This window comes from Microbacterium sp. NPDC080220 (assembly GCF_040686395.1).
GTDB classification, from domain to species: Bacteria; Actinomycetota; Actinomycetes; order Actinomycetales; family Microbacteriaceae; genus Microbacterium; species Microbacterium gawkjiense.
The window spans coordinates 111,124-168,794 of record NZ_JBFBOP010000005.1 but is presented as its reverse complement, the minus strand read 5'-3'; the positions used below and the strand labels follow the sequence as shown (position 1 = coordinate 168,794).

46 protein-coding genes and 1 pseudogene (1 of these 47 running past the window's edge) are annotated in these 57,671 nt (G+C 69.4%); 33 read left to right on the top strand and 14 right to left on the bottom strand.

Annotated features, from left to right (window positions below):
• Positions 1 to 427: the 3' portion of an electron transfer flavoprotein subunit alpha/FixB family protein gene (locus AB0P29_RS09875; protein WP_363379655.1), read on the top strand. 563 nt of this gene lie to the left of the window's left edge; only the last 427 of its 990 coding nucleotides appear in the window; its start codon lies beyond the left edge, outside the window; its stop codon occupies positions 425 to 427.
• Between the two features lie 6 nt (positions 428 to 433).
• On the top strand, positions 434 to 2,158 hold the full coding sequence (locus tag AB0P29_RS09870; protein WP_363379578.1) for a cytochrome b/b6 domain-containing protein: 1,725 nt from the start codon (positions 434 to 436) through the stop codon (positions 2,156 to 2,158).
• Between the two features lie 70 nt (positions 2,159 to 2,228).
• Here the strand turns inward: AB0P29_RS09870 and AB0P29_RS09865 are convergent, their stop codons facing one another.
• Positions 2,229 to 2,738 carry a GNAT family N-acetyltransferase gene (locus AB0P29_RS09865; protein WP_363379577.1) on the bottom strand — a complete coding sequence of 170 codons (510 nt, stop codon included), beginning with the start codon at positions 2,736 to 2,738 and terminating at the stop codon, positions 2,229 to 2,231.
• Positions 2,739 to 2,870: 132 nt separating this feature from the next.
• Here AB0P29_RS09865 and AB0P29_RS09860 point away from each other — a divergent pair, with 132 nt between their 5' ends.
• Entirely contained in the window at positions 2,871 to 3,431 is a 561-nt protein-coding gene (locus AB0P29_RS09860; protein ID WP_064003378.1) for an acyl-CoA thioesterase, read from the top strand.
• A gap of 44 nt (positions 3,432 to 3,475) precedes the next feature.
• On the top strand, positions 3,476 to 7,186 hold the full coding sequence (locus AB0P29_RS09855) for a bifunctional proline dehydrogenase/L-glutamate gamma-semialdehyde dehydrogenase (RefSeq protein ID WP_363379576.1): 3,711 nt from the start codon (positions 3,476 to 3,478) through the stop codon (positions 7,184 to 7,186).
• A gap of 196 nt (positions 7,187 to 7,382) precedes the next feature.
• Here AB0P29_RS09855 and AB0P29_RS09850 read toward each other — a convergent pair whose 3' ends face one another.
• Positions 7,383 to 8,132, bottom strand: a complete 750-nt coding sequence (locus AB0P29_RS09850) for a hypothetical protein (protein ID WP_363379575.1) — start codon at positions 8,130 to 8,132, stop codon at positions 7,383 to 7,385.
• A gap of 165 nt (positions 8,133 to 8,297) precedes the next feature.
• On the opposite strand from AB0P29_RS09850, the gene ddaH reads away from it, so the two are divergent.
• Genes ddaH through AB0P29_RS09825 form a run of 5 tightly spaced genes read left to right on the top strand, consistent with a single transcriptional unit; the run spans position 8,298 to position 13,887 of the window.
• Complete coding sequence (gene ddaH, locus AB0P29_RS09845) at positions 8,298 to 9,164, top strand: dimethylargininase (RefSeq protein ID WP_363379574.1); 867 nt, start codon at positions 8,298 to 8,300, stop codon at positions 9,162 to 9,164.
• Positions 9,161 to 10,384 carry an ornithine--oxo-acid transaminase gene (rocD, locus tag AB0P29_RS09840; protein ID WP_363379572.1) on the top strand — a complete coding sequence of 408 codons (1,224 nt, stop codon included), beginning with the start codon at positions 9,161 to 9,163 and terminating at the stop codon, positions 10,382 to 10,384. Before ddaH ends, rocD begins: the two co-directional genes overlap by 4 nt.
• A 49-nt stretch (positions 10,385 to 10,433) precedes the next feature.
• Complete coding sequence (locus AB0P29_RS09835) at positions 10,434 to 12,119, top strand: circularly permuted type 2 ATP-grasp protein (protein WP_363379570.1); 1,686 nt, start codon at positions 10,434 to 10,436, stop codon at positions 12,117 to 12,119.
• A complete protein-coding gene (locus tag AB0P29_RS09830; protein WP_363379568.1) occupies positions 12,113 to 13,045 on the top strand; it encodes an alpha-E domain-containing protein in 933 nt (310 codons plus the stop codon). Before AB0P29_RS09835 ends, AB0P29_RS09830 begins: the two co-directional genes overlap by 7 nt.
• On the top strand, positions 13,042 to 13,887 hold the full coding sequence (locus AB0P29_RS09825) for a transglutaminase family protein (RefSeq protein WP_064003371.1): 846 nt from the start codon (positions 13,042 to 13,044) through the stop codon (positions 13,885 to 13,887). Before AB0P29_RS09830 ends, AB0P29_RS09825 begins: the two co-directional genes overlap by 4 nt.
• An 8-nt stretch (positions 13,888 to 13,895) precedes the next feature.
• Here the strand turns inward: AB0P29_RS09825 and AB0P29_RS09820 are convergent, their stop codons facing one another.
• From AB0P29_RS09820 to AB0P29_RS09810, 3 genes are all read right to left on the bottom strand, one after another.
• The gene (locus tag AB0P29_RS09820; protein WP_311286195.1) at positions 13,896 to 14,033 is read right to left on the bottom strand and encodes a hypothetical protein; all 138 of its coding nucleotides are present in this window, start codon (positions 14,031 to 14,033) and stop codon (positions 13,896 to 13,898) included.
• A 492-nt stretch (positions 14,034 to 14,525) separates the two neighbouring features.
• Positions 14,526 to 15,887 carry an MFS transporter gene (locus AB0P29_RS09815; protein ID WP_363379566.1) on the bottom strand — a complete coding sequence of 454 codons (1,362 nt, stop codon included), beginning with the start codon at positions 15,885 to 15,887 and terminating at the stop codon, positions 14,526 to 14,528.
• Complete coding sequence (locus AB0P29_RS09810) at positions 15,884 to 16,330, bottom strand: MarR family transcriptional regulator (protein ID WP_363379564.1); 447 nt, start codon at positions 16,328 to 16,330, stop codon at positions 15,884 to 15,886. The genes AB0P29_RS09815 and AB0P29_RS09810 overlap by 4 nt, the downstream gene beginning before the upstream one ends.
• 74 nt (positions 16,331 to 16,404) lie before the next feature.
• Between AB0P29_RS09810 and AB0P29_RS09805 the strand changes: the two genes are divergently transcribed.
• Genes AB0P29_RS09805 through AB0P29_RS09795 form a run of 3 tightly spaced genes read left to right on the top strand, consistent with a single transcriptional unit; the run spans position 16,405 to position 19,308 of the window.
• The gene (locus tag AB0P29_RS09805) at positions 16,405 to 17,310 is read left to right on the top strand and encodes an alpha/beta fold hydrolase (protein ID WP_363379562.1); all 906 of its coding nucleotides are present in this window, start codon (positions 16,405 to 16,407) and stop codon (positions 17,308 to 17,310) included.
• Positions 17,311 to 17,314: 4 nt separating this feature from the next.
• Positions 17,315 to 18,364, top strand: coding sequence for a biotin/lipoate A/B protein ligase family protein (locus tag AB0P29_RS09800; protein ID WP_363379560.1), 1,050 nt, complete (start codon positions 17,315 to 17,317; stop codon positions 18,362 to 18,364).
• Positions 18,361 to 19,308, top strand: a complete 948-nt coding sequence (locus tag AB0P29_RS09795; protein ID WP_363379558.1) for a site-specific DNA-methyltransferase — start codon at positions 18,361 to 18,363, stop codon at positions 19,306 to 19,308. Before AB0P29_RS09800 ends, AB0P29_RS09795 begins: the two co-directional genes overlap by 4 nt.
• A 24-nt stretch (positions 19,309 to 19,332) precedes the next feature.
• Here the strand turns inward: AB0P29_RS09795 and AB0P29_RS09790 are convergent, their stop codons facing one another.
• Positions 19,333 to 19,854, bottom strand: a complete 522-nt coding sequence (locus tag AB0P29_RS09790) for a hypothetical protein (RefSeq protein ID WP_363379557.1) — start codon at positions 19,852 to 19,854, stop codon at positions 19,333 to 19,335.
• A 113-nt stretch (positions 19,855 to 19,967) separates the two neighbouring features.
• Positions 19,968 to 20,804, bottom strand: coding sequence for an alpha/beta hydrolase (locus AB0P29_RS09785; RefSeq protein WP_363379556.1), 837 nt, complete (start codon positions 20,802 to 20,804; stop codon positions 19,968 to 19,970).
• A gap of 130 nt (positions 20,805 to 20,934) precedes the next feature.
• Here AB0P29_RS09785 and pxpA point away from each other — a divergent pair, with 130 nt between their 5' ends.
• From pxpA to AB0P29_RS09755, 6 genes are all read left to right on the top strand, one after another.
• Positions 20,935 to 21,690 carry a 5-oxoprolinase subunit PxpA gene (gene pxpA / locus AB0P29_RS09780; RefSeq protein WP_363379555.1) on the top strand — a complete coding sequence of 252 codons (756 nt, stop codon included), beginning with the start codon at positions 20,935 to 20,937 and terminating at the stop codon, positions 21,688 to 21,690.
• Entirely contained in the window at positions 21,684 to 23,237 is a 1,554-nt protein-coding gene (locus AB0P29_RS09775; protein ID WP_363379554.1) for a 5-oxoprolinase/urea amidolyase family protein, read from the top strand. Before pxpA ends, AB0P29_RS09775 begins: the two co-directional genes overlap by 7 nt.
• 27 nt (positions 23,238 to 23,264) lie before the next feature.
• The gene (locus tag AB0P29_RS09770) at positions 23,265 to 23,870 is read left to right on the top strand and encodes a hypothetical protein (RefSeq protein WP_253036093.1); all 606 of its coding nucleotides are present in this window, start codon (positions 23,265 to 23,267) and stop codon (positions 23,868 to 23,870) included.
• A 267-nt stretch (positions 23,871 to 24,137) separates the two neighbouring features.
• A complete protein-coding gene (locus AB0P29_RS09765) occupies positions 24,138 to 27,635 on the top strand; it encodes a DNA-directed RNA polymerase subunit beta (RefSeq protein WP_064003342.1) in 3,498 nt (1,165 codons plus the stop codon).
• 41 nt (positions 27,636 to 27,676) lie between these two features.
• Positions 27,677 to 31,552 (top strand): DNA-directed RNA polymerase subunit beta', encoded by a 3,876-nt coding sequence (gene rpoC / locus AB0P29_RS09760; protein WP_363379553.1) that lies wholly within the window; start codon positions 27,677 to 27,679, stop codon positions 31,550 to 31,552.
• A gap of 179 nt (positions 31,553 to 31,731) precedes the next feature.
• On the top strand, positions 31,732 to 32,325 hold the full coding sequence (locus AB0P29_RS09755; protein WP_363379551.1) for a hypothetical protein: 594 nt from the start codon (positions 31,732 to 31,734) through the stop codon (positions 32,323 to 32,325).
• 4 nt (positions 32,326 to 32,329) lie between these two features.
• Here the strand turns inward: AB0P29_RS09755 and AB0P29_RS09750 are convergent, their stop codons facing one another.
• Complete coding sequence (locus AB0P29_RS09750; protein WP_253036096.1) at positions 32,330 to 32,938, bottom strand: hypothetical protein; 609 nt, start codon at positions 32,936 to 32,938, stop codon at positions 32,330 to 32,332.
• 131 nt (positions 32,939 to 33,069) lie between these two features.
• Here AB0P29_RS09750 and AB0P29_RS09745 point away from each other — a divergent pair, with 131 nt between their 5' ends.
• From AB0P29_RS09745 to AB0P29_RS09695, 11 genes are all read left to right on the top strand, one after another.
• Positions 33,070 to 34,167, top strand: a complete 1,098-nt coding sequence (locus AB0P29_RS09745; protein ID WP_363379549.1) for an ABC transporter — start codon at positions 33,070 to 33,072, stop codon at positions 34,165 to 34,167.
• 16 nt (positions 34,168 to 34,183) lie between these two features.
• Positions 34,184 to 34,651, top strand: a complete 468-nt coding sequence (locus AB0P29_RS09740; RefSeq protein ID WP_253036232.1) for a hypothetical protein — start codon at positions 34,184 to 34,186, stop codon at positions 34,649 to 34,651.
• 65 nt (positions 34,652 to 34,716) lie between these two features.
• A complete protein-coding gene (locus AB0P29_RS09735) occupies positions 34,717 to 35,376 on the top strand; it encodes a spermidine/putrescine ABC transporter substrate-binding protein (RefSeq protein ID WP_253036233.1) in 660 nt (219 codons plus the stop codon).
• 53 nt (positions 35,377 to 35,429) lie between these two features.
• A complete protein-coding gene (locus tag AB0P29_RS09730; protein WP_363379547.1) occupies positions 35,430 to 36,833 on the top strand; it encodes a DUF5684 domain-containing protein in 1,404 nt (467 codons plus the stop codon).
• 305 nt (positions 36,834 to 37,138) lie between these two features.
• Positions 37,139 to 37,507 carry a 30S ribosomal protein S12 gene (gene rpsL, locus AB0P29_RS09725; protein ID WP_018171438.1) on the top strand — a complete coding sequence of 123 codons (369 nt, stop codon included), beginning with the start codon at positions 37,139 to 37,141 and terminating at the stop codon, positions 37,505 to 37,507.
• 5 nt (positions 37,508 to 37,512) lie between these two features.
• Positions 37,513 to 37,983 (top strand): 30S ribosomal protein S7, encoded by a 471-nt coding sequence (gene rpsG / locus AB0P29_RS09720; RefSeq protein WP_018187368.1) that lies wholly within the window; start codon positions 37,513 to 37,515, stop codon positions 37,981 to 37,983.
• Between the two features lie 77 nt (positions 37,984 to 38,060).
• Complete coding sequence (gene fusA / locus AB0P29_RS09715) at positions 38,061 to 40,175, top strand: elongation factor G (RefSeq protein ID WP_064003335.1); 2,115 nt, start codon at positions 38,061 to 38,063, stop codon at positions 40,173 to 40,175.
• A 147-nt stretch (positions 40,176 to 40,322) separates the two neighbouring features.
• Positions 40,323 to 41,516, top strand: coding sequence for an elongation factor Tu (gene tuf / locus AB0P29_RS09710; protein WP_251581760.1), 1,194 nt, complete (start codon positions 40,323 to 40,325; stop codon positions 41,514 to 41,516).
• 137 nt (positions 41,517 to 41,653) lie between these two features.
• Positions 41,654 to 41,869 carry a hypothetical protein gene (locus AB0P29_RS09705; protein WP_359919730.1) on the top strand — a complete coding sequence of 72 codons (216 nt, stop codon included), beginning with the start codon at positions 41,654 to 41,656 and terminating at the stop codon, positions 41,867 to 41,869.
• Positions 41,870 to 41,994: 125 nt separating this feature from the next.
• Positions 41,995 to 43,086 (top strand): glycosyltransferase, encoded by a 1,092-nt coding sequence (locus tag AB0P29_RS09700; protein WP_363379546.1) that lies wholly within the window; start codon positions 41,995 to 41,997, stop codon positions 43,084 to 43,086.
• Entirely contained in the window at positions 43,083 to 44,051 is a 969-nt protein-coding gene (locus tag AB0P29_RS09695; protein ID WP_363379545.1) for a glycosyltransferase, read from the top strand. The genes AB0P29_RS09700 and AB0P29_RS09695 overlap by 4 nt, the downstream gene beginning before the upstream one ends.
• A gap of 6 nt (positions 44,052 to 44,057) precedes the next feature.
• On the opposite strand, the gene AB0P29_RS09690 is transcribed toward AB0P29_RS09695, so the two are convergent.
• The 3 genes from AB0P29_RS09690 to AB0P29_RS09680 are packed head-to-tail and all read right to left on the bottom strand — an operon-like array spanning position 44,058 to position 47,473.
• Positions 44,058 to 45,131: a glycosyltransferase gene (locus AB0P29_RS09690; protein ID WP_363379543.1), complete on the bottom strand. Its 1,074-nt coding sequence runs from the start codon at positions 45,129 to 45,131 to the stop codon at positions 44,058 to 44,060.
• Positions 45,128 to 46,231, bottom strand: coding sequence for a hypothetical protein (locus AB0P29_RS09685; protein ID WP_363379542.1), 1,104 nt, complete (start codon positions 46,229 to 46,231; stop codon positions 45,128 to 45,130). The genes AB0P29_RS09690 and AB0P29_RS09685 overlap by 4 nt, the downstream gene beginning before the upstream one ends.
• A gap of 30 nt (positions 46,232 to 46,261) precedes the next feature.
• Entirely contained in the window at positions 46,262 to 47,473 is a 1,212-nt protein-coding gene (locus AB0P29_RS09680) for a hypothetical protein (protein ID WP_363379541.1), read from the bottom strand.
• A gap of 172 nt (positions 47,474 to 47,645) precedes the next feature.
• Here AB0P29_RS09680 and AB0P29_RS09675 point away from each other — a divergent pair, with 172 nt between their 5' ends.
• From AB0P29_RS09675 to AB0P29_RS09665, 3 genes are all read left to right on the top strand, one after another.
• Positions 47,646 to 48,635 carry a rhamnan synthesis F family protein gene (locus AB0P29_RS09675; RefSeq protein ID WP_363379539.1) on the top strand — a complete coding sequence of 330 codons (990 nt, stop codon included), beginning with the start codon at positions 47,646 to 47,648 and terminating at the stop codon, positions 48,633 to 48,635.
• Complete coding sequence (locus tag AB0P29_RS09670; RefSeq protein WP_363379537.1) at positions 48,632 to 51,985, top strand: glycosyltransferase; 3,354 nt, start codon at positions 48,632 to 48,634, stop codon at positions 51,983 to 51,985. The genes AB0P29_RS09675 and AB0P29_RS09670 overlap by 4 nt, the downstream gene beginning before the upstream one ends.
• A 98-nt stretch (positions 51,986 to 52,083) precedes the next feature.
• Positions 52,084 to 53,034 carry a hypothetical protein gene (locus AB0P29_RS09665; protein ID WP_363379535.1) on the top strand — a complete coding sequence of 317 codons (951 nt, stop codon included), beginning with the start codon at positions 52,084 to 52,086 and terminating at the stop codon, positions 53,032 to 53,034.
• 61 nt (positions 53,035 to 53,095) lie between these two features.
• Here the strand turns inward: AB0P29_RS09665 and AB0P29_RS09660 are convergent, their stop codons facing one another.
• The 3 genes and pseudogenes from AB0P29_RS09660 to AB0P29_RS09650 all read right to left on the bottom strand — a co-directional run bounded on the left by AB0P29_RS09660 (position 53,096) and on the right by AB0P29_RS09650 (position 56,945).
• The gene (locus AB0P29_RS09660) at positions 53,096 to 54,925 is read right to left on the bottom strand and encodes a glycosyltransferase family 4 protein (protein WP_363379654.1); all 1,830 of its coding nucleotides are present in this window, start codon (positions 54,923 to 54,925) and stop codon (positions 53,096 to 53,098) included.
• Positions 54,926 to 55,123: 198 nt separating this feature from the next.
• Positions 55,124 to 55,471 (bottom strand): annotated as a pseudogene (locus tag AB0P29_RS09655) (glycosyltransferase); the annotation flags it as partial.
• A 37-nt stretch (positions 55,472 to 55,508) separates the two neighbouring features.
• A complete protein-coding gene (locus AB0P29_RS09650; protein ID WP_363379534.1) occupies positions 55,509 to 56,945 on the bottom strand; it encodes a glycosyltransferase family 4 protein in 1,437 nt (478 codons plus the stop codon).
• A 6-nt stretch (positions 56,946 to 56,951) separates the two neighbouring features.
• Here AB0P29_RS09650 and AB0P29_RS09645 point away from each other — a divergent pair, with 6 nt between their 5' ends.
• Positions 56,952 to 57,461 (top strand): hypothetical protein, encoded by a 510-nt coding sequence (locus AB0P29_RS09645; RefSeq protein WP_253034934.1) that lies wholly within the window; start codon positions 56,952 to 56,954, stop codon positions 57,459 to 57,461.
• Positions 57,462 to 57,671: the final 210 nt, after the last annotated feature.

Sequence of the window (57,671 nt, the reverse complement as noted above, 5' to 3'; positions counted from 1 at the left end):
CGCGACCATCACCGGATTCGACGAGGCGGTCGCCGTCTCGAGCCGTCCCGAGCTGCGCGGCGCCGCGAAGGTCGTCTCAGGTGGACGCGGGCTCGGCTCGGCGGAGCAGTTCGCCCTCGTCGAGCAGCTCGCCGACGTGCTCGGCGCAGCGGTCGGAGCCTCGCGCGCCGCGGTCGACGCGGGCTACGTCCCCTACTCGTACCAGGTCGGCCAGACCGGTGTCTCGGTGTCGCCGCAGCTGTATGTCGCTCTCGGCATCTCGGGTGCCATCCAGCACAAGGCGGGCATGCAGACGGCGAAAACGATCGTCGCGGTGAACAAAGATGGAGACGCACCGATCTTCGACATCGCCGACTTCGGTGTCGTCGGGGACCTGTTCACCGTCGTGCCGCAGCTGATCGCGGCGCTCGAGGCGGGGAAGAAGTAGGAGCGGATGGCGACATACGCGCGTTCCGTGCGTCGGGGGCTCCCGCGCGTCTCCGGCGGCGACCCCTGGCCGCCCGCAGGGTCGGCTCCGGTCGCCGACGCAGCCGCGGCACCGGTCGCCGATGCAGCTGCGGCTCAGCTCGCCGATGCGGGCGCGGCTTCGGTCCCCGACGAAGTGGCGCCGCCCACCGACTCCGCGACGACAGCGTCGGCTGAGTCCGCGACACGGGCTTCCGGGTCGACGACAACGGAGGATGCGGTCGCCTCGCACCACGCCTCGGCCCCCGCGACCGCGACACGACGCGGACTGCCGCGAACCCCGGGCGGCGAGCCCTGGCCGCCGGCATCCACCGGCCCGGCGACGGCCGAAGGCGCAGCACAGGCCGAGCGTCGCCCGGACTCGGACGCAACCGCATCCGCGGCGGCATCAGCGCCCCACCCCGCCGACGACCCGCGGCCGGCAATCCCCGAGAGCGCGCCCGTCGCCGCATCCGTCGCGGTCCGCCGCGGCCTTCCGCGCGCCGTCGGCGGCGACGCCTGGCCTCCCGCCGAGACCACGCCCGCCCCGCCCCCCACCTCCCGCGAGACTGCACGTGGGGGCCGAGACAGCGATCTCGCGCCGCAGTCTCGGCGCGAGCCTGCAGTCTCGGCGTCCTTGGAGCGCGCCCCCGCACCCGAGCCAGCCCCCGCACCCGCGCCGGCGCCCGAGCCGGAGCCCACCCCCGACGCCCCGCGCCCCCCGCTCGCCGAGCGCCCGCTCGCGCACGCGGGCGTCGCCCGCCGCCCCGCGCCCCGGCCGGAACCCGCGCGCATCGGTCCGTTCACGAAGGCGCAGTGGGCGGGAGTCGTCGTCCTCGGGGGAGGTGCGATCCTGTACGCCGCGGCGATGGCGGTGCTCGCGGTGCGCTGGATCCTCAGCCTCGAGCCGATGCAGGACTTCCTCACGACCTACCCCGGCGAGTACCACCTGCTCGAGGGCGCGCCCGTCGGCTTCCCCGCCTGGCTGAATTGGTCGCACTTCCTCAACGCGTTCTTCATGGTGCTGATCATCCGCACCGGCCTGCAGGTCCGCTCAGAGAAGCGCCCGGCCGCCATGTGGATCTCCAAGAAGGACCGCAAGCGCCGCATGAGCCTCACGCTGTGGCTGCACCAGGCCCTCGACATCCTGTGGCTGGCCAACGGCCTGATCTTCGTCGTCCTGCTCTTCGCGACCGGGCAGTGGATGCGCGTGATCCCGACCTCGTGGGAGGTGTTCCCGAACGCGCTGTCCGCCGCTCTGCAGTACGTCTCCCTCGACTGGCCGACCGAGAACGGGTGGGTCAACTACAACGCGCTGCAGCAGCTCGCCTACTTCACGACGATCTTCATCGCCGCACCCGTCGCCGCGCTCACCGGATACCGGATGAGTGCGATGTGGCCGAAGCAGGCGGCGACGCTGAACCGCGTCTACCCCGTCGAGTGGGCTCGCAAGCTGCACTTCCCGACGATGCTCTACTTCGTCGCGTTCATCGCCGTCCATGTTCTGCTGGTGCTCTCGACCGGGGCGCTGCGCAACCTGAACCACATGTACGCGGCGCAGGGCTCGGTCGACCCGGGTGCCTACGCCGACAACTGGACGGGCTTCTGGCTCTTCGTCCTGTCGATCGCGGTGACGGTCGCCGCCTACGTCGCCATGCGCCCGCTCGTCGTCGCGCCGATCGCCCGGCTCTTCGGCAACGTCAGCAGCCGCTGACGTCCGCGCAACGGCCGACGGCGCGGCATCCGAAACGGGATGCCGCGCCGTCGAGTCTCGCGATCGTGCGTCAGCGCACGAAGCGGACTTCCGTCAGCGTCTCGCCGAGGAAGGGTTCGGTGTGGCTCGCTCCGTCGAGGGCGAACCCGTTGCGGGTGTAGAAGCGGTGGGCGCGGGGGTTGTCCTCGGCGACCCACAGGTACAGCTCGGTGTCATCGTCGGGGACGACGGCGTCGAACAGGCGCTGGCCGATGCCGGTGCCGTGCCAGGCGTCGAGCAGGTAGATGAAGTAGAGCTCGCGATTGCGGGGCGCGTCGCGGTCGCGGGCGGGGCCGGACCCGGCGAATCCCACGATCTCGCCGCCGACGAGAGCGGCGACCATGCGGAAATCGGGACCCTGCTGGGCCCAGTGCGTCCACAGCTCGGCGAGGCGGCGGGCCGACACGTTCTCGAGCGCGGCCTTGCTGATGAGGTGGTCGTAGGTCTCGTGCCAGCACGTCGCATGCACGCGACCGAGAGCTTCGGCATCCACATCGCGAACGGGACGGACGACGATGTCGGTCTGGAGTTCGGGGTCCATGGCCAGACTCTACGCACGGCCCGACGGATCGTGAAATCGACAGGGTCGCCCCCGCGCGCACGGCCCGTCGACTGTCGGAGAGCGACAACGGATGCCGCACTGTACGTGTGACCATGACTAGGCTGGCCGCTCGTGAACGTGTGGTGGCGGACCCTGCTGACCCTGATGCGCGCGCGGGTGCTGTACCGCCGCCGCGGGCCCCTCCCGCCCGACGCGGTGGGCCGGATCCGGCTGCGGACCCTGCCGACCGACATCGACCTGCTCGGCCACATGAACAACGGGCGCTACGCCTCGCTGTTCGACCTCGGCCGGTTCGACCTGCTCACCCGCACCGGCATCTGGCAGACGATGGACGAGCGCGGCTGGTACGGCGTCGTCGCGAGCGAGACGGTCACGTTCCGCAAATCCCTGCAGCTGTGGCAGCGCTTCACGGTCGAGACGCGGATCATCGGCCACGACGACAAGTCGGTCTTCCAGATGCACCGCGCCGTCGTCGACGGTGAGATCTACGCCGAGATGGTCCTGCGTGTCCGGTTCCTGCGCAAGTCCGGCGGCATCGTGCCGCTCGAGGAGCTGTTCGACGCGCTCCACCGGCCCGACACCCTGCCCGAGATCCCGCAGTGGATCCACGACTGGGCCGCGGCATCCGCTCTTCCCTCGACCCGTGCCGAGGCGCCCAGTATCTGGCCCTAGCGTGTCCCTCCCCGGCGGCCGGAGGCGCGCATAGGCTGAGCGTCATGTCGGACAGCTCTGTCGCGCCACAAGCGCCCTCCTCCGACCTCGCCGAGCGGGCCATCGCCCTCGCGGAGCGCTGGGTCGCCGAATCCGCCGAGGTCACCGTCGACCCGTCGGCCGAGCGTCTCGCGGGGGTGTTGAAGGACCCGAACGGACTGCCGTTCACCCTTGGCTTCGTCGACGGGGTGATGCGACCGGAGTCCCTCACCGCCGCGGCCACCAACCTGCAGCGTGTCGCGCCGCTCGCCCCCGCCTTCCTGCCCTGGTACCTCCGGGCAGCCGTGCGGACGGGCGGCGTCGTCGCCCCCGTCCTCCCGACGCCCGTCGTCCCCATCGCCCGCCGCGTGCTGCGCGAGATGGTCGGTCACCTCATCGTCGACGCCCGGCCCGACAAGCTCGGTCCCGCTCTGCAGACCCTGCGCGAGTCGGGGGCGCGGCTCAACCTCAACCTCCTCGGCGAGGCGGTGCTCGGCGAGGCCGAGGCCCTCCGACGCCTCGAGGGGATCCACGAGCTCGTCCGGCGCGACGACGTCGACTACGTCTCGGTGAAGGTCTCGGCGATCGCGAGCCACCTCTCGATGTGGGCGTTCGACGAGATCGTGGATCGCGTCGCCGAGCGGCTGCGCCCCCTCTACCTGTCGGCGGCCGAGGACGGCACGTTCCTCAACCTCGACATGGAGGAGTACCGCGACCTCGACCTGACGATGGCCGTGTTCATGCGGGTGCTGGACGACCCGCGCCTGAAGGGCCTCGAGGCCGGCATCGTGCTGCAGGCCTACCTGCCCGACGCCCTCCCCGCCCTCCGAACGCTCACCGCGTGGGCGCGCGAGCGCGTCGCGGCCGGCGGGGCCCGCATCAAGATCCGCCTCGTCAAGGGTGCGAACCTCGCGATGGAACACGTCGACGCGGTCATGCACGACTGGCCCACCGCCCCCTACGACTCCAAGCTCGACACCGACGCGAACTACGTGCGCTGCCTCGACGAGGCGCTGCGCCCGGAGAACACCGAGGCGGTGCGGATCGGCGTCGCCGGACACAACCTCTTCCACATCGCGTACGCGTGGCTGCTCGCCGGCGAGCGCGGGGTGCAGGGTGACGTCGAGGTCGAGATGCTCCTCGGCATGGCGCAGGGCCAGGTGCAGGCCGTCGCCCGCGAGGTCGGGCACGTGCTGCTCTACGTCCCCGTCGTGCGGCCGGACGAGTTCGACGTCGCGATCAGCTACCTCGTCCGCCGGCTCGAGGAGAACGCCTCGAGCGAGAACTTCCTCTCCGCCGCGTTCGACCTCGCCTACGACCGGGCCATGTTCGTGCGCGAGCGCGACCGGTTCGCGGCATCCATCGACCGGTCCGCCGACCGCACGCTGGTGACCGGACCCCGGCGCCGCCAGGATCGCACGGCCGCAGCCGCCGACGAGGTGACGGTGACGACGGATGCCGCGGCCCCCGCGCCCTCCGACGACGCCGCCCTCACGCAGGCCGTCCTCGGCATCGCCGCGAAGGACGCGCGCCCGGCGGACCCCGACGAGACGCATCCGGCCGGCCTGCCCGGTGGGTTCGCCGGCGACGCGTTCGTCGAGACCGCCGTCTTCTCGCCGCGCGAGAGCGCCGCCGCCGCGGGCGCCCCCGGTTTCTGCAACGCCGCCGACACCGACCCCGCCCTCCCCGCGAACCGCGCGTGGGCGCGCGAGATCCTCGGTCGTGTCCCGTCGTCGACGGCGGGGGATGCCGCGATCGCCGCAGCCCGCATCGGCACCGAGTCCGAACTCGAAGCCATGCTCGGCCGCGTGGGTTCGGCGGCCGGCGCGTGGGGCTCGCTGCCCGCCGCCGATCGCGCCGAGGTCCTCCTCCGTGCGGCCGGCGCGCTCGAACGTCGCCGCGCCGAGCTCATCGAGGTCGCGGCATCCGAGACCGGCAAGACCCTCGCCGAGGCCGACGTCGAGGTGAGCGAAGCCGTCGATTTCGCCCGCTACTACGCTGCGACCGCGCGCGAGCTCGACCGGGTGAGCGGTGCCGTCTTCGTGCCCGACCGGGTGACGGTCGTCACACCGCCGTGGAACTTCCCGGTCGCGATCCCCGCCGGCGGTGCGCTCGCCGCCCTCGCGGCGGGCTCGGGTGTCGTCTTCAAGCCCGCGCCCCAGGCGCGCCGCTGCGCGGCGGTGGTGGCCGAGGCGATCTGGGAGGCCTTGGACGGCGCCGCCGTCGGCCGCGACATCCTCGCCCTCGTCGATCTCGACGAAGGGGGCCTCGGCAGGCAGCTCATCACCCACCCGTCGGTGGATCGCGTCGTCCTCACGGGGTCCTTCGAGACGGCCGCGCTCTTCCGCTCGTGGCGTCCGGACCTCGCCCTGCAGGCCGAGACGAGCGGCAAGAACGCCATGATCGTCATGCCCTCGGCCGACCTGGACCTGGTGGCATCCGATCTCGTCCGTTCGGCGTTCGGCCACGCCGGACAGAAATGCTCCGCCGCCTCGCTCGCGATCCTCGTCGGTCCGGTCGCACGGTCGCAGCGGTTCCGCCGTCAGTTGGTGGATGCCGCGACCTCGCTCCGCGTGGGCGCGCCCGAGGACCCGCTGACCGAGGTTGGCCCCCTCGTCGAGGCCCCGACCGGCAAGCTCGCCTGGGCGCTGACGACCCTCGACGAGGACGAGGAGTGGCTCGTCGAGCCGCGCGAACTGCCGCACCAGCGCTACGGCGGACGGCTCTGGACCCCCGGCATCCGCACCGGGGTGAAGCCGGGCTCGCGGGTGCACCTCGAGGAGTTCTTCGGCCCCGTCCTGGGGGTCATGCGCGCGCGGTCGCTCGAGCACGCGATCGAGCTGCAGAACGCGGTCGACTACGGCCTCACCGCGGGGCTCTACACGCAGAATCCCGACGACCTCGCCCTGTGGCTCGACCGGGTCGAAGCGGGCAACCTCTACGTCAACCGCGGCACGACGGGCGCGATCGTCCAGCGTCAGCCGTTCGGCGGCTGGAAGCGGTCCTCCGTCGGCGGCGGCGCGAAAGCCGGCGGCCCGAACCACCTCGTCGGGCTCGGGTCCTGGCGGCCGACGGCGGGGGTGGCGGCGTCGTCGACGCTGCACCTCAAGGGGCTCGACTCGTCGATCGCCGACGTCATCGAGGCGGCCCAGCCCGCCCTGGGCTACGAGGCGTTCGAGTGGCTGCGCCGTGCGGCGCTGTCCGACGCCGTCGCGTGGGACCGCACCTTCGGCAAGGTCGTCGACGTCTCGCACCTGGGCGTCGAGCGCAATCTCTTCCGGTACCGTCCGGCGAGCGTCGAGATCCGATCGACGACGGATGCCGCGCCGCAGACCCTCGTGCGCGCCATCATCGCCGCCGTCCGCGCCCGCTCGACGTTCACCGTCAGCACGCCCGCAGGGGTGCCCGCCACCGTGCGACAGGCGCTCGGGGCGCTCGAGGTGGCGGTGTTCGTCGAATCGGACGAGGACTGGATCGCGCGGATGGCGGCGCCCCGCGCCGAGGGCGTCCCCGCGCGGGCCGACCGGGTGCGCCTGGTGGGGCCGCCGGCGCAGGCGGGCGAGGTGCGCACCGCGCTCGCCGCGGCGATCTCGGGCGATCCGGATCTGGCCGTCTACGCCGACGAGGTCACGCAGGCCGGGCGGATCGAACTGCTCCCATTCTTGCGCGAGCAGTCGATCACGATCACGGCGCACCGCTTCGGCAACCCCGACCGGTGGAGCGAAGCCGTCATCTGAGACCGGCGGGGCGGCCGACGAGGAGTTTATCCATCCGAAGAAGAAAACAACTTATCTTTCTGGTGCGGCGTCCGTCCACCCTGTTGACTGTCCTCGTGCGCTTCTGGGGGAGGCGCACGACAACACTCTGGGGGGAGTGTCGCCCCGGATCGAGGACCCGGCGTCCTCGATCCGGGGCATCTTTCGTCCCGGCGGCTCAGGAGTAGTGCGGACGACGGGCGTGGGCGTCGGGGTCGGCATCCTCCCGCGGCACCATGAACGAGTCGACGAGCGCGCGCACCGTGAGCCCCAGCAGCGTCCACTCGCCGGTCGGTGTGCCGTCCGTGCCCGACAGACGGAACGTCGGGTGCGGGATCCGTTCGAGGGACCGGATGGCGAAGCCCTCCGCCATCGCCGCCATCGCCTCGGCGAAATCGTCGATCGTCAGCCCCTGGCGCATGCGCATCCCGTAGGCGTCGATGAGGTACTGGTAGAGCTCGGTGAAGGCCTGGATGGACTCGCGGTGACGCTCGTGGCTGGCCTCGGTGAGCTCCGGCCACGTGTCCGCAGCCGTCCGCAGCGCTAAAGCCACCCGGAACGACTGCGCCTCGAGCAGATCGGTCGGGTCCTCGGTGGACAGCTCCGCGGCGAGGACGTGCTGCCGGGCCGCCTGGCGGATGATCTCCTCGCCGGTGACCTCTTCGCCGATGAGCTCCTCGACCTGGGCACGCATCGCGTCGGCCGGTCCGGCCACCCGCATCCGCATCATGGCCACGGCGAGCTCGCGGTGGTAGTCGGCCTGGTCGCTCCAGAGCCGGTACGCCGCACCGGTCGTGAGGCCCGCGCGACGCAGCACGTCCTGCAGCCGGATGTGCTGGACGCCGGCGCTCACCCCGCGCTCGAGGAGCATCTGCATGCCGGTGCGCAGCAGCAGGGCTTTCGTCTGTTCACCCGTGCGTCTGGCCATGCTCTGCATCCTGTCATTCATCGGCATGTAGCCGTGCCGCCCGTCCACCGCCGTCCGTGCGGGTCGACCTGGCATGATGGGTCCCGGCGTGCCCGATTCGTCGGCTTCTGCAAGCTCCGTCGGGCCTCTGGACAGCGTCCGCCGCCCCGGGAACGAGGAGCGAGAATGACGACGCAGCACGAGACCGCGCCGGTGCGCACCGCCCAGCGCCGCCGTTACCTCATGTGCCGCCCCGAGCACTTCACGGTGTCGTACCGGATCAACCCCTGGATGGATCCGGCGAACCCCACCGACACCGCGAAGGCCGTGCGGCAGTGGCAGGCGCTGTACGACGGCTACGTCGCGCTCGGGCACGAGGTCGAGCTCATCGACCCGGTGCCGGGGCTGCCCGACATGGTCTACACGGCGAACGGCGGATTCATCGTCGACGGCCGCGCGCTGGGCGTCCGCTTCCGCGTCGACGAGCGCCGCGGCGAGGAGCGGCCCTTCATGAACTGGTTCGCCGCCCACGGCTTCGAGGTCGTCGAGCCCGTCGAGGTGCAGGAGGGCGAGGGTGACTTCCTGCTCGTCGGCGACACGATCCTCGCCGGCACCGGATTCCGGTCGGTCGGGGACAGTCACCGCGAACTCGCCGAGGTCTTCGGGCGCGAGGTGGTGTCACTGCGCCTCGTCGATCCGCGGTTCTACGACCTCGACACGGCCATCACCGTCCTGGATCCCGTCGAGGGCCCCACGGGAGTCGAGCGGGCGAACATCGCCTACCTGCCGTCCGCGTTCGACGAGGCGTCGCAGCGGGTGCTCGGCGAGCGCTACCCCGACGCCATCCACGTGTCGGATGCCGACGGTGCCGTCTTCGGGCTGAACGCGGCCAGCGACGGCCTCCATGTCTTCGTCTCGCCCCGCGCCACCGGCTTCGCCGCGCAGCTCGAGGAGCGCGGCTACATCCCCGTCCCCATCGATCTGTCCGAGCTCCTGCTCGGCGGCGGCGGCATCAAGTGCTGCACGCTCGAACTGCGCGGAGGTGCGCGATGACCGACGTCCGGCCCCAGACGACCCCGTCCGCAGATCTCATCGCGGCCGAAGAAGCCCACGTGGCGCACAACTACCACCCCCTCCCCGTCGTGGTCGCCGAGGGTGAGGGGTCGTGGGTCACCGACGTCGAGGGGCGGCGCTACCTCGACCTGCTGTCCGCGTACTCGGCCCTGAACTTCGGGCACCGGCATCCCGCCCTCGTCGCCGCGGCGACCGAGCAGCTCGGGCGACTGACCCTCACCAGCCGGGCGTTCCACAACGACCGCCTCGGCGCCTTCGCCGACGCGCTCGCCGCCCTCGCCGGCAAGGACATGGTCCTCCCGATGAACACGGGCGCCGAAGCCGTCGAGACCGGCATCAAGGTGGCGCGGGCGTGGGCGTACCGCGTGAAGGGGGTACCCGACGGGGCGGCGAAGATCGTCGTCGCGGCGGGCAACTTCCACGGCCGCACGACGACCATCGTGGGTTTCAGCGACGACCCGCAGGCCCGCGACGGCTTCGGGCCGTTCGCGCCCGGGTTCGAGATCGTGCCCTACGGGGATGCCGCGGCCCTGGCCGCCGCGATCGACGAGAACACCGCCGCCGTCCTCATCGAGCCGATCCAGGGCGAGGCGGGCGTCGTGATCCCGCCGGACGGATACCTCCGCGCCGTCCGCGAGGCGTGCACCGCGGCGAACGTGCTGTTCATCGCCGATGAGATCCAGTCCGGCCTCGGGCGGGTCGGCACCACGTTCGCGTGCGAGCGCGAGGGTGTCGTCCCCGATCTGTACCTGCTCGGCAAGGCGCTGGGCGGCGGCATCCTCCCCGTGTCCGCCGTCGTGGGCGACCGTGACGTGCTGGGCGTCATCCACCCCGGCGAGCACGGCTCGACCTTCGGCGGCAACCCGCTCGCGGCGGCCGTCGGTCTCGCCGTCGTCGACCTGCTCCGCACCGGCGACCTGCAGAAGCGAGCACTGTCGCTCGGCGATCACCTGCGTGCGCGGCTCGAACCTCTCCTCGGGTCGGGTGTCACCGCGATCCGCGTCGCAGGCCTCTGGGCGGGCGTCGACATCGACCCGGCCGTCGGCACCGGCCGCGAGGTCGCCGAGCGGCTGCTCGCGCGGGGAGTCCTCGTCAAGGACACGCACGGGCAGACCATCCGCATGGCGCCGCCGCTGGTCATCCGCGCCACCGAGATCGACTGGGCCGTCGAGCAGTTGCGCCTCGCCCTCGAAGGCTGACCCGCGGGGCGAAACACTCCGGCAACACCCCCCGGATTAGGCTCGTCGCATGGGTGACCTCTTCGACGGATACGGCTCCACGCTGGCGCCGCGCAAGACCCCTTCCGGCGTCCCCGCGTTCGACGAGATGTTCGCCGACGTGGCGCATCCCGGCGAGGCGGCGCAGTCACGTTCGACCTACCGCGAGCTCTATCAGGCCCTCGCGCAGATGACGCAGGAAGAGCTGCGGGGGCGCACCGAATCCCTCGCGAGCTCGTACCTCGCACAGGGCGTCACGTTCGACTTCGCGGGCGAGGAACGACCGTTTCCGCTGGATGCCGTGCCCCGGGTCATCGCCTACGACGAGTGGTCGCGCATCGAGAAGGGCGTGCAGCAGCGCGTCCGTGCGCTCGAGGCGTTCCTCGACGACGCGTACGGCCACCAGCACGTCGTCCGCGACGGCGTGCTGCCGGCGAAGCTGATCGCGTCGTCGCAGTACTTCTACCGGCAGGCGGCCGGCATCCGCTCGGCCAACGGCGTCCGCATCCAGGTCGCCGGCATCGACCTCATCCGCGACGAGCACGGCGAGATGCGCGTGCTCGAGGACAACGTCCGTGTGCCCTCGGGCGTGAGCTACGTCATCTCCAACCGGCGGGTCATGGCGCAGACGCTGCCCGAGCTGTTCGTCTCAATGCGGGTGCGTCCCGTCGGCGACTACCCGAACAAGCTCCTGCAGGCGCTCCGCAACTCCGCGCCTCCGGGTGTCGACGATCCGAACGTCGTCGTCCTCACCCCCGGTGTCTACAACTCCGCGTACTTCGAGCACACGCTGCTCGCCCGCCTGATGGGCGTCGAACTCGTCGAGGGGCGCGACCTCGTCTGCCAGGGCGGCAAGGTCTTCATGCGCACCACGCGCGGTCCGCGCCGGGTCGACGTCATCTACCGCCGCGTCGACGACGACTTCCTCGATCCGCTGCAGTTCCGCGCCGACTCGATGCTCGGCGCCCCGGGGCTCATGCTGGCCGCGCGCCTGGGCAACGTCACGATCGCGAACGCGGTCGGCAACGGCGTCGCCGACGACAAGCTGCTCTACACGTACGTGCCCGACCTCATCCGGTACTACCTCGCCGAGGAGCCCATCCTCAAGAACGTCGACACCTGGCGGCTCGAGGACCCGGGCGCCCTCGAAGAGGTGCTCGACCGCCTCGACGAGCTCGTCGTGAAGCCCGTCGACGGCTCGGGCGGAAAGGGCCTCGTCGTCGGCCCCGACGCGAGCCCCGCCGAGCTCGACGCCCTGCGCTCGAAGCTCCTCGCCGACCCCCGCGGCTGGATCGCGCAGCCGGTCGTCATGCTCTCGACGATCCCGACCCTGGTCGACGACGGGATGCGGCCGCGCCACGCGGACCTGCGACCGTTCGCCGTCAACAACGGCGACGAGGTCTGGGTGCTCCCCGGCGGGCTCACCCGCGTCGCACTGCCCGAGGGGCAGCTCGTCGTCAACTCCAGCCAGGGCGGCGGGTCGAAGGACACGTGGATCGTCGGCGGCGACGCGCCGAACCGCGGCGAGTACGGGCAGTCGCAGTCCCTCGCCGGCCTCGTCGCCGAGCAGGCGACGGCGACCTCCGCCATCCCGATCATCTACGACGCCCAGGACGAGCCGGACCACTCGCCGCAGGACCGGCCCCGCGCGACGGCCGAGCAGCAGGAGCAGCAGCAGCAGGGACGCGAGACCGCGGGAGGTGAGGACGGATGCTGAGCCGCATCGCCGAGAGCCTGTTCTGGATCGGGCGCTACATCGAGCGCTCCGACGGCACCGCCCGCATCCTCGACGTCCACCTGCAGCTCCTGCTCGAGGACCCGTGGATCGACGAGGACACCGCCTGCCGCTCGCTCATGGGCGTGATGGGCACCGTGCCACCGCGGACGGACGCGCCCGTCACCCGCGGCGACGTGCTCACCGTGCTCGCCGTCGACCGCACCAACCCGTCATCGATCGCCTATTCGCTGCAGGCCGCGCGTGAGAACGCCCGCCGCGCCCGCGAGATCGTCTCGACCGAGCTCTGGGAGACGCTGAACACGACGTACTCGCGGATGCCGCGACGGCTCAACGACGAGAAGACCCACGAGTTCTTCCAGTGGGTGCGCGAGCGGGCCGCGCTTGCCGTCGGGGTCACCGACGGGTCCACCAGTCACGACGAGCCGTGGCAGTTCTTCACCCTGGGCCGCGCCATCGAGCGCACCGACATGACGGCGCGGATGCTGGCGACGAGGTCGCTGACCGAGGCATCCGGTCCGTCCTGGACCACCATCCTGCGCTCCTGCGGCGCGTACGAGGCGTACCTGCGCACCTACCGGGGGATGCCGAGCTCGCAGAACGCGGCCGAGTTCCTGCTGCTCGACCGGTTGTTCCCGCGCTCGATCATCCACTCCATCCGCACCGCCGAGCAGTGCATGAGCGCGATCGACCCGGTCGCCGACCGCGTCGGACACTCCAACACGGTGCTGCGGGCGCTGGGCCGCATCCGCAACGAACTGGAGTACCGGCCGATCGAGGAGGTGCTCGCCGAACTCCCCGAGCACATGCACAGCGTGCAGGCTGTCACGCGGGAGGCGTCCGAGGCGATCCGCGGGCGCTTCTTCCCCACCCAGGCCGAACCCAGCTGGATCGGAGAGACCTCATGAAGCGGCTGCGTATCGAGCACACGACGGGGTTCGACTACCCGGGCGAGGTCGGGGCGTCGTACAACGAGGCGCGGATGCTGCCGACGACGAGCGACAGCCAGTTCGTCCTCAGCTCGCAGCTGGACATCGAGCCCTCGACGAACGTGAACTACTACGTCGACTACTTCGGCACGCGGGTCGCGGCGTTCGACGTGCTGGCGAAGCACTCGGCGCTGCACATCACGGCGCGCTCGCTCGTCGAGGTGCGCGCGCGGCCCCTCACGCACCCCGACATGTCGTGGGAGGCCCTCTCGCGCGACGCGCAGCGGTCGATCGGCACGGTCGAGATGCTGTCGCAGACGCGCCGCACCGATCCGCATCCCGAGGTCGCGGCGCTCGCGTCGGGCATCGCGGCCCAGCACGAGAACCCGTCGCACGCGGCGCTCGCCATCGCGACGGCCATCGGCGAGGCCGTCGAGTACGTGCCCGGCGCGACCGAGGTGCAGTCCACCGGTGCGGAGGCATGGGCGGAGCGCAAGGGCGTGTGCCAGGACATGGCGCACATCGCGCTCGGCGCGCTGCGCTCGGTCGGCATCCCGGCCCGGTACGTCTCGGGGTACCTGCACCCCAACCCCACCGCCGAGGTGGGTGTGCCGGTGGTCGGCGAGTCGCACGCCTGGATCGAGTGGTACGCCGGCTCGTGGCACGGTTTCGACCCGACCAACGACGCCGAGATCGGCGACCGACACGTCACGGTGGGCCGCGGGCGCGACTACAACGACGTGCCGCCGCTGCGCGGGGTGTACGCGGGACCGTTCAAGAGCCGTCTCGAGGTGCGGGTGCTCATCACCCGCGAGGCCTGACCGCCGGGTCAGGCCGGGGAGTCGTCGGGGTCGAGCGTCTTGAGGGTGTCCTGCTCGACGGCGTTGTCGGCGTCGAGCTGCTGTTCGGTCGTCTCGTCGCCGCCGGTCGGGTCGTCCTGCTCGGGAGTGGGGGATGCGTCGCTCATGGCCGCGACGGTACGCGCGGCGACCGGCGGCATCCGACCCCTTGACAGTGCCCTCCGAGTGGTGGGGGAGTCGGGGCCCTGACTTCCCCCGAAGTCGCTGGGCCCCGAGCCGACGAGTCGAAGCCTGGCCCGTCGGTTCCCCCGCACGTCAACCTAGGGTGCCGGCGGCGGGTGCCACCGGGCGGGGACGACCGTCGCGATCGTCGTCGCCGTCCACCTGGCACTCGGGGTGGGCCTGGGGGTGCCGACGTGAGTCCAGGGCATGCACATCGTCATCGCGGACGCCCTCTTCCTCGTCGCGACCCGGGTGTCGACCGCGCGCGTCGGGCCGCGGCATCCGCTCCGGGGACCCGTTTTGTCGCCTCGCGCACGCCGTCCCGACACTTCGCGTCCCTGGAGTCCCCGCGCCCCCTGCTCCGGGGACCCGATTCGTCGCCGCACGCACGCCGACCCGACACTGCGCGTCCCCGGAACTGCCGCCAGCGCCGCGCCCTAACTCAGCGCGCCCGACCTCAGCTGCGCCACCTCACCGTCCTCGGGCAGTCGGATCGGCGTCGTCGCGGCGACCTCGTCGCTGAACTCCTCGGGCGCGACGACGCTGATCGGCCGGGTCTCGTCGATCGTCATCGCGAAGCGGCGCGTCTCGTGGCGGTGCAGGCGTCCCGAGAACAGCAGCCAGCCGCCGCCGACGCAGAAGGCGACCAGCGCCGCCGCGGCACCGAGGAGGATCGCAGCGCGCGGTCCGAACGCGTCGGCCACCCAGCCGACGATGGGGGCGCCGAAGGGGGTGCCGCCCATGAGGATCGCCATGTAGAGCGCGAGTACGCGCCCGCGCAGGGCCGGCTCGGTCGTCGTCTGTACGTAGCCGTTCGCCGTGGTGAGGGTCGTCACCGTCGCGAACCCGATGAACATGAGGGTCGCGGCGTAGGCGACGTAGACGGGCATCGCGGCTGAGAGCACCGAGGCGATCGCGAACAGCCCGAGTCCGCCGATGACCAGACGCAGCCGGGCGCGGTCGCGTCGCGCCGCGAGCAGGGCGCCGGCGAGCGACCCGATCGCGAGGATCGAGCTGAGCACGCCGTAGCCGTCGGCGTTCTGGCCGAACTCGAGAGCCATGGTCGAGGCGAGGATCGGGAAGTTCATGCCGAACGCGCCGAGCAGGAACACCATGATGAACGTCACGACCAGGTCGGGTCGGCCGCCGACGTAGCGCAGCCCGTCGGCCATCCGCGCGGCGCTGCGCAGCTTCGGCCTCGGGGCGAGCTCCGCGGGGCGGATGAGCACGAGGGCCACGAGCATCGCGAGGAACGTCAGCGCGTTGATGAGGAACACCCAGCCGGTGCCGACGGCGACGATGACGAGACCGGCGACGGCGGGTCCGATCATGCGGGCGGTGTTGAAGGATGCCGCGTTCAAGGCGACCGCGTTCGAGGCGTTCTCGCGCGCGACGAGGTCGGAGACGAACGCCTGCCGAGTCGGGTTGTCGAAGGCGGCGACGACGCCGAGCGCGAACGCGAAGGCGTACATCGTCCACAGGTTCATCGCGCCGAGCAGGAGCAGCACGCCGATCGTGAGCCCGAGCACCATGAGCGAGCCCTGGGTCACGAAGAGTAGCTTGCGGCGGTCGAAGCGGTCGGCGACGAGCCCGGTCACGCCCACGAGCAGCAAGGGCGGCGCGAACTGCAGCGCCATCGTGACACCCATGGCGGTCGCGTCGTTGTCGGTGAGCTGCGTCAGCACGACCCAGCTGAGCGCCGTCGCCTGCATCCACGCGCCGACGTTCGACACGAGGGCGCCGATGAACCAGACGCGGTAGTTGAAGACGGAGAAGGAGCGGAACATCGCGGAACTCATCGCTCGGCCACCTCCTGCATGATCGCGGCGGCCTTCACCAGGGTCGCGCGCTGGGTCGCGGTCAGGTCCTCGAACGCGTGCTCCAGCCAGGAGTCGCGCCGCCGGACCGTCTCGACGACGACCTCCCGTCCGCTGTCGGTGAGTTCGATGACCACCTTGCGGCGGTCGTTCTCGTCGGGCGTGCGGCTCAGGTAGCCGAGTTCCTCGAGGCAGTTGACGGTGCGGTTCATCGAGGGCGCCGACACCCGCTCGCGCTCCGCGAGCTCGCCGAGCGTGTGCGGACCGTGCACCTTGAGCGCCGCGAGCACGGCGAACTGGCCGTCGCTCATCGTGTCGACCGCGCGCTGCGAGCGCAGGCGCCGCGCGAGCCGGAAGGTCGCCATGCGGAAATCGGATGCCGCGTGAGCCAGGTCCTGGGTCTGGTCACCGGTCGCGTCGATCATGTTTCATTAGCATAGCTCATTAGTCTGGCTAACGGCTCGGAGCGCGGCATCCGACCGGCCCTAGAATTCGAGCCATGCCCGAGTTCATCGATGCACACGGCGTCGCGATCGTCTACGACGTCCACCCCGCCGAGGGGACGCCGAGGGGCGTCGTCCAGCTGCTCCACGGCGTCGGCGAGCACGCCGGCCGCTACGCCGCCCTCATCGCGGCGCTCACCGCCGACGGGTTCACCGTCTACGCCGACGACCACCGCGGCCACGGCCGCACCGGGCTGCGCCAGCACGACGGCGACCACTCCCGTCTCGGCCGCCTGGGGCCGGGGGGTCTGCGCGCCGCGATCGCCGCGTGCCGGCAGGTCACCGGCATCATCCGGGGTCGCCACCCCGACCTGCCGCTCGTGCTCCTCGGGCACTCGTGGGGGTCGTTCCTCGCGCAGAAGCTCGTGAACGCCGACCCGGGCGCCTACGACGCGCTGGTGCTCTCCGGGTCGTCGCTCCTGTGGCCGGGCGCCCTCAACGCCGCGCCCCTCAACAAGCGCTGGGCGGGTGCCGACGCGACGGGTGTCGAATGGCTGTCGACGGATGCCGCGGTCGGCCGCGCGTTCCTCGACGACCCGCTCACGACGACGGTCCCGCTGCCGACGCTGTTCGGCCCGGCCGACACCGTGCGTCTCCTCGGCAAGCCGAAGCGCGACCTCGGGGTCGATCTGCCCGTCCTGCTCATGGTCGGGCGCGACGACCCCGTCGGCGGCCCGCGGAGCGTCCACCGCCTCGCCGACGCCTACCGCACCCGGTCGGGACTCACCGACGTCACGACCCTCGTCTACCCCGACGCGCGGCACGAGATCTTCAACGAGCACTGCGCCGCCGAAGTGCGCGCCGACCTGCTCGCGTGGCTGGACGCGCGCATCGCGCGGCGCGACGCGGCATCCGCTTCCGGCGCCGACGCGACCGGGCCGGCCGCGGACACGGGAGAATAGGACCATGCACGGCGAGTACAAGGTCCCTGGCGGCAAGCTGGTCGTGGTCGATCTCGAGGTGGCCGACGGCCGCATCGCGGACTTCCACCTGGCGGGCGACTTCTTCCTCGAGCCCGACGACGCGCTCGCCGACATCGATGCGGCCGTCACCGGGCTCCCCGTCGAGGCGGACGTCGCGACGATCGCCGCCGCCGTCCGCGGCGCGCTGCCCGAGGGCGCGCAGCTGCTCGGCTTCACCCCCGAGTCGGTCGCCACGGCGGTGCGCCGCGCCCTCATCGTCGCTCCCGGCTGGAACGAGTTCGAGTGGGACGTCGTCCACGAGAAGGCGGTCTCGCCGGCGATGAACCTCGCCCTCGACGAGGTGCTCACGACGCGCGTCGGCGACGGCCGCCGCACGCCGACCCTGCGCATCTGGGAATGGGACGAGTCCGCCGTCGTCATCGGCTCGTTCCAGTCGTACCGCAACGAGGTCGACCCCGAGGGGGCCGCGAAGCACGGTTTCCAGGTCGTCCGCCGCATCTCCGGCGGCGGGGCCATGCTCATGGCCGCGAACTCGATCGTCACGTATTCGCTGTACGTGCCGGCATCCCTCGTCGCGGGGATGACCTTCGCGGACTCGTACGCGTTCCTCGACGACTGGGTGCTGCACGCGCTGCGCTCGCTCGGCATCGACGCGACCTACCAGCCGCTCAACGACATCGCCTCGTCCAAGGGCAAGATCGGCGGTGCGGCGCAGAAGCGCCTCGCCAACGGGGGAGTGCTGCACCACGCCACCCTCAGCTACGACATGGACGGCCAGGTGCTGACCGAGGTCCTGCGCATCGGGCGCGAGAAGCTCTCGGACAAGGGCACGGCGTCTGCCGCGAAGCGCGTCGACCCGCTGCGCAGCCAGACCGGGCTGCCGCGCGCCGAGATCATCGAGCGCTTCAAGGAGACGTTCACGTCGCTGTACGGTGCGAAGCCGGGCTCGATCTCCGAGGAGGAGTACGCCGAGGCCGAGGCGCTCGTCGAGTCGAAGTTCTCGACGGACGCCTGGCTGCGCCGCGTCCCGTGACCGTCGAGATCCATCTCGGCGACAACCTCGAGGTCGCCCGGCGCCTGCCGCACGCCTCCTTCGCGCTCGTCTACCTCGACCCGCCGTTCAACACCGGCCGCACGCAGGAGCGGGCGATCGAGTCCGCGCTCCGTATTCAGTCCCGAGCCGATGCCGCGGCGTCGGCATCCCCGGATCCGCGCGCCCCGGGCGCCGGGCCTGCCCGGTCGGGACTGAACACCGCACACCTCGTGCCCGACCCGGACGCCCCCGCCCCGCCGGCGGGCCCCGTCAAGGGCGGGTTCCGCGGCACGTCCTACGCCCGCACGCGCGGCGCGCTGCGGCTGTACGACGACCGGTTCGACGACTACTGGGGCTTCCTCGAGCCCCGGCTGCGCGAGGCGTGGCGGCTGCTGAAGGACGACGGCACCCTGTACCTGCACCTCGACTACCGCGAGGCCCACTACGCGAAGGTCATGCTCGACGCCGTCTTCGGCCGGGACTGCTTCCTCAACGAGCTGATCTGGGCCTACGACTACGGCGCGAAGTCCCGCAAGCGCTGGCCGAGCAAGCACGACACGATCCTCGTGTACGTGAAGGACCCGTCCGCCTACTTCTTCGACTCGGATGCCGTCGACCGGGAGCCCTACATGGCTCCGGGTCTCGTGACCCCCGAGAAGGCGGCGCGCGGCAAGCTGCCGACGGACGTCTGGTGGCACACGATCGTGCCCACGTCGGGCCGCGAGAAGACGGGCTACCCGACGCAGAAGCCCGAGGGGATCCTGCGGCGGATCGTGCAGGCGTCGAGCCGTCCGGGCGACCGCGTGCTCGACCTGTTCGCGGGCTCGGGGACGACGGGCGCCGTCGCCGATGCGCTCGGCCGCGACGCCGTCCTCGTCGACCACAGCGCCGACGCGCTCGCCGTCATGCGCACCCGCATGCCCGGGGCGCTCGTCGTCGGCTGATCCGGGCGAGACGACCCCGGCGCGTCAGCCCCGACGGATGCGGGGCGCCATCGCGCGCAGCCGCGCGATGTCGGCGTCGTCCAGCAGTTCGCGCGGCAGGATGATCGCCGGCCCGGTCAGTCCGTGGACCCGCACCCTGACCGAGTGCGGCCCCGTCGAGATGCGCCACAGAGCGGATGCCGCGACCGTCAGGCTCGTGGCCGATGTGGTCACGGTCAGGCCGGACTCGGTGACGGCGACGGTCAGTCGGTCGCCGGCGGGGTAGAGCCCCTCGATGACGCGGGTGAGCTTCTGCGTGCCCAGGTGGCGGATCGCGACGAAACCGATCGCGATCAGCAGGCCCCAGAACGCGGCCATGACCACGGAGCGGACGTTCCCGTTGAGCGCGAACAGCCCGAAGCCGTAGACCAGCAGGATCAGGATGCCGCCGACCCACAGCCCCGTCTGTTTGGTCCGCTGGTGGTCGCGGGCGAGGCGCCACCTCATCCCGTGATCGATGACGATGCTCTTGCCCGTCGACGTCTCCTGCACTGCGGCATCCGTCATCGCGACCCCCTCGCTCGTGCCCTCATCGTGACACGACCCGTCCGCCGGTTCCACCATCGGATCGAGACACGGCGTCCGGGACGGAACACCGTCCCGGACGCCGTGTGCGGAGCTCAGTCCTGCAGGAACGCGAGCAGCGCCTCGTTGACCTCGACGCCGTGGGTCCAGAGCAGGCCGTGCGGGGCGCCCTCGATCTCGACGTACGTCGCGTCGGGCAGCAGCTCCCGGAACCGGCGAGCGGTCACGTCGATCGGGAGGATGTTGTCGGCGGTGCCGTGCAGGATGAGCGTCGGCACGGTGACGGCGGGGATGTCGCCGCGGAAGTCCGTCGCCCACGTGAGCGGGGCGGCGGCGATCGCGGCGTTGCCGGCCTGGTTCGCGACGGCGACCGAGGCGTCGAGCGCCTCCTGCGAGATGCGGGTGCCGAGGTAGTCATCGAGGTTGTAGAAGTCCTGGAAGAAGCCGGTCAAGAAGGCGTACCGGTCCTCGGCGACGGCCGCGGCGGTGCCGTCGAAGAAGGCCTGGTCGCCCGCGCCGTCGGGGTTCTCGTCGTTCTTCAGCAGCCACGGCTCGAGCGAGCCGAGGAAGGCGACCTTGGCGATGCGGTCGGCGCCGTAGCGCGACAGGTAGCGCGCGATCTCCCCGGTGCCCATCGAGAAGCCGACGAGGACGGCGTCGGTCAGCTCGAGCTCCTCGATGAGGGCGTGCAGGTCGGCGGCGAAGGTGTCGTAGTCCGAGCCCGACGCGGTCTTCGTCGAGGCGCCGAACCCGCGCCGGTCGTAGGCGATGACGCGGTAGCCGGCCTCGAGCAGGGCGGCCTGCTGCTTGCCCCACGACTCCCCGTTGAGCGGGAAGCCGTGGATCAGCACGACGGGCTGTCCCGACCCCTGATCCGTGTAGAAGATGTCGACGTCGACCGAGTTCTCGGTCCCCACGGTGATGTACGCCACAGTGGCGCTCCTTCCCGCCGGAACGGTCGTCCGGCGACATCCCGACGCTACGGCCCCGGTCCGGTCGCGGCCAGAGCTTGACCGGATCCTTCGCCCGCCGTTCACCGTTCCCCGCCGCTAGCGTGGCCTCATGGCGGCGATCGACCTCAACGCGGACCTCGGCGAGACCGTCGACGGCGTGCCGACGGCCGACGACGAGGCGATGTTCGCCGTCGTCTCCAGCGCTTCCGTCGCGTGCGGCGGTCACGCGGGCGACGCCGATTCGATGCGGGATGCCGTCCGGCGGGCGGCGGCGCGGGGCGTCGCCGTGGGGGCGCACCCGTCCTTCGTCGACCGTGCCGGGTTCGGGCGCGTGCGGCTCGCCGTCCCGACCGAGGTCCTCCGCGACCAGGTACGGACGCAGATCGCCGCCCTCGTGTCCGCCGGTGCGGACCTCCGCTACGTCAAGCCGCACGGGGCGCTCTACCACGCGGTCTCCGCCGATCCGCAGACGGCGGAGGCGGTCGCCGACGCCGTCGCCGACGTGGCCGCGGACCTCGGCCGTGCGCTGCCGCTGCTCGGGATGCCGGGGGCGATCGCCGGCGCGGCCGCGAGGCGCGGCATCCCGTTCCTCCTCGAGGCGTTCCTCGACCGCGGGTACCTGCCGAACGGCACCCTCGTGCCGCGCACCGACCCGGGCGCGCTGCTGCACGACGCCGCGGTCGTCGCCGCGCGCGCCGTGCGCCTCGCGACGGGCGGCGACGTCGAGGCGGTGGACGGCTCGATCCTCGCCGTCGACGCGGCATCCCTCTGCCTCCACGGCGACACCCCGGGTTCGGTCGCGATGGCGCGTGCCGTGCGCGCGGCGCTCGACGCCGCAGGGGTCGAGGTGCGCGCGCCGTGGTGATCCGCCCGTTCGGCGACAGCGCGCTGCTCGTCGAGGTCGACACGCTCGCCGAGGTGCTCGGGTTCCACGCCGCCCTGGTGGCGAGCCGGCCCCGCGGGGTGCGCGATCTCGTCCCCGGCGCGCGGACGGTGCTCATCCACGTCGACCCGGCCGTCCTCCCGCTCGCGGCCGCGCGCCGGTGGATCGAGGGAGTGGATGCCGCCGGCGCACCCGCCGCCCCCGGTGAACCCGCGCCTGCGGAGGAGATCGAGATCCCCGTCGTCTACGACGGCCCCGACCTCGACGAGACGGCGACGCTGCTCGGCATCGGCGCCGGGGAGCTCGTCGCGCGCCACCTCGCGGCGCGCTGGACGGTCGCCTTCACGGGGTTCGCCCCCGGGTTCGGGTACCTCGTCAGCGCGGACTGGCGCATCGACGTGCCCCGCCGCGCGACCCCCCGCGCACGAGTACCGCAGGGGTCCGTCGCCCTCGCGGGGGAGTTCACGGGCGCCTACCCGCGCGAGACCCCCGGCGGCTGGCAGCTCATCGGGACGACCGCCGCGCCCCTGTTCGACCCGCTCACCGACACCCCCGTGCTCCTGCGCCCCGGCACCCGCGTGCGGTTCCGACGCGTCGCCGCCGCTGCGCTCACCGCGGGCCCGGCCGCACCCGCCGTCCCCCCGGCCGCCCGCCCGGCCGCCGTCGTGCAGGACCCCGGCCCGTTCGCGACGGTGCAGGATGCCGGTCGCCCCGGCGCGCTCGCCGACGGTGTCGCACGCTCCGGCGCTGCCGACCGCCCGGCGCTCGCCGCCGCGAACCGGCTCGTCGGCAACGTACCGGGCGCCGCCGCGATCGAGGTGACCCTGGGCGGCTTCCGCGCGACCGCGACCCGTGATCTCTGGATCGCCGTCACCGGGGCGTGGGGGAGCGTCCACGTCGCCGGGCGCGAGGTCGACCCGTATCGCCCGGTGCTCTGGCCCGCCGGCACCGACCTGTCGATCGGCACCTTCCGCGCCGGGGTCCGCGCCCTGCTCGCCATCCGCGGCGGCGTCGCCGGGCACCCCGTCGTCGGATCGATCGCGACCGACACGCTCGCGGGTCTCGGGCCGGCGCCGCTGCGCGCGGGCGACGGGATCGCGACGGCGGACGCCGCCCGGCATCCCGTCCCACCCGTCGACCTGTGGCCGTGGACGCCGCCGCCGACCGTCATCGACGTCCCCGTCGCCGCCGGTCCCCGCGCCGACTGGTTCACCCCGGCGGCGCGGCGGGCGTTCCTCGAGACGACGTGGGTCGTCGGCGCCCGCGCCGACCGTGTCGGCATCCGTCTCGACGGTCCGCCGCTGGCGCGGACGGCGGATGCCGCTTCCCGGGAGCTCGCGAGCGAGGGGATGCTGCCCGGCGCCGTCCAGGTGCCGCCGGACGGTCTGCCGGTCGTCCTCGGGACGGACGGACCGGTGACCGGCGGGTACCCCGTGATCGGCGTGGTGACCGCCGCGGGACGCGCGGCGCTCGCCCAGGCCCGACCCGGTTCTCACCTTCGGCTCCGCAGCGCAAGCCCTCGGCGGTGATCGCCGCCGGCCCGTAGGGTCGGCTGCATGTCGTTCCGTCGCGCCTCCGTCGCCCTCGCGCTCGCCGCCGCCCTGGGCCCGGCGGCCGCGGTGGGATTGACCGGATGCACCGCCGAGTCCGCTCCGCCCGCCGAAACGCAGGAGGTCTCGCCGCAGCAGACGGAGGCCGTCGAGTTCGCCCCCGCCACCGGCGCGGAGGTCGCGACCGACGAGTACACGTTCCGCCTCCCCGACGGCTGGGGCTTCCCCGACGGCGCCCCCGACGGATTCGACCCCACGACGTTCGCCGCCGACCTCCAGGACGACGACGACTACCCCGACAACGTCAACATCCTCGTCTCGCCCGGCGGCGAGGTCACCTCCGACCAGGTCGAGCAGAGCGGCATCGACGAACTCGAGGGCGCCGGCGCCACCGACGTGCAGACCCTCGACCGGGTGACCGCGGCGGGCTCCGAGTCCGCGCACCTCACGGCGACCGTGTCGACCGGGGAGGTCCCGTACGTGATCGACCAGTACTACCTCGTCGACGCCGGGCAGACCTACATCGTCACCTTCTCCTCGAGCGTCGACGTGCCGCAGGAGGATCGCGACGCGCTCGCGATGTCCGTTCTCGCGACCTGGCAGTGGGTCTGAGCGGCGGAGCCGGGGGTTGAGCGGCGCCGACCGGGCGTGAGTTATACCGCAGCATCCGAAAGTCGTCAACGATCCGACTGGACACGGCGCGTCGTCCGTCCTATAGTGGGTAGTTGCGCTCCCCTCTACTTGCCCTCATATGGTGGTCGGCTTGTGCCTGCGCCCCCGACGGTTCCCGTCGGCGCGCGCCGCAGGTGTCGGATGCGGGAGTACTCCACCTGACGACAAGGAAAACCAGCCCTCCCCGGGCTCACGGAGGTAATTCCCTTGGCTGCTGCGCGCAACGCAACTTCCACCACCACCACCAAGAACGGCCGCGGGGCATCCCGCCTCTCGTTCGCCAAGATCTCCGACACGCTGACGGTCCCCGACCTTCTGGCGCTGCAGACCGAGTCGTTCGACTGGCTCGTCGGCAACGAGGCGTGGAAGGCACGCGTCGCCGAGGCGCAGGCCGCCGGCCGCACCGATGTGCCCGAGATCAGCGGCCTCGAGGAGATCTTCGAGGAGATCTCGCCGATCGAGGACCTCGGCGAGACGATGCAGCTCTCGTTCACCAACCCCTACCTCGAGCCCGAGAAGTACTCCATCGAGGAGTGCAAGGAGCGCGGCAAGACCTACGCCGCCCCGCTCTACGTCGAGGCCGAGTTCATGAACCACCTCACCGGTGAGATCAAGACGCAGACGGTCTTCATGGGCGACTTCCCGCTCCAGACCGCCAAGGGCACCTTCATCATCAACGGCACCGAGCGCGTCGTCGTCTCGCAGCTCGTGCGTTCGCCGGGTGTCTACTTCGACAAGACGCCCGACAAGACCTCCGACAAGGACATCGTCTCGGCGCGCGTCATCCCGAGCCGCGGCGCCTGGCTCGAGTTCGAGATCGACAAGCGCGACCAGGTGGGCGTGCGCATCGACCGCAAGCGCAAGCAGTCCGTCACCGTCTTCCTCAAGGCCCTGGGCCTGTCGAGCGAAGACATCATGCAGGAGTTCGCGGGCTTCAGCTCGATCGAGGAGACCCTCGAGAAGGACACGATCCTCACCAAGGAGGACGCGCTCCGCGACATCTACCGCAAGCTCCGTCCGGGCGAGCAGGTCGCCGCCGAGGCCGCCCGCGCGCTGCTGGACAACTTCTACTTCAACCCGAAGCGCTACGACCTGGCCAAGGTCGGTCGGTACAAGATCAACCAGAAGCTCGGCATCGACAAGCCGCTGAGCGACTCCGTCCTGACCGTCGAGGACATCGTCGCGACGATCAAGTACCTCGTTCGCCTGCACCGCGGTGACGTCAGCTACGACGGCGTCCGCGCCGGCAAGCCCGCCGAGATCCGCCTCGACGTCGACGACATCGACAACTTCGGCAACCGTCGCATCCGCGCCGTCGGCGAGCTCATCCAGAACCAGGTCCGCACCGGTCTGTCCCGCATGGAGCGCGTCGTCCGCGAGCGCATGACCACGCAGGACATCGAGGCGATCACGCCGCAGACCCTGATCAACGTCCGCCCCGTCGTGGCCGCGATCAAGGAGTTCTTCGGAACCTCGCAACTGTCGCAGTTCATGGACCAGAACAACCCGCTCGCGGGTCTGACCCACAAGCGTCGCCTCTCGGCGCTCGGCCCCGGTGGTCTCTCGCGTGAGCGTGCCGGCGTCGAGGTCCGTGACGTCCACCCCTCGCACTACGGCCGCATGTGCCCGATCGAGACCCCGGAAGGCCCGAACATCGGCCTCATCGGTTCGCTCGCGTCGTTCGCGCGCATCAACGCGTTCGGCTTCATCGAGACGCCGTACCGCCGTGTCGTGGGCAACAAGGTCACCGACCAGATCGACTACCTGACGGCCGCCGAAGAAGCGGACTACGTCGTCGCGCAGGCCGGTGTCGAGCTCAACGCCGACGGCACGTTCGTCAACGACCGCATCCTCGCCCGTCGCGGTCAGGGTGGCGAGGTCGACCTGTTCCCGGTCGACGAGATCGGCTACATGGATGTCTCGCCGCGCCAGATGGTGTCGGTCGCGACCTCCCTCATCCCCTTCCTCGAGCACGACGACGCGAACCGCGCCCTCATGGGTGCGAACATGCAGCGTCAGGCCGTCCCGCTGCTGCGCAGCGAGTCGCCGATCGTCGGTACGGGTATGGAGGGCTACGCGGCCATCGATGCCGGTGACGTCCTCACCGCCGAGAAGGCCGGTGTCGTCTCCGAGGTCTCGGCCGACGTCGTCACCGTCCAGCTCGACGAGGGCGGCACGCAGGACTACTTCCTGCGCAAGTTCGACCGCTCCAACCAGGGCACCTCGTACAACCAGCGCGTCGTGGTCTCGGCCGGCGACCGCGTCGAGGTCGGGGAGGTCATCGCCGACGGCCCCGCCACGGAGAACGGCGAGCTCGCCCTCGGCAAGAACCTCCTCGTCGCCTTCATGACGTGGGAGGGTCACAACTTCGAGGACGCCATCATCCTCAGCCAGGAGCTCGTGAAGAACGACACGCTCTCCTCGATCCACATCGAGGAGTACGAGGTCGACGCGCGCGACACCAAGCTCGGCAAGGAGGAGATCACCCGTGACCTCCCCAACGTCAGCCCCGACCTGCTGAAGGACCTCGACGAGCGCGGCATCATCCGCATCGGCGCCGAGGTGCGTCCCGGCGACATCCTCGTCGGCAAGGTCACGCCCAAGGGTGAGACCGAGCTGTCGGCCGAGGAGCGCCTGCTCCGCGCGATCTTCAACGAGAAGAGCCGCGAAGTCCGTGACACCTCGCTGAAGGTGCCCCACGGTGAGCAGGGCACGATCATCGCCGTCAAGGAGTTCAACGCCGAGGACGGCGACGACGAGCTCGGCTCGGGCGTCAACCGCCGCGTCGTGGTCTACATCGCCCAGAAGCGCAAGATCACCGCGGGTGACAAGCTCGCCGGCCGCCACGGCAACAAGGGTGTCATCGCGAAGATCCTGCCCGTCGAGGACATGCCGTTCCTCGCGGACGGCACCCCGGTCGACGTCGTGCTGAACCCGCTCGGCATCCCCGGTCGAATGAACTTCGGTCAGGTCCTCGAGACCCACCTCGGATGGGTCGCGAAGCAGGGCTGGAAGGTCGACGGTTCGCCCGAATGGGCTGCGAAGCTGCCCGAGCAGGCCCGCGAGGCCGCGCCCGGCACGAAGGTCGCGACCCCGGTGTTCGACGGTGCGTTCGAGGAGGAGATCGCGGGTCTGCTCGACTCGACGAACCCCACCCGCGACGGCGAGCGTCTCATCGACAGCTCGGGCAAGGCGAAGCTGTTCGACGGTCGCTCCGGCGAGCCGTTCCCGGCTCCGATCTCGGTCGGCTACATGTACATCCTGAAGCTGCACCACCTCGTCGACGACAAGATCCACGCACGCTCGACGGGCCCCTACTCGATGATCACCCAGCAGCCGCTCGGCGGTAAGGCCCAGTTCGGTGGCCAGCGCTTCGGTGAGATGGAGGTCTGGGCGCTCGAGGCCTACGGTGCCGCATACGCACTGCAGGAGCTGCTGACGATCAAGTCCGACGACATCGTGGGACGCGTCAAGGTCTACGAAGCCATCGTCAAGGGCGAGAACATCCAGGAGCCCGGCATCCCGGAGTCGTTCAAGGTCCTCATGAAGGAGATGCAGTCCCTCTGCCTGAACGTCGAGGTCCTCTCGGCCGACGGCACCGAGGTCAACCTGCGCGACAGTGACGACGAGGCCTTCCGCGCAGCGGAGGAGCTCGGCATCAACATCTCCACCCGGTTCGAGTCGACGTCGATCGACGAGATCTGACCCGTACCGGCAACGAACAGAATTCCGACACAGGAGAATCAGTGCTCGAGTCACACACCTTCGATCAGCTTCGTATCGGTCTCGCCACCGCCGACGACATCCGTCGTTGGTCCTTCGGCGAGGTCAAGAAGCCCGAGACCATCAACTACCGCACGCTGAAGCCCGAGAAGGACGGCCTCTTCGGAGAGCAGATCTTCGGACCGTCCCGCGACTGGGAGTGCGCCTGCGGCAAGTACAAGCGCGTCCGCTTCAAGGGCATCGTCTGCGAGCGCTGCGGCGTGGAGGTCACCAAGTCCTCCGTCCGTCGTGAGCGCATGGGCCACATCGAGCTCGCCGCCCCCGTCACCCACATCTGGTACTTCAAGGGCGTCCCCTCGCGCCTGGGCTACCTGCTGGACATGGCGCCGAAGGACCTCGAGAAGGTCATCTACTTCGCCGCCTACATGGTGATCTCGGTCGACGAGGACGCACGCCACCGCGACCTGCCGACCCACGAGGCGAACCTCCGCCTCGAGATCAAGAACATCGCCGACCGTCGCGACGCCCGTGTCGCCGACCGCCTGCAGAAGCTGGAAGACGAGCTCGCCGCCCTCGAGGCGGAGGGCGCCAAGGCCGACCAGAAGAAGAAGGCCAAGGACGCCGCCGAGAAGGAGATGGCCACCATCCGCAAGCGCGGCGACGAGCAGGTCGCCAAGCTCGAGCGGATGTGGGACGAGTTCCGCAATCTCGAGGTCGGTCAGCTCAAGCAGGAAGACGACATCTTCCAGGAGCTGCAGGACCGCTTCGGTCAGTACTTCGAGGCCTACATGGGCGCCGAGTCGATCAAGCGTCGCCTCGAGGCGTTCGACCTGGCCGCCGAGGCCGAGTCGCTGCACCTGCAGATCTCCGAGGGCAAGGGCCAGCGCAAGATCCGTGCGATCAAGCGCCTCAAGGTCGTCAACTCGTTCCTGTCGACCGGCATGAGCCCGGCCTCGATGGTGCTCGACGTCGTCCCGGTGATCCCGCCGGAGCTGCGTCCCATGGTCCAGCTCGACGGTGGCCGTTTCGCCACCAGCGACCTGAACGACCTGTACCGTCGCGTGATCAACCGCAACAACCGTCTCCGTCGCCTGATCGACCTCGGTGCTCCCGAGATCATCGTCAACAACGAGAAGCGGATGCTGCAGGAGGCCGTCGACGCCCTGTTCGATAACGGCCGCCGCGGTCGTCCCGTCACGGGTACCGGCAACCGCGCCCTGAAGTCCCTCAGCGACATGCTGAAGGGTAAGCAGGGTCGTTTCCGCCAGAACCTGCTCGGCAAGCGCGTCGACTACTCGGGCCGTTCGGTCATCATCGTCGGCCCGCAGCTGAAGCTGCACCAGTGCGGTCTGCCCAAGCAGATGGCGCTCGAGCTCTTCAAGCCGTTCGTGATCAAGCGCCTCATCGACCTCGGTCACTCGCAGAACATCAAGGCCGCCAAGCGTGCCGTCGAGCGCACCCGTCCCGAGGTCTGGGACGTGCTCGAGGAGATCATCCGCGAGCGTCCCGTGCTGCTGAACCGTGCGCCCACGCTGCACCGTCTCGGCATCCAGGCGTTCGAGCCGCAGCTCGTCGAGGGCAAGGCCATCCAGCTCCACCCGCTCGTCTGCGCCGCCTTCAACGCGGACTTCGACGGTGACCAGATGGCCGTGCACCTGCCGCTGTCGGTCGAGGCTCAGGCCGAGGCCCGCGTGCTGATGCTCGCCTCGAACAACATCCTCAAGCCGTCGGACGGCCGGCCGGTGACCCTGCCCTCGCAGGACATGATCATCGGTCTGCACCACCTGACGACCATCAAGGAGGGTGCTGCCGGTGAGGGCCGTGTGTTCGGCTCCGTCGGCGAGGCGATCCTGGCCAAGGACGAGGGCACCCTCGACCTGCAGGCCAAGGTCCGCATCCGCGTCCCGGGTCTGACGTTCCTCGAGGGCGAAGCGCCCGAGGGCTACGAGCGCCACGGTCTGGTGGATGCCTCGCTGGGTCAGGCGATCTTCAACGACACGCTCCCCAAGGGCTACCCGTTCGTCCGCGAGCAAGCCGACAAGGGCAAGCTGTCGCAGATCGTCAACAAGCTGGCCGAGGAGTACCCGAAGACCGAGGTCGCGGCATCCCTCGACCGGATCAAGGACGCCGGCTTCTACTGGGCCACCCGTTCGGGTGTGACCGTCGCCCTCAGCGACGTCCTCACGCCGCCGAACAAGAAGGAGATCGTCGCCGCCTACGAGAAGCAGGCCGCGAAGGTCCAGGGCCAGTTCGAGAAGGGTCTCACCACCGACGCCGAGCGTCGTCAGGAGCTCATCAAGATCTGGACCGAGGCGACCGACGAGGTCCAGAAGGCGATGCGGGACAACTTCCCGTCCGACAACACCATCAACCGCATGGTGAGCTCGGGTGCCCGTGGTAACTGGCTGCAGATCCGCAACATCGCGGGTATGCGAGGCCTGGTGAACAACCCCAAGGGTGAGATCATCCCCCGTCCGATCATCTCCTCGTACCGCGAGGGTCTGTCGGTGGCGGAGTACTTCATCGCGACGCACGGTGCCCGTAAGGGTCTGGCCGACACGGCCCTCCGTACCGCCGACTCGGGGTACCTCACGCGTCGTCTCGTCGACGTCTCGCAGGATGTCATCATCCGCGAGGAGGACTGCGGCACGACCAAGGGTCTCGAGTTCACGATCGCCGCTCCCGGCACCGACGGCACGCTCGTGCGTGACGCCAACGTCGAGAACTCGGTGTTCGCCCGTACCCTCGCCGCCGACGTCGTCGACGCGCAGGGCACCGTCCTGGCCGAGGCCGGCGACGACGTGGGTGACGTCCTCATCGACAAGCTGGTCGCCGGTGGCATCGAGAGCATCAAGGTGCGCTCGGTCCTCACCTGTGACTCCGCCGTCGGTGTGTGCGCCAAGTGCTACGGCCGTTCGCTGGCCAGCGGCAAGCTCGTCGACATCGGTGAGGCCGTCGGCATCATCGCCGCCCAGTCGATCGGTGAGCCCGGTACCCAGCTGACGATGCGTACGTTCCACACCGGTGGTTCGGCATCGGCGGACGACATCACCCAGGGTCTGCCCCGTGTCCAGGAGCTGTTCGAGGCTCGTACCCCCAAGGGTGCGTCCCCGATCGCCGAGGCCGACGGTGTCATCAAGATCGATGAGACCGAGAAGGCCAAGAAGGTCATCCTGACCCCGGACAACGGCGACGAGCCGCACGTCTACCCGGTCCTCAAGCGCGCCACCCTCCTCGTCGAGGACGGCCAGCGCGTGGTGGTCGGTCAGCCGCTGCAGGTCGGAACGCTCGACCCCAAGGAGGTCATGCGCGTGCAGGGTGCCCGCGAGGTGCAGAAGTACCTCGTCGGCGGCGTGCAGGGCGTGTACCGCTCGCAGGGTGTGCCGATCCACGACAAGCACATCGAGGTCATCGTGCGGCAGATGCTGCGCAAGGTCACGGTCGTCGACCACGGCGAGACGGACCTGCTGCCCGGTGAGCTGGTGGACTTCAAGCGCTACCAGCAGATGAACCGCGAGGCTGTCGCGGCGGGCAAGCGTCCCGCATCGGGTCGCCCCGAGCTGATGGGTATCACGAAGGCGTCGCTCGCGACGGAGTCGTGGCTGTCGGCCGCGTCGTTCCAGGAGACCACCCGCGTCCTCACGCAGGCGGCCATGGAGGGCAAGAGCGACCCGCTCGTCGGCCTCAAGGAGAACGTCATCATCGGAAAGCTCATCCCCGCCGGCACCGGCCTTGCGAAGTACCGCAACGTCGTGGTCGAGGCGACGGAGGAGGCCAAGAGCGAGCGGTACCCCAACCGCATCTTCGCCTCGGACGGCGCGTACAGCGACGCCGACCTGAGCTACGTCGACTTCGACAGCTTCTCGACCGACGACTTCACCCCCGGCAGCTACAACTGATTGAGGTGAGAGACGAGCGAGCTTGCTCGCTCGGCCGAGCCGATTGAAGTTGTCGAGCGACGAAGTCGCGAGAACAACTGATCGAGGTGTGATCGTCTGACCGAAGGCCCCCGGGATCTCCCGGGGGCCTTCGGCGTCGTCGGCGCGGATCGGTCCGGCCGGGCGGCTACCCTGGGGGCATGGCAGGGGTGGGAGGGCGCAACGCCGGCTTCGCGTGGTTCGTCGGCGTCGTGAGCGCGGCGATCGTCGTGACGCTGCTGGTGCTCGCCGTGCCGATGTTCCCCGCCGCCTCGCGATGGATCTCCGAGGCCGCGGGGGTGCCGCAACCCACGGCATCCGCTGCGGCGACCTCGGCCCCTCTCGGCTGCCGCGATCTCTACAACGAAGCGGCGTGGGCGGGTCTGCGCTGGACGGAGGGTGCCGAGATGGTCGCCTCGACGGACGCGCCGGTGTCGACGGCCGCCGACCTCGTTGCCGCCCTCGAGCCGCAGGTGCTCGTCACGTGCACCTGGACCTCCGGGCGGGGCGAGATCTCCACGACGGTCGCGTCCGTGCCGCCGGATGCCGGGGCCATCGCAACGGCTGCGTTGCCGCCGCTCGGGTTCGAGTGCGCCCCCGAGGGTGACCGCGTGCGCTGCTCGCGCACCGAGGGCGACCTGCTCGAGACGATCGAGGCCGGCGGCGGGCAGTGGGTGTCGACGTCGCAGCAGGCGTGGCATCCGACCCAGTACGCGGACGGTGTCGCCGCCGCGGTCTGGTCACGCGCAGGCTGAGCGCTCAGCCCCAGATCGACCGGACGATCGCCGCCGTGTACCCCTGAGGTGCGAGGTTGGAGTACTGCGTGTCGATCGCCACCCCGTCGCGCCAGTAGACGGTGCGCCCGACGGGGAGCCCGAGCTCGTCGGTGCCGCTCTTCTCGCACCGCAGTCCCTCGTCCGGCTCGTAGCAGGTGTAGCCCTCGTCGACACCGAGCAGGTAGAGCGCATCGCGGGCCTCGCGTTCGGGGGAGTAGCCCACGACGGTGACGAGACTCGTGCGACTTGCGCCGGGGTCGGCCCACACGCACACGCGGCTGCTGTCGGGCCGGATGCCGCCGCCCATGCCCGGTGCATTGAGCGGGATGCCCTGCAGGGTGTCCAGGATGCCCGGGGTCAGGATGCTCTCGCAGTCCTTCGGCAGCGGCGTGGTCGAGGTCGACGGGCCGAACGGGAACTCCGCGATGGCGACGGGCGTGACGGTCGGGCTGGGGGTTCCGGATGCCGCATCCGTCGGCGCGGGCGGCACCGCGTCGGGCTCGGGGGCACAGGCCGTCACGGCGCCCGCGAGGGTGAGGGCGGCGAGGGCGCCGACGAGCGCACGGCGGATGCGGGGGCGTCGGCTCGACATGGGGTCCACGATACGTCTCGACCCGGACGCGGCGTCGAGACACGTCGGGGCGCCTCCGCGGCGGCTGGGGGCGCCGACGATACGCTCGCTGGAGCGGTGGCGCACGCCTCCGCGTGAGGAGTGACACCGCCATGAGCGACCCCCAGTTCGGCGAGCGGAACGAACCGACGCGTGAGCCCGCCTACGGCGAGCCCGTCGAGGAGCCCACGTCCACCGGCGAGCCCCGCGACGTCGACCACGTCGTCGGCAGCGCCAACGACAGCCTCGCCGAGGCCGAGGCCGCCTCGCGCACCGCCGAGGACCGCCCGCGCGGTGACGCGGACTTCACCGCGACCGACCGCGGTTCGGACCTGTCGATCGACTACGGCAAGTACAGCGAGCCCGACGCGCCCGTGACGGCCTCCGCCGTCGAGAGCGAGCCGCTGTACCGTCCGGCGGCGACGGAGACGGACTCCGAGGCATCCACCGCCCACACCGACGTCGTCGACGCGCCCGCGCGCCACGACGACGCCCCGGAGCCCGCCACGACCGCGGCTCCCGCCGCTGCTGCGGCGGCCCCGGCCGTCGCGACGGCGGCCTACTCGCACGCCGACCAGACCCCGACGACGGTGACCTCGAGCGAGCCCGCCGCCACAGGCGCGCCGACAGCGGTCTACTCGCAGCAGCCGATCTTCGTGCAGGCCCCCGAGGCACCGCGCGCACGCGGCAACCGCGGTGCCGCCGGCGCCATCGGTCTCGTCGCCGCGCTGGTGTTCGCGCTCCTCTACCTGGCCGCCACGCTCGGCCTCGCAGCGCTCGACGAGTCGATCGCGCTCGCGGACCTCGGCAGCCGCACCCTCGAGATCCTCACCACCTGGGCGTTCTGGGTGCCGGTGGCGGTCTTCTTCCTGGGCTTCTGGATCCTCGGCGCCTTCATCAACCGCGGTCGTTGGGGTCTGTGGGTGGTCTTCGGGCTGCTCGTGGGCGCCGCAGCCTACGGCGGTCACCTGCTCGGCCAGCTGTTCCAGGCGCCGTTCTGGTCGATCGCACCGTCTCAGGCTGCCCAGCTCATGGGGGAGCAGCTCCTCGCCCCGCTCGCCGTCATCGCGTTCGTCCTCGGTCGTGAGATCACGGTGTGGTTCGGTGCGTGGGTCGCGCGTCGCGGTCGTCGGGTGATCGAGCTCAACGACGAGGCCCAGCGCGAGTACGAGCGCACCCTTGAGGCCGGCCCGCAGCTCCAGCAGTACTGACAGGCGGCCGCGGCCGATGTCGCCGTCCGCCGGTGTCGCGCCGCCGATCGCCGCGTTCTTCGCGACGATCGGATTCGCGGCGCTCGCGATCTTCGGCTTCGGCTTCACGAGCCTGCTGACCGACACCGACGTCCTCGCCGAGCCGGCGCTCGGCCAGGGCGCCGGGATCACGGCGATGCTCCTCGCGGCCCTCGTCTTCGCGACCACCGGATACGGAGCGGTCCGCCGCGGCCGCTACGTCGGGGCGCTCTGGGTGGCGGCCGCGACGCTGGCCGGCTATCTCGTCGGGATCGCGGCCGGCGGCATCCTGACGGGGTCGGACCCCGCGGTGGCGGTCGGTGCCGTCGGCGACTTCGCGGTGTCGTGGTATCTCCTCGTCCTGGCGGTGACCGCGGCCGTCGCGGCGTGGGCCGGGATCGCGCTCGGGCGCACGCGGGCGAGCAGACCGCAGTGGCCGTGGGAGCACGACGACGACGAGGAGTGACGGGCGACGGCATCCGGCACGGCGGAAATGCCCCGATCGGCGCGGATCTCCGCGACAATGGAGCCGTGGAGCGCTCGCTCGAGACGCAAGTGGACCAGGCCGTCGAGGCCTGGCTGCGCTGGTTGCCGCGCTGGGAGCCGGCCACGCACCGCGGCCGGGTCGCTCCCTGCCGACGGTGCCTCGGGTCTCCCGTCCTCTCGGCGGCGGGTCTCGGGTCCGATGTGCCGCACGGGGTGCAGCACGGTCTGTCGACCCGGATCAAGACGATCGTCGACAACGCCGTCGCGCACTACACCGCACGCAACCTCCCGATGCTGCAGGCCGAGCTGGACCAGCAGGCCGACCGCAACCGGTCCCGCACCTACCGGCCCGCCGAGGGGCTCGAGCCCGAGTTCGACGGCCTGCCGATGGACCCGGATCCCGTCCCGGGCGCCCCCTTCCTGTTCACGATCGCGGGTCTGGCGGATGAAGCGGATGCCGCGGTGCCCGCGCTCCCTCCGCTCACCGAGGACGCGAAGGCGGCGCTCCGTCAGGAGGTCCGCCTCGCCGACGAGTACGCGAGCATGGTGGGGCGCGAGGTCTGCACGATCCTGCTGCGGCATCGCCTCCGGATCCAGACGGCCGTGGCCCAGTACGTCGAGCCGCAGATCGCGGCACTGCTCGACGAGTTGACCCGCTCGCTCGACGCCCCGTTCGACCCGGGCGACGGTCTTCCCGGGGTCTGACGCGGCTCCGCTGCCTTCCGCGGGGGCCGGTCCTGCTCACTTAGGGTGGGGGGATGATCACGGGTGTCGACAGCGGTGCGGGTGTCGTCCTGGGACTGCTCGCCTTCGTCCTCGGCGCGGCGGTGTACGTGTGGGTCGCCCTGGCGCTCTCGGCCGCCTTCCGGAAGATGGGCGAGGAGCCCTGGCGCGCATGGGTGCCCGTCCTCAACATCGCCGTGCTGCTGCGCTGGGGTGGGTTCTCGATGTGGCTCGCCCTCCTCGTCCTCGTGCCGGGTGTCGGCCCGATCGCCGTCTGGATCCTCCTGATCCTGACCGTGCACCGGCTGAACCCCGGGTTCGGGTACGGCGGCGGGATGACCGTCGTCGGGGCGCTCCTGTTCCCGGTCTGGGCGACGATCGTGGGGTTCGGTCCGGCCGAGTGGCGGGGCGCGCGACCCGCCCATCTGCATCCCGATCCGGTGGCGCGGCCCGCGTCGCCTCCCTACGCGCCGTTCGGATCGGTCGGAACGGACTTCGGCCCGCCGTTGCCGCCGCCGCCCTTCCCGGCGCCCGCCCCTGCGCCGGGTGACGACGCGCGGCCGGGTCCTGCGGCCGCCCCGGCGTCACCGGTCGCGCCCCAGCCCTGGGCGCCGCAGACCTCCGCCGCAGCGGCTCCCGCTGATGCGTCGACGCTCGGCGCCGAGCCGGAGGCGACGGGGGAGCAGCCCGACTCGACCGCTCCGACGCCGACGATGCGTTCCGGCAGCGCGCTGCCGGCAGTCGCCGACACGTCCACGACCGCGCCGCAGACGCCGTTCCCTCCGCAGGCCGCACCTCCCGCGCCCCGCGACGCGAGCCCTCCCGTCGCCGCCGCGCCGGGCATCATCTCGTCGGTGCCGGGGCGCGACGAGGCGCCCGTCACGCGTCTGCGCCCGCCGGCGTTCGGCGCCGACCGCGCCGAACGCGACGTCTTCCCCGAGCTGACCGGCGAGGTCTCCGCCATCCCCGGCTCGCCGGCCGCGGGCGCTCCCGTGTCGGCGAGCTCCTCGGTCTCGGCGCAGGAGCGCGAGCAGCAGGAATCGGCCCCCGCGCCGTGGGGCGAGGACCTCGAGCGCACCGTCGTCGTGCGTCGCGGGCACCCGCGGTGGGAGCTCGTGCTCCCCGACGGCTCGACCGCCGACCTGTCGGGCGACGTCGTCATCCTGGGGCGCAACCCCGTCGCCGATCCCGCGCATCCCCGCGCCCAGCTCCTTGCGATCGCCGACCCGACGCGGACCGTGTCGAAGACCCATGCCCGCCTCGAGCGGCGCGGCGAGGTGTGGCGCATCGTCGACCTGGGCTCGACCAACGGCATCCTGCTGCCCAGTCCCCTCGGCACGGACGTCGAGGTCGAGCCGGGCGGGGCGGCGGAGGTGGCCGAGCGCTTCCTCCTCGGCGATGCGGCGCTCCGACTGCAGCGGACGGATGCCGGTTCCTGACCGGCGGCGATCCGCACCTGAGCACTCGCGGTGAAGTCCGCCCTCGTTTGACCCGACTTCGTCATCCCGCGTATCATTGATCGGGTGTGCGCACACGCGCGCCATGCGACGTGCCCCGGCACGGGACAGGCGAGGCGAGCGCACCAGGGACAGGGCCTGCGAACAGGCCACCCCCACGGCATATCCATCACTCCCGTTCGTCGCGGTCGCGGCGTGCAGATGGATCTGTGGTGAAACCACGAACGCTGTCACCGTGCAGCACCTGTGCCCGGCGCGAGCCGCGCGCAGATCGACAAGGAGAGAACGTGCCAACCATTCAGCAGTTGGTTCGCAAGGGTCGCTCGCCCAAGGTCTCGAAGACCAAGGCGCCCGCCCTGAAGGCGAACCCGCAGCAGGCGGGTGTCTGCACCCGCGTGTACACGACCACGCCCAAGAAGCCGAACTCGGCGATGCGCAAGGTCGCCCGTGTGAAGCTCCGCAACGGGACCGAGGTCACCGCCTACATCCCCGGTGAGGGCCACAACCTGCAGGAGCACTCGCTCGTGCTCGTCCGCGGTGGTCGTGTGAAGGACCTCCCCGGTGTGCGTTACAAGATCGTCCGCGGCGCCCTGGACACCCAGGCTGTCAAGAACCGTAAGCAGGCTCGCAGCCGCTACGGCGCCAAGAAGGGTTGAGCTAGATGCCTCGTAAGGGACCCGCACCCCGCCGCGTCGTCGTCAACGACCCGGTCTACGGTGCTCCGATCGTCACCCAGCTGGTGAACAAGATCCTCGTCGACGGCAAGAAGTCCATCGCCGAGGCCATCGTCTACAACGCCCTCAAGGGTGTCGAGGCGAAGAACGGCCAGGACGCCGTCGCGACGCTCAAGAAGGCGCTCGACAACGTCCGCCCCACCCTCGAGGTCAAGAGCCGCCGCGTCGGTGGCTCGACCTACCAGGTTCCCGTCGAGGTCAAGCCCCACCGCGCGAACACGCTCGCGCTGCGCTGGCTCGTCTCGTACGCGAAGGGTCGCCGTGAGAAGACCATGACCGAGCGCCTCCAGAACGAGATCCTGGATGCCTCGAACGGCCTCGGTGCCGCGGTGAAGCGCCGCGAGGACACCCACAAGATGGCCGAGTCGAACCGCGCCTTCGCGCACTACCGCTGGTAATCAGCACCTCGGCGGCCGGCCGGGTCACCCCCGGCCGGTCGCCCCGCGACATCCGTCACTACACGTAAGGACACCCCGTGGCACAAGAAGTGCTCACCGACCTCAACAAGGTCCGCAACATCGGCATCATGGCGCACATCGATGCCGGCAAGACGACGACGACCGAGCGCATCCTCTTCTACACGGGTGTCAACCACAAGCTGGGCGAAACCCACGACGGCGCCTCGACCACCGACTGGATGGAGCAGGAGAAGGAGCGCGGCATCACGATCACGTCGGCCGCCGTCACCTGCTTCTGGAACAAGAACCAGATCAACATCATCGACACCCCGGGTCACGTCGACTTCACGGTCGAGGTGGAGCGCTCGCTCCGCGTCCTCGACGGTGCCGTCGCCGTCTTCGACGGCAAGGAGGGCGTCGAGCCCCAGTCCGAGACCGTGTGGCGTCAGGCCGACAAGTACGACGTCCCCCGTATCTGCTTCGTCAACAAGATGGACAAGCTGGGCGCGGACTTCTACTTCACCGTCGACACGATCGTGAAGCGCCTCGGCGCCAAGCCGCTCGTGCTGCAGCTGCCCATCGGTGCCGAGAACGACTTCGTCGGCGTCATCGACCTCGTCGAGATGCGCGCACTGGTGTGGCCCGGCGACGCCAAGGGTGACGTGACCATGGGCGCCAAGTACGAGGTGCAGGAGATCCCCGCCGACCTCAAGGACCGCGCCGAGGAGTACCGCCAGCAGCTGCTGGAGACCGTCGCCGAGAGCGACGAGGAGCTCCTCGAGAAGTTCTTCGGTGGTGAGGAGCTCACGATCGCCGAGATCAAGGGCGCCATCCGCAAGATGACGGTCGCCGGCGAGCTCTACCCCGTGCTCTGCGGCTCCGCGTTCAAGAACCGCGGTGTCCAGCCGATGCTCGACGCGGTCGTCGACTACCTGCCGTCGCCCCTCGACGTGCCCGCCATCGAGGCGCACGACCCGAAGGACGAGGAGAAGGTCATCGAGCGTCACCCCGACGCCAACGACCCGTTCGCCGCGCTGGCCTTCAAGGTCGCCGTGCACCCGTTCTTCGGTCGCCTGACGTACATCCGCGTCTACTCGGGTCAGCTCGACTCGGGTGCGCAGGTCATCAACTCGACCAAGGGCAAGAAGGAGCGCATCGGGAAGATCTTCCAGATGCACGCCAACAAGGAGAACCCGGTCGACGCGGTCACCGCGGGCAACATCTACGCGGTCATCGGCCTGAAGGACACCACCACCGGTGACACCCTCGCCGACCCGAGCGAGCCCGTCGTCCTCGAGTCGATGACGTTCCCCGAGCCCGTCATCGAGGTCGCGATCGAGCCGAAGACCAAGGCCGACCAGGAGAAGCTGGGTGTCGCCATCCAGAAGCTCGCCGAGGAGGACCCGACCTTCCGCACCGAGCTCAACCCCGAGACCGGTCAGACGGTCATCAAGGGCATGGGCGAGCTGCACCTCGACATCCTCGTCGACCGCATGAAGCGCGAGTTCCGCGTCGAAGCGAACGTCGGCAAGCCGCAGGTCGCGTACCGCGAGACGATCAAGAAGACCGTCGAGCGTTACGACTACACGCACAAGAAGCAGACCGGTGGTTCGGGTCAGTTCGCGAAGATCCAGTTCGCGCTCGAGCCCCTCGAGGTCACGGCCGACAAGACGTACGAGTTCGAGAACAAGGTCACCGGTGGCCGCATCCCGCGCGAGTACATCGAGCCGACCAACCAGGGCTTCCAGGACGCCATGCAGGTCGGTGTCCTCGCCGGCTTCCCCATGGTGGGCGTGAAGGCGATCCTCATGGACGGCGCGTCGCACGACGTCGACTCGTCCGAGATGGCGTTCAAGATCGCGGGTTCGATGGGCTTCAAGGAGGCTGTCCGCAAGGCCAGCCCCGTGCTGCTCGAGCCGCTGATGGCCGTCGAGGTCCGTACTCCCGAGGAGTACATGGGCGACGTCATCGGCGACCTGAACTCGCGTCGTGGCCAGATCCAGTCGATGGAGGACGGAGCGGGCATCAAGATCGTCCGCGCCCTCGTCCCCCTGTCGGAGATGTTCGGCTACATCGGTGACCTGCGTTCGAAGACTTCGGGCCGCGCGGTCTACGCGATGGAGTTCGACAGCTACTCCGAGGTCCCGCGCGCGGTGGCCGACGAGATCGTCCAGAAGACCAAGGGCGAGTAACACTCGTTCTTCGGATGCCGGGGGCCCGGCCCCCGGCATCCGCCCAAACTGAATATCGTCACGTCAACTACACTGACAACATCCCCGTAGAAGCCCGGTCGCAATCCAGCGCCCGGATGACTACACGACAGTCCTGAGGAGGACCCAGTGGCCAAGGCCAAGTTCGAGCGGACCAAGCCGCACGTCAACATCGGAACGATCGGTCACGTCGACCACGGCAAGACCACGCTCACCGCTGCCATCTCGAAGGTGCTCGCCGACAAGTTCCCGTCGGCCACCAACGTGCAGCGTGACTTCGCGTCGATCGACTCCGCTCCCGAAGAGCGCCAGCGTGGTATCACGATCAACATCTCGCACGTCGAGTACGAGACCCCGAAGCGTCACTACGCACACGTCGACGCCCCGGGTCACGCTGACTACATCAAGAACATGATCACCGGTGCCGCTCAGATGGACGGCGCGATCCTCGTGGTCGCCGCCACCGACGGCCCGATGGCTCAGACGCGTGAGCACGTTCTGCTCGCCAAGCAGGTCGGCGTTCCCTACCTGATGGTCGCGCTGAACAAGTCGGACATGGTCGACGACGAGGAGATCCTGGAGCTCGTCGAGCTCGAGGTCCGCGAGCTGCTGTCCAGCCAGGGCTTCCCCGGCGACGACGCTCCGGTCGTCCGCGTCTCGGGCCTCAAGGCTCTCGAGGGCGACGAGCAGTGGGTCCAGTCGATCCTCGACCTGATGGACGCCGCTGACGAGTCGATCCCCGACCCGGTCCGCGACAAGGACAAGCCCTTCCTCATGCCGATCGAGGACGTCTTCACGATCACCGGTCGTGGCACGGTCGTCACCGGTCGCGCCGAGCGTGGCACCCTCGCCATCAACTCCGAGGTCGAGATCGTCGGCATCCGCCCGACGCAGAAGACCACGGTCACGGGTATCGAGATGTTCCACAAGCAGCTCGACGAGGCCTGGGCCGGCGAGAACTGTGGTCTGCTCCTCCGTGGTCTCAAGCGCGACGACGTCGAGCGTGGCCAGGTCGTCGTGAAGCCGGGTTCGGTTACGCCGCACACCAACTTCGAGGGCACTGCCTACATCCTCTCGAAGGAGGAGGGTGGCCGTCACAACCCCTTCTACACGAACTACCGCCCGCAGTTCTACTTCCGCACCACGGACGTGACCGGCGTCATCACGCTGCCCGAGGGCACCGAGATGGTCATGCCCGGTGACACCACGGACATGACGGTGGAGCTCATCCAGCCCATCGCCATGGAGGACGGCCTCGGCTTCGCGATCCGTGAGGGTGGCCGCACCGTCGGTGCCGGTACCGTCACCAAGATCCTCAAGTAAGTCCTTCGGACTCACCGACAGGGGTCGGGCCTTCGGGCCCGGCCCCTTCGTCGTTCCTGCAAGGGGGTGCGATCGGGTGGGGGCGGTCTTAGACTGACCGCGCCGCGGCATCCGCGGTCCGAGACGGAAGGGATCCCATGGGTATCGACGATGTGGTCAACAAGGGCAAGCAGTTCCTCGAGCAGCACAAGGAGGAGATCGACCGGAACCTGAAGTCGGACAAGGCCGAGGACGTCAGCGACAAGGTCCTCGACGCCGCGGCCGATTTCGTGAAGAAGGTCGCTCCCGACTCGGTCGACGCGAAGGTCGACGAGGTCCGCGACAACGTGGATCGGCGTATCGGGAACGAGTGATCCCTGCGAGGGGTCGGATGCTGCGGCATCCGGCCCCTCTGCTGTGCCCGGCCGGAGGTGGCGCGTCTGACAGAATGAACGTCGGACGGTGAGGATCGGATGACGCAGGTGAAGCGGGTCGCATCGTGAGCGGCATCCTGGTCCACGAGTGGCTGTCGCCGCGGGGCGGGTCCGAGAACGTCTTCGCCGTGCTGGGCGAGGTGTTCCCCGACGCGGAGCGCTGGTGCCTGTGGGACGAGAGCGGCGGGCGTTTCGAGGGCGTCGAAGAGACGCTGCTGGCCCGCACGCCGTTGCGCGGACGCAAGGCGGCCGCTCTGCCGCTCATGCCGTTCGCGTGGCGGATGCTGCCGCAGCGGGATGCGGACTGGGTGCTCTGCAGCAGCCACCTCTTCTCCCACCACGCCCGTTTCGGCGGGCGCGCCGCCGAGGCGCCGAAGCTCGTGTACGCGCATACGCCGGCGCGGTACATCTGGGTGCCCGAGCTCGACGGGCGCGGGCAGTGGCCGCTCGCGCGCGCGGCGTCGGCGATGCTCAAGCCGCTCGACCGGCGGCGGGCGGCCGAGCCCGTCGCGATCGCCGCGAACAGCGCGTTCATCGCGGAGCGCGTCGGCTGGGCGTGGGACCGCGAGGCGACCGTGATCCACCCGCCGATCGACGTGGCGAGGTTCGCGCAGGCGCGTGCCACGGATGAGACCGAGGGCGTGCTGGCGACGCTGCCGGCGGACTACCTGCTGGGTGTGTCCCGGTTCGTGCCGTACAAGCGGCTCGAGCTCGTCATCGACGCCGGGGTGGCGTCGGGGCTGCCGGTGGTCCTCGCGGGCGGCGGAGCCGACGAGGCGCGACTACGGGCGTACGCGGAGGACCGCGGGCACCCGGTGACGATCGTCCGGGATCCGTCGTCGACCCTGCTGGCGGCGCTGTACCGCGCCGCTGTCGCGCTCGTGTTCCCCGCCGTCGAGGACTTCGGCATCATGCCGGTCGAGGCGATGGCGACCGGGACTCCCGTCGTCGGCAACGCGGTCGGGGGAGTGGCGGAGAGCGTCGTCGACGGCGTCACCGGGGCTCTGGTGCACGAGTGGTCGGCGACGGAGCTCGCCGCTGCCGTCGAGCGGGCCGCGGCGGCCGACCGCGACGCCTGCGTCCGCCGGGCATACGAGTTCGATCGGCCGGTGTTCGAGGCCGAGATCGCGGCGTGGGTCGCACGGGAGGTCGGATGACCGCGCTCTTCGTCGACGACCGCTACCGGGGCGCCCACGGGATCGGCCGGTACGCGCGCGAGGTACTCGGGCGTCTCGACGTGCCGTGGCGGGACCTGGGCCTCGACGGGACGCCCTACGCGCCGCTCGACGCCTTCCGGCGCGTGCTCGGACCCGCGCCGGCGGACGTCGTCTATTCGCCCGGGTACGGCGCGCTCCTGCGCGCCCCGCGTCAGGTGCTCACCGTGCACGACCTCATCCAGTTGCAGACGGCCTGGCCGGGTCGGGCGAAGTTCCTCGCCTACTACAACGGTCCGGTGCGTCGGGTGGTCCGCCGGGCGGGGGTCGTCCTGACGGTCTCCGAGACGTCGGCCGAGGCGATCCGGGCCTGGCTCCGGGACGACAGCGTGCGCGTCGTGAACGCCGGCAACGGATGCTCGGCGGCGTTCACGCCCGAGGGGCCGCGGGAGGCGGCATCCGATCCGTACGTCCTGTTCGTCGGGAACACGCGGGCGCACAAGAACCTCGATGTCGTGCTGCGTGCGGCGGCGGTGGCCCCCGGCATCCGGGTCCGGACGGTCGTTCCTGCGGCCGAGGAGGCCGAGGTGCGTCGGCTCGCGGCGGAGCGGGGTGTGGCCGAGCAGGTGGGGGTGACGACGGGGGTCGACGACGCGCGCCTGGCCGAGCTGTACCGCGGCGCGGTGGCGACCGTCATGCCGTCGCTGCTCGAGGGGTTCGGGCTGCCCGCGCTCGAGTCGGTGGCCAGCGGGACGCCGGTGATCCACTGGAGCGGCTGCCGCGCCGTCGCCGAGATCGTGGCGGGGCGGGGGTGGGCTGTGTCCGATGCGCACGACGCGCACGAGTGGGCGGCGGCGATGACCGAGGCGGCCCACTCTGCGCGAACCGTGGCGGCACCGTCTGACGCGTACGACTGGGATCGGACGGCGCGGGTCGTGGCCGAGACCCTGACCCACGTGCTCGGCTGAGGGCGATCAGTCCGCGACGAGGCCGCTGAGGAACGTCGCGAGCTCGCCGGCCTTCGCCGCCCAGGTGTGGTTCTCCGCCGTGCGGCGACCCGCGAGGTTGGGGGAGGGATGCCGCAGCGCAGCCGCGAGCGCCGCGTCGGCCGTCGCGGGCGAGGCGTAGGTGTGGACGCCTGCGTCGATGTCGTTGCGGATGCCGGGGGTCTCGCGGGAGACCACGGCGAGACCGGCGGCGAGGTACTCGTGCAGCTTCATGGGGCTGCGGCCGGCGTTCGACGGGTCGTCGGAGAGAGGGAGGAGCCCGACGCGGGCGCCGCGGAGGAGCGCGGGGAGCTCGGCGTAGGGGACGGGGCCGGCGAGCTCGACATTCGAAGGCAGGGGCGCCGGTGGGGTGGGGCGGGGTCCGGCGATGACGAAGCGCACCTCGGGGTGGGCGCTCGCCCAGGCGTGCAGCTGCTGCCAGTCGAAGCGGGCGTCGAGCGCGCCGACGTACACGCAGGTCGCCGGGCGGGTGTCGGCATCCGTCGGCGGATCGGCGAACGCCGCGAGGTCCACGCCGTTCTCGATGACGAGCGAGGGGAGGGTGAGGTGGCCGAGACCGCGCAGGACGGCGCCGGAAGTTGCGACGACGGCGTCCGCGGACGCGAGGATGCGGTCCTGCAGGGTGTGCTTGAGTCCGTCGGGGTAGAGGTCGGTGGGGCGGTAGACGAGGGTGTCGCTGAGTCCGCGCACGCTGTCGTCCCAGAGCAGCGGCTGGTCGATGAGGACCGCGTCGAACCGTGGCTCGATCCCGGCGCGGGCCAGAGCCCGCGCGTCGCGGAAGGTTCCCCAGGGGCGGGGGAGGGCTGTGCGGGGGACGAGGTGCGTGACGCCGTCGTCGTCGCGGTGCGCGTGGCGCGGGACGGCCGACGAGACGGCGCGAGGGATGCGTCCGGTGAGGCGGTGGGCGAGCGAGATCGGGGTGGAGAGGTGGACGACCTCGGCGCCGAGGTGGGCGAGTTCGCGGGCGTAGTGGTGGCTGCCGACGCGGAAGTCGCCGAAGACGTGCGTGTGCGAGAGGAACAGGACGCGGGCGCCGGTCACGCCCGTGCCGTCCGGATAGCGGTGCGGATCTCGTCTTCGATGCGGGTGAGGTCGGCGGAGGCGGCCGCGATGCGCCTGGTGATCTCGTCGATGCGGTCGGTCTGCCGCCGCATCCGCTCCAGCATCTCGGTCGCCGTCATCGTCGCGGCGTCCGCGGTGGTGTCGGCGAGCCCGATCGTCGCGAAGGCCGCCGTGATCTTGTGCGTCGGCGAGGGGACGAGCTCCAGCGGAGCCGCGCCCGAGAGTGCGGCCAGGACGAGGACGTGCATGCGATCGCTGATCACCAGGCGCGCGTCGTCGTAGCGCTCGCGGAGCCGGGCTTCATGCGTGACGGGGTCGGTGTCGCCCCACGGCTCGAACGTTCCGCCGAGGGCGTCGGCGAGGTCGCGGGAGCGTTCCTCGTCTTCGCGCACCTGGACGACGGTGCGGATGCGGAGGCCCTCGGATGCGGCGAACCCGCGGACCGCCTCGATCCAGTCCCCGTTCGGCATCGGTCGCGTCCCGCGCAGGCTGACGACGAGGTCGCGGCGGTTCTCCCACGGGACGCCGGGACGGATGCCGGCGCCGAACCCGATGTCGGGGACGACGCGGCTGCCGCCGGCGAGGGCCGCACTCGCGGCATCCCGCCAGAGGGCGAACTGCGACAGGCGGGCGGCGAACGTATGGATGGCGGTGGCCGGTTGGGTGGGGGCACGGATGCCGCGGGGCGGCCGGACCACGACGCCGCCCTTGAGGCGGATGAGGAGCGTCTCGGCGAGGAAGACGAGCTCACGCAGGACGTTGCCGCGGTCGAGCGGGATCTCGCCTGACTCGAAGACGAGGACCGGGCGGCGCGGCGCCGTCGCGATCAGCCACAGCCACCGTGCGACGCTTCGCTTGGAGCGGAGGACACGGGTGCCGGAGGGCAGGCCGAGCTGGAGCAGCCAGGTGTCGGGAGCCTCACCGACGTAGACGATGAGCTCGTCGGACGTGCCTATCGCCCAGCGGACCGCCTCGCGTCGGATGAGCGCGTCGCCGATGTTGCCGGCCGGGCCCGTCGCGGAGACGAGGGTGCGGGTGGGGCGAAGTGACGACGTGAGATCGTCACCGGCGCTGCGCATCTGACAACGATACTGATCGATCGGTCATGCTCACCGCGCGGGAGCTCTGCCCATCCCCGAGAGCGTGGCAAGAATCGCATCCGGCAAAGGAGCGCCGAGGCTGCCGTCTCGAGGGGGAAGATAGCCGACGCTCCGGGGTGCGCCGTTCCGCGCGCTCGTCACAGCGTTCAGCAGCGCCTCACAGAGAGCAGGGGGCGAGCCCTCCACGGCGACAATTCGCGGGTGCATCGTGTGGCGGGATCCATCGACCTCATTCGTGACGGCGACCGACCCTGTCATGGCGAGATCGAACGGCATGTGGCTCGGGTGTGGCGTCGCCTGGAGGGCCAGGCCGACGTCTACCCGTGAGAGCTCACTGAAGTATGACGATCGGTCGAGCACGCCGAGGTTGTGCATCACCGTCCCCTGCGCCAGCGAGACGTCTTCGCCCTCCTCGCCGGCCATCACGAATGAAACCGTGCGTCCTTCGCTACGAAGTCTCTCAGCTGTCATTGTCAGAGCGGCGATGCCGAGATCGAACATGTTTCGCGGCTTCGACGGTCGGCCGTAGAAGAGCAACCGCGGAACTGGCTCGCGAAACCGTCGCGCGGCGGCCTGCTGCAGGTTCCAGGTGTCGAATTGGGGGGCGAAGATCTGAGCCCGATCCACATGGTGGCCACGAGCCGTCAAGAATCGCGCCACCTGAGTACCGTTAACCAGCAATGCGAAGCCCGCCGAGTAGGTGGACTCTGCGAACGCTCGCTCGTGCGGGCCTGCGAAGTACTCGGCCTCGTAATCCTGCACGAGATAGATCACCTGATCGCATGAGAGCTTCCCCGCCTGTGCCGATACGTCGAGTGCGTGTGCGGTCATCCAGTGGGTAGCCACCCAAATGTCGTCTCGTCCGAAGCTGGTGTCGGTGACCTCGTATCCACAGACGACTTCCCAATTCACGCCGTCGAAGACGGAAGAGAGCTTCGCGACCCGCTCTCGCTCGTATTCCGCTCGCGCAGGCGGGTCGAGCCGCTCCTGCGTCAACAGGATCAGCCTGACGGCCACGTCGAGGAGGCCGGCGGTGACCGCCGCGACCTCGATGGCCGTCTTCACGCCCGCGAACATTGCTTCTGGATGAAACTCGAGAAGCACCAAGTTGAGTCGTGGCGGCGCGTCGACAGCGCGCACTTCCAGGAACGAACTCGCCAACGGGTTCGATGAGTGCTGCGGGCTATGAGGGTTGACCTCACGATCGTCTGCGAGCGACATCTGCGCCGATCCTCCTCGAACTCGCTACGCATCAGCACGGTGCGAAGGCTCCCGGCGACACAGTAGTAGGCTAACCCGGCTGGGGGGCGCAACCGGCTTGGTGTCGCTCGAGCAGGATCGCGTTGTGACGTGCGAGCAACGTGTCGCGAGAAGTTGGCGGGTTAGGTCACGTATGTCATTGCTGGTGGTCATGGCGCATTTCGACGCGCACTCGATTCTTCGCAAGCACACCCTGGACGCTCTTCGAAACTACTCACGGGCGGCGACCCGGGTGATTGTGGTGTCGACGTCAGGGATCCAGTCAACCGATTACGTCGACTTGCCCCGCAACGTCGAGTGGATCAATCGCACCAACTACGGTTACGACTTCTACAGCTACAAATGGGGATTGGACGTCGTCGGTGATTACGCCGCCTACGACCGGCTCCTTCTCGTCAACGACACCTTCGTCGGTCCTATCGTCCCTCTCGACTCGATACTCGACAGCCGCCAGGCTCAGACGTTGGACGTCTTGGGCATGACCTGGTCTGAGAACCACGGCGGGCACGCTCAAAGCTTCTTCGTCAGCTTCACGAACGCAGTGACCCGTTCGAACGCATTCCAAGGTTTCTGGCGCGAGATGGTGCCCGTTTCGCAACGTAAATCCGTCATCATGCAATACGAAGTCGGCCTCACTACCGTGCTGACCGATGCCGGCTTCAGCGCCGGAGGTTATCTCCAGCCGACAGCCGCGGAGCTGGATCTCGCGATGCGGAGACGGGCGTATCAGGCTGATGTGCGTCTCGTGCCCGGGGGTAAGGGCAAAGTCGTCAGCGACGTCCGGCTCGTGACCGACGAGGAACGCCGCTCCTTCAATCCGGCCATCGCTCTTGCCGATCGTTTTCTCATGAACGCACGGCTCCCTCTGCTCAAGTTCGACACCTTGCGCTTCGATCCATACGGCCTGGGCGCGACCCAGCTACTGAGTGAGGCGGAATCAAGGCTGGGCGAGCACATGGAAGGAGTTCGGTCCTTCCTTCGCGACACGCGATCGAATTATCCGTTCCGCGCACGTGAACACAACGCGCTCAGCGACACCTCATTTCTGAAGAACAGCGGACTCGGATACTGCTCGGACCCCGAATACCGCCGGCTGAATACCCCTGGAGAGCAGGAGTCATGAAAGATAAACGTCGCGCAGTCCTCGTTCTGATCGCTGGTCTCCTCGTCGCAATGGCGTCGCTTGTCGCGTTCGCTGCCCCGGCGTGGCTGACCTTCATCGCCGTCGTGCTCCAGATCGCCCTCGTGCTCGTCGTCGTCGATACACGGCGGGCACTGAGTCTGCGGATCCTCGCGGCTGCGAAGAACTTTGAGACTCGGCTCAATCGGAGGCTTGGGTCCCCGAGGGGCGTCCCGTCGCGGAAATCGGCTCGAGCGAAGGCACCTGATCGACCTGCGCCCGACACGCGCGAGGCCGATGTGAAGAAGATCCGCGCTTCGCTCGTCTTCGATCAGGAGTGGTACGAGAGCGAAGTTGCAGGACAGTTCCGTTCATTGGACGACGCCATCAAGCATTACCTCAACCGTGGACGGAAGGCGGGTTTCAGTCCTCACCCCCTCTTCCAGCCCGCCTGGATGATGCGCGGCACGTGGTCGAAGGTCGAGAAAGACCCGTTGCTGTCCTATCTCGAGAACGAGGATGGACTGTGGGCTAAATCGACCTCGCCGCTCTTCGATCCCGCGCATCTCCGGGATGATGTCGTTGACGCTGAGTATGGGCCACTCACCGGCTTCCTTCGTGACGCCGGATCGGACTCCCCTCTTCCGTACGGCTCCTCAGGCTCGCTGCGAAGCGGCATCACGCTGGACGACGTACGTTCCTTCCTGCGCAGCCACGTATCCGGTTGGAGAGAACGCGAGCACGTGCTGGCACCGACTCGGGGCAGTCGCGTTGCGCCACCTGAAACCGACGCTCTCGAGGAGGCGCGCGAAGCCCTCCGTGCGCGAGGCGAGGATTTGCCGCTCGTATCGATCATTCTGCCCACCTGGAATCGATCTGGGCAGCTTCGTGCCGCGATGCAATCGGTGTTCGACCAGACCTACCCGAGATGGGAATTGCTGATCGCTGACGACGGGTCGATTGACGACACACTTCAGGTCGTCAATGCCGTCGCCGCGACAGATTCACGCGTCATTCCCCTGGAGCTGCCGCACCGTGGAGTGAGTGCCGCTCGGAACGCTGCCCTCGCGCGCGCCAAGGGTGAGTACATCGCGTTCTTGGATTCGGACAAGCAGTGGGAGACGGACTTCCTCTTCTCCATGGTCGCCCACCTCGAGCTAAGCGGAGGTCAGGCGGCTTACAGTTGCGTCGAGGTTTCTCTGAACGGAGCGTCACTGTTTAGGACGACTCCGGCGACACCTGAATCTTTGTTGGTCGCCAACTCGATCGACCAGACCGCGATAGTCGCGCGGCGGGAACTGATCATGTCGGTCGGCGGGTTCGATGAGGATCTTCGCCGCGCTGTGGACTACGACCTCATCCTGTCCTTGGTCGGCGCAGCTGAGCTGGATCAGGTTCCCTACGTGGGCGTCAAGTACAGCGAAGACGATCAGGACCCCAACCGGATCAGCGAAGCAGAGTCGATCGCGTGGAACTTCTACGTCCGCGATCGTCGGCGATGGGCGGATGCTTCGCTCCCTGAATGCGAACCGGGTCTGGTGAGCATCGTGGTCGACGGTGTGAGGACGTTCGATGAGGCTCGAGCTACTCTCGACGACCTCAAACAGCACGTCGGGGCTGCGGATGCGGAGATACTTCTCCTCCCCACATCGCATGCGTGGCCGGTACTGCAATCGGTTCTGCTCGCAGAATTCTCGGTCATGAATGTGCGCGTCATGCCTGCCGTCGGCGTGAACGATCGGCCCGCGCTGCGCCTTAACCACGCTTTGCGCGCTGTGCGAGGAGAGTACGTCTACGTCACCAATGCTCAAACGGCACACATGGATGGGCAGATAGTCGAGCTGATCGATCGTCTCCACCAAACTGACGCGGCGGTCGTGCACCCCGTGGTCCTGGACAGGCGTCGTCTGATCCAGGACGCAGGTGTGGTGTACGCGCCCAACGGCAGAGATCCGATCGGGCTGCTGGCCGGACTGCCTGCCGACTGGGCCACGGGGGTCTCCGCGCACGTGAGTGTCCCCGGCGCCACTGTTCCGTTCCTCATGCGAACGACCACAATGCGCCACATCAACGGTTTCAATACCAAGTTGCGCCAGCTATGGGCCGACATCGACATGTCGCAGCGTGCGGCAGCGGCGGAGGCGAAGCCCGTGATCGTGGATCTCGGCAACGCCGTTCAAGCACGCGAGCCGTCGCTCTTCACCCCGAAACCCGAATCCAAACATGACGTGCTCATGTTCCACGACCTTTGGGACGAAGCTCCGTCGGGCTCCACTGAAGCGGCTGCGACGCTGGGGGTCATCCCGGCGTTTGAGGGGTTCTCATCGCTTTCCATTCCCCTGGAACCGTCGAGATGGTCCCGCGCACGGTGGCAGCTCCCGTCAGAGCAGCCCGCGCTGGTCATCGGAGACAGGCCGCAATCTCCCCTGAGGTGGTCCATCAAGATGGCCGCACCGGCAGATGAACGGTCATTGGTTTGGGGAGATTTCCATTTCGCCAATTCGCTCGCACGTGCTTTACGCGAACTCGGCGAACGGGTTTCGGTCGATTACGGGCCCAACATTGACCGCGAAACAGCGAACTCCGACCAGGTCGTGGTCAACCTCCGCGGCCTGCGGACAGCGCCCCTCCCGGCGGGAGCGACGAGCGTCATCTGGGTGATCAGCCATCCGGACGAGGTGACGCCGCAGGAGCTCGCGTCTTACGACCTTCGTTACGCGGCCAGCACCTCGTGGGGCGGGCGGATGATGGATCAGTGGGGCATCCAAGTCGACACCCTGTTGCAGTGCACGGATCCTGACTTGTTCTTCATCCAGGACGACTCGGTACCTGCGGTCGCGGACAAGCTTCTGATGGTCGGAAACTCTCGGAAGCAGTATCGGCCAGCAGCGTGTGAAACCGCGAACGCCGGTCTTCCTGTGGTGATCTACGGAAACGGGTGGGAGGGATTCGTCGATGGGTCGAACATCGCCGGTACTTACGTACCGAACGATGAACTGCGACGCTTCTATCGAAGCGCCCAGTGGTCGCTGAACGATCACTGGGCGGACATGCGCGAACTTGGGTTCGTTTCGAATCGCGTCTTCGACGTTCTCGCTTCCGGGGGCCGTCTGCTGACGGATCGTGTGGACGGCTTGGATGATCTGTTTCCCGCGGCTGTGCTCCCTCGCGGGGTCGCTACATTCGGGTCTCCCGTGGAACTGCTCGCAATCGCCGAAACGGGTCCGTCGAAGTACTACAACGAAGCGACACTCAGAGCCGTATCGGATTACGTTCGAGAGCAGCACTCATTCTTGGCGCGTGCGCGCGTCCTCCAAGAGGATGTTCGACGTCACCGCACTGCCAACTACTAACGGCGGCGGTCTCGTCCTCGGTAGCGAATCGTGACGGATCTCAAGCGCGGAGGATCCCTATCAGGGGAGGACCCCCGCAGGGGAAGAGAGAGGCAAAAGTGACCCACGGCATCGTCTCGCCCGACCACACGGGCGAGCTGGAATACTCCGCAGTATCTCTGCCGATCGGAGCATTATCCGAGGACCATTCCGCGGTGGTGGGCGCGGGGGGTCACCTTTTCCTTGTCGGAGGGAGTAACGGCCTCATTCGCCAGTACGCGGAGCCCACCGAAGCTGATCAGATCGCATCCCTCCGGGCCAAAGTTCTGGCGTGGTCGACGCTGACCGAGTCTCGCGACTCCCGGGCCCGCGCCGCCGGCGCCGAGTACGTGCAGATTTGCATACCTGACAAGTCGAGTTCGCTGGACAGCCGCGTGGCGGGTCTTGGTCCCGTCACTCCGTTGCTGCGGGACGTCGACCGCGAATTGGCAGACGCGCCCTTTTATGTGAGCGGCCGGAGTGCCCTCGCCGAAGCTTCGCAGGATTCGCGCAGCGTAAACGATCTGTGGCTTCGGGGCGACTCGCATTTGGGGCCGCGTGGGGCTGCCGTGGAAGCTCGCGCGCTCATCTCCGCCCTCACCGATGCGTCATTCATGGACGATGTCCGTTTCTCGCCTTCGGGTGTCTTCCTCGGGGATCTGGGTGCTCGGTTCTTCGGCCGTCCGATCCCGGAGCCCGATCTTGTTCCAGCATCTCCGTGGCTCGAGAAGGTTGCGCAGGGACGCGTCCTGCAGAGTGAGCACCGGCCAGAGAGCGGGCACACCGGGCGGATGCTCCACTGGGTGACGCCGCAGGCACCGATCGATGCGAAGGTGCTCGTGTTCGGCAACAGCTTTTTCAGCGGCGGGGATCACCCGAGAGGGTTGAATTTCTGGATATCGCGCGCCTTCAAAGAACATCGCTTTGTGTGGAGTGCTGAGATGTTGGATGAGGTGATCAGCGAACAGCGGCCGGATGTCATCATCTGCCAGACCGTCGAGCGCTTTATGACATCAGTGCCACCGGCTTGAGTCCCGTTGGGTCATCCCGCCTCACATTGACGGCGCCGAGATGTCGCGAAGAGATCTGAGCTCATCGCTCGAACAGACGATGCTTGAGCGTCTGAGCAAGCGGTCGCAGTGCCGGGATTCGCTCTAGGAGCCGGTTCGCGGTCGGCCGGAGTGCTTCCGCCAGCGAAGTGATGCCCGACTCGCCGCTCGTGCTCGGGGCGGCGGCGGTGACCGCTGCGGCAGGCAGGGTGCGCGTGGCATCAGACGGCGCCTGCGTGAAGTCTTCAGCGAAATCGATCGCGAGGTCGATGAGCTGCTGCGCATCAGCCGTCGTCGGATCCGGCGAGTGGTCGTGATGCAGCTTACCGGCGAAGAGTCCTCGGTAGTACGGGGTCAGATCCTGTGCCCGCACACGCTCAGCTGCCGCAAGCGATCCTGATGAGAGCTTTTCGTAGCGCTGAGGATCGGAGATGATCGTCACGATCGCTGCCGCCAGGGCAGCGGCATCCCGTTGTGGCGTGGTGACGACGCCCTCGTTTCCGTCGAGCAGCTCGAGCCAAGGTAGGTCGTACATGGCAACGGGGAGGCCGTGGGATTGGGCCTCGGGGAGCGTGAGCGGATGTCCTTCGATGACGCTCGTGTTCACGAAGACGTCAGCGGAGTCGATCGCTGCTTGCAGATCCCCGCCCGTGAGCAAGCCCGTGATCTCCACCTGAGACTCGAGTCCGGCGCGCGCGACACGAACCTCCAGGTCGCTGCCTGAGAGGTCGTTCCAGTCTGGGCCGACGATCCGGAGGCGGAAGTCGACGCCCCTTCCGGCCAGTTCGCTCGCAACCGCGATCAACTCGGATGGTCGCTTGGTCCTCTCCTCGAGGCGTCCCCACCAGATCAGCTCCGCGCGGCGCCCGCGCGGCGCGGTCCGGGGCGAGGACCGGCGAGCTTGCGCCACGAAGATGTCCGAGGGCGGGTTCGGGAGGAAGACCGTGCGCGGCATCCCGCGAAGCTTCCAGAACGCGACGTCGAGTCGCGACAGAACCACGAAAGTCGCAAGAGCCGGCAGGTGGCGGGTCTGGAAGTCCAGGCGCTTCAGGCCGAGCAACACAGGGCGCAGCGCGAAGTTGTGAGCCCAGCCGATCGTCGCGATCCCCTCTGCTCTCGCTGCCAGTGCGAAAGTCGGCCACCCGAGCGAGTAGAGGATGCTGTGATCGATGACGACATCGATGTCGCGGTCTCGGCAGACAGCGACGAATGCCGCCAGCTGATCCGCAAGGCCACCCGGAGCAAGCTCCACCTGGTCAACCGCTGGTACGCCGATCGGTGCCGATGCTTCGTGGGTGAGGACGGTCACCGCATAGCCGGCGTCGGTGAGGAGCTGCGCCTGTGCGCGGATGACGCCTGACACTCCGCCTGTACGCAGCGCGCTTGTCGTGATGAGCACGTTCCGGATCGATCGTGTCCCGAGGTCGACCCGTCCGCTGTTCGCGGCGAGGACGTCGAGGCTGGCCGGGAAGTGGCGGGCCACCGCGCGGACGATGTCAGGGAACGCAGCCCGAGTTCGGAGGTGCGCAAACGCTGTCTCGAGAAGATCGTCGGGGGTGTGCTGGGCGACGTAGGACGTGGTGTAACCCACGATGAACTCTCTGACAGATCGGTAGGCGTCGAGAACCCTCCCGCCGTTCGCGTTGCGAGAGGCGATGCTCGTGACGATGTCCCCGATGGCGTCGATGGATGAGATCCCGCTTGCGTAGAACGTGACCTTCTCGAGCGACTGCAGCTTGTGCCCACTGCTTCCTTGGCCGAAGTGGTAGCGGTACAGCCGATCCGGGATAGACGCGAACCGCCGTGCGCGCGCAGCCGTCAAGAACATGACGGGAAGGTCGTTGACCCTCGGCAGCACGAGCTCGTCCGGCACGAGTTCGTAGACGTCGCGCAGGATCTCGGTGCGGAACAGATACCGCCACAGCTGGCCCTGGGCGGGCTCGTCTTCCGGGAAGAGTGCGCGGAGGACCTCATCCCCTTCCAGTCGGTCATGTCGAGGCTGCAAGCGCGACTCGAAGCGTCCTCCCGTCGTCCCGTCGATTCGGACGACGTCGACGCCGAATTGGAGGAGGTCCGTGTTCTGCGCGCGAGCACGTTCCAGCGTGACTTCGGCGGCAGCGGGGGCCAGCTCGTCATCGCCGTCGAGGAAGAGCAGATGATCTGCACGCGCTGCCATCACTCCAGCACGACGCGCTTGGAGGGCCGACGCATTCTCCGGCTGGCGCAGGAGTCTGACCCGGAAGTCTCGGTCGACGAAGCGATCGACGACCTGGGTCGTGCCGTCCGTGGATGCGTCATCGACGACGATGACCTCGATGTCCCGGAGGGTTTGTGCGAGGCAACTCTCGAGCGCGGTCGCGATGTGCTCTTCGTCGTTGTATGCGGGGATGACGATCGAAACGAGGGGCTTCGTGATCATTGCAAGGTGCGCCCTTCCGAGGCGGGGAGAATGCGGTTCACCGCAGCAGCAGGTGTTTCACTCGGCGCGCCAGCGGACGCAGCCAAGGTGCGATGGCCAGCACGCGATGAGCGCTCGGAGTGAACTTCCGCTCGAATCGACCGCGCGTCGTGGCCGGAGGCAGACGTCGATCTGCGCGTGGTCGCGGTGCCTGCCGCGGCGCCCGGTTCTCTGCGAAGAACAGCAGAAGGTCCAGAGACCGCCGCGCGTCTTCGAGAGTCGGCTCCGGTGAGTGTGTGGACGGGAGCGTTCCGGACAGGAGTCGGCCGTAGAGATCGGCGAAATCAGCGGATGCCGCGCGCCGGGCCGCTGCCAGCGATGCAGCCGACATCGCCTCGTACCGCTCTCCATCCTTGCCCAGTTCCGCAATACGAACGGCGAGGGCACGTGCATCTCCTTGAGGCGCAGTGACGACTCCGTCGTTGTCCTGGAGGAATGCGAGCCACGGCAGGTCGTACATCGCGACGGGGAGACCCCGAGACTGAGCCTCGGGGAGGGTCAGCGGGTATCCCTCGATGATGCTCGTGTTGACGAAGAGGTGTGCCGAGTCGATGGCGGCCAGCAGGTCGTCGCCACGTCGCGGGCCGACGGCTTCGACGAGGTCCGCCACACCGCGTTCGGACGCGAGTGCGTTGAGCCGATCTCTGGACATATCGGCCCAGTCCGGCCCCACGATGGTCATCCGGAACCTGGTTCCGAGGGCTTTCAGCTGGGCCGCGACCTCGACGAGTTCGCTCACCTTCTTCGTGTGCTCCTCGAGCCGCCCCCACCAGATCAATTCGAGGCGGCCCTCCGGTCGCGGTTTGGCCCGCGCGTCGTCAGGAGTGTCGAGCAGCATGGGCGACGGCGGGTTGGGAAGGTACGCGACTCGCTCGATGCCGCGCAACTTCCAGAAGGCGACGTCCAGCGGGGAGAGCACGATCAGTTGGGCGAGGGCGCCGAGATGCTGCTGCAGAAGGGAGTGCAGCTCGTTCCCGTTGTACGTCGGCCGGCCTGCGAAGTTGTGGATCCATCCGATCGTCGCGGCTCCGAGAGCCCGAGCTGCCAACGCATACCCGGGCCAGTCGCGTGAGTAGAGGATGCGGTGATCGATGACGGTATCGATCTCGTTGCGTCGACAGATCTCGGCCCACTGCAGAAGTCGGTCGCGCGGCGTGGTGGCAGTGAGGTGTTCGACGGTGACTCCGTCGGGGGCTGCGGACGGGTCGCTGCCCGCGCGATGCGTTGCGATCGTGACCCGGTGACCGGCATCCCTCAGGATCCGGGCCTGAGCGAGGAGTACGCCTGAGACCCCGCCCGTCGTCAGGATGTTGGTGGTGAGCAGAACGCTGCGAGGCCCCCCGGCGAGTTCGACTCGTTCCCCGTCCTGAGCAAGCACGGCGAGGAACTCCGGCACGAACTCCGAGGCCGCAAGAACGACATCGAGGGGATTCACCCGGGCGTGGAGGACCTCGAGCAACTGCCGTGGAACGCCGTCGGATGTGAGAGCGCGGATCGAGCGCGCGATGAAGGCGAGCCGCACGGAGCGGAACCCCTCGAGAAGTGGCTCCGGGTTGGCGATCTCTCGGGCGCGCTTTCTGACCGGCCCCTCGATCGTGACGAACGCATCCACATCGCCGAAGGCGATCTCTGCCTGTCCGGGTGCGGATGCGTGGTGATCTCCGGACGTCGGCGTGCGAATGCCCTCGAGTGCGCGGCTCGAAGCGCGATCCGCCAGTGCGACGGCCAAGAACATCCCGGCGGTGAAGCGCTCTGTGCGATCACCATCGCCGAGTTCGTCGGCCACTCGCCGGATCAGATCCGTGCGTACGAACAGGAGGACCCCGTCGGCGGTCAGGGGATCATTTTCGGGGAACAGATGACGGACGATATCCTCCTCCGCCATGACCGGAGGGAGCGTCGTTCCCGTTGCATCGTCGAAGAGGACGATGAGATCGCTGTCGTCGTCTGAGGAGGTCGTCGCCGCGACGCGGGCGGCCGCAGGCGGGACGTGCTCGCCGGCGCGCGCGATGAGCGTCAGAGGGGCCGCTGCTTGCTCGAGACCAAGACGACGGGCAGAAGCAGCCGACGTCTTCGGGGGGACGCGAACGATTCGGACACGATCGTCGGCTCCGCGGACGCGATCGAGATCAGGGTCGACGACGGTCTCGTCGACGATCCA

What these genes read in the sequence shown, in the direction of transcription:
- AB0P29_RS09670 (WP_363379537.1), top strand. Translation starts at nt 48,632, where the DNA reads ATGAAAGATAAACGTCGCGCAGTCCTCGTTCTGATCGCTGGTCTCCTC.
- AB0P29_RS09820 (WP_311286195.1), bottom strand. Translation starts at nt 14,033, where the DNA reads ATGAGCGACGCATCCCCCACTCCCGAGCAGGACGACCCGACCGGCGGC.
- AB0P29_RS09830 (WP_363379568.1), top strand. Translation starts at nt 12,113, where the DNA reads ATGCTGAGCCGCATCGCCGAGAGCCTGTTCTGGATCGGGCGCTACATC.
- AB0P29_RS09835 (WP_363379570.1), top strand. Translation starts at nt 10,434, where the DNA reads ATGGGTGACCTCTTCGACGGATACGGCTCCACGCTGGCGCCGCGCAAG.
- AB0P29_RS09870 (WP_363379578.1), top strand. Translation starts at nt 434, where the DNA reads ATGGCGACATACGCGCGTTCCGTGCGTCGGGGGCTCCCGCGCGTCTCC.
- AB0P29_RS09740 (WP_253036232.1), top strand. Translation starts at nt 34,184, where the DNA reads ATGTCGCCGTCCGCCGGTGTCGCGCCGCCGATCGCCGCGTTCTTCGCG.
- pxpA (WP_363379555.1), top strand. Translation starts at nt 20,935, where the DNA reads ATGGCGGCGATCGACCTCAACGCGGACCTCGGCGAGACCGTCGACGGC.
- AB0P29_RS09815 (WP_363379566.1), bottom strand. Translation starts at nt 15,887, where the DNA reads ATGAGTTCCGCGATGTTCCGCTCCTTCTCCGTCTTCAACTACCGCGTC.
- ddaH (WP_363379574.1), top strand. Translation starts at nt 8,298, where the DNA reads ATGACGACGCAGCACGAGACCGCGCCGGTGCGCACCGCCCAGCGCCGC.
- AB0P29_RS09750 (WP_253036096.1), bottom strand. Translation starts at nt 32,938, where the DNA reads ATGTCGAGCCGACGCCCCCGCATCCGCCGTGCGCTCGTCGGCGCCCTC.
- AB0P29_RS09705 (WP_359919730.1), top strand. Translation starts at nt 41,654, where the DNA reads ATGGGTATCGACGATGTGGTCAACAAGGGCAAGCAGTTCCTCGAGCAG.
- rpsG (WP_018187368.1), top strand. Translation starts at nt 37,513, where the DNA reads ATGCCTCGTAAGGGACCCGCACCCCGCCGCGTCGTCGTCAACGACCCG.
- AB0P29_RS09685 (WP_363379542.1), bottom strand. Translation starts at nt 46,231, where the DNA reads ATGCGCAGCGCCGGTGACGATCTCACGTCGTCACTTCGCCCCACCCGC.
- AB0P29_RS09800 (WP_363379560.1), top strand. Translation starts at nt 17,315, where the DNA reads ATGCACGGCGAGTACAAGGTCCCTGGCGGCAAGCTGGTCGTGGTCGAT.
- AB0P29_RS09810 (WP_363379564.1), bottom strand. Translation starts at nt 16,330, where the DNA reads ATGATCGACGCGACCGGTGACCAGACCCAGGACCTGGCTCACGCGGCA.
- AB0P29_RS09695 (WP_363379545.1), top strand. Translation starts at nt 43,083, where the DNA reads ATGACCGCGCTCTTCGTCGACGACCGCTACCGGGGCGCCCACGGGATC.
- AB0P29_RS09680 (WP_363379541.1), bottom strand. Translation starts at nt 47,473, where the DNA reads ATGTCGCTCGCAGACGATCGTGAGGTCAACCCTCATAGCCCGCAGCAC.
- AB0P29_RS09790 (WP_363379557.1), bottom strand. Translation starts at nt 19,854, where the DNA reads ATGACGGATGCCGCAGTGCAGGAGACGTCGACGGGCAAGAGCATCGTC.
- AB0P29_RS09745 (WP_363379549.1), top strand. Translation starts at nt 33,070, where the DNA reads ATGAGCGACCCCCAGTTCGGCGAGCGGAACGAACCGACGCGTGAGCCC.
- AB0P29_RS09730 (WP_363379547.1), top strand. Translation starts at nt 35,430, where the DNA reads ATGATCACGGGTGTCGACAGCGGTGCGGGTGTCGTCCTGGGACTGCTC.
- AB0P29_RS09850 (WP_363379575.1), bottom strand. Translation starts at nt 8,132, where the DNA reads ATGGCCAGACGCACGGGTGAACAGACGAAAGCCCTGCTGCTGCGCACC.
- AB0P29_RS09770 (WP_253036093.1), top strand. Translation starts at nt 23,265, where the DNA reads ATGTCGTTCCGTCGCGCCTCCGTCGCCCTCGCGCTCGCCGCCGCCCTG.
- AB0P29_RS09805 (WP_363379562.1), top strand. Translation starts at nt 16,405, where the DNA reads ATGCCCGAGTTCATCGATGCACACGGCGTCGCGATCGTCTACGACGTC.
- AB0P29_RS09675 (WP_363379539.1), top strand. Translation starts at nt 47,646, where the DNA reads ATGTCATTGCTGGTGGTCATGGCGCATTTCGACGCGCACTCGATTCTT.
- rocD (WP_363379572.1), top strand. Translation starts at nt 9,161, where the DNA reads ATGACCGACGTCCGGCCCCAGACGACCCCGTCCGCAGATCTCATCGCG.
- AB0P29_RS09755 (WP_363379551.1), top strand. Translation starts at nt 31,732, where the DNA reads ATGGCAGGGGTGGGAGGGCGCAACGCCGGCTTCGCGTGGTTCGTCGGC.
- AB0P29_RS09825 (WP_064003371.1), top strand. Translation starts at nt 13,042, where the DNA reads ATGAAGCGGCTGCGTATCGAGCACACGACGGGGTTCGACTACCCGGGC.
- AB0P29_RS09855 (WP_363379576.1), top strand. Translation starts at nt 3,476, where the DNA reads ATGTCGGACAGCTCTGTCGCGCCACAAGCGCCCTCCTCCGACCTCGCC.
- AB0P29_RS09865 (WP_363379577.1), bottom strand. Translation starts at nt 2,738, where the DNA reads ATGGACCCCGAACTCCAGACCGACATCGTCGTCCGTCCCGTTCGCGAT.